Here is a 45,735-nt window from a genome sequence, read left to right as displayed (position 1 = left end):
CCGCGGCGTACGGCGGGTTGAGGCGGGTCGGGCCCGGTCATCCTCCGAGGCATGGACCCGCCCCCCCGCAGGCGGCTCCGGCCCGCGCCGGCGCCAGCATCACCTTCCCCGTCGTGCGCCGTGGGGGCTACGACACCGCGGCCGTCGACACCAAGGTCAAGCAGTTGGCCGCGGAGAAGGCCGGACTCGCCGGCAGCCTCGGCGAGTCCGAGCGGCGCGTCGTCGAGCTCGAGGCCCGCCTGGCCAGCCTGGAGCAGCAGGTCAAGGAGAACGAGACCCCCTCCTACGCCGGTCTCGGGGGGCGTGCCAGCGCCATGCTCCGCCTCGCCGAGGAGGAGGCCGACGAGATCCGCGGCACCGCGATGCGCGAGGCCGACGCGATCCGCGCCCAGGCGACCCGCGACGCCAAGCAGATCCGCACCGAGGGCCAGCGCGAGGCCGAGGACATGCGCATGGTGCAGCTCAAGGAGCTCGACGAGCACCGCGCCCGCACGCTCGCCGACGCCGAGCAGGAGCGCGAGCTGGCCCGCAGCGAGGCCGCCGACCTGATGGCCTCGGCCAAGCGGGAGTCCGACCAGCTGCGCCTGGCCGCCAAGCAGGAGACGACCGAGATGCGCACGGGCGCCCAGCGCGAGGTGGAGCAGGCGCGTGCCGCCGCCGACCGCGAGGTCACCGAGGCACGCCGCACCCTCGCGGTGGAGAAGGAGCGGCTGGCCCGCGAGGCCACCGACCACCACAGCAGCGCGATGGCCGAGACCCGCAAGCTGGTCGAGGAGGCCGAGCAGCGCGCCGCCGCGGCCGAGGCCCGGGCGCAGGAGGCCGCCACCCAGGCCGCTACCCAGCGCCAGCAGGCGAAGTCGGAGGCCGACGCCGTGGTCACCCGCGCGCGCCGCGAGGCGGAGCAGGTCGTGGCCTCGGCCCAGACCCAGGCCGACTCCATCACCTCCTCGGCCACCGCCGAGGTCGAGCGCGAGCTGGCCATGCTGCGCACCGAGGTCGCCCGGCTGGCCAAGCGCCGCGACGGCATCACCGCCCAGCTGGCGAGCCTGCGCGACGTCGTCGCCGGCTTCGGTCAGGACGACGAGGACGAGTGAGCGACCAGCCCGACCCGCCGGCGCCCGGCGCGGACCCGACGACGGCCGGGCCGGTCGTCGACCCGGCCGCCGCGGCGCCGGCACCCGAGGTGCTGCCGGTCACCGGCGTGCCGCAGAAGGGCAAGCGGCAGGGGCTCGTCGGCGGGCCCGAGCACCTCGGCACCCCCGGGGCGCCGCTGGACCGCACGGCGCCGTACCTGATCGGGTTCCTGGGCGGGTTGGGCTTCGTCACGGCCTACTGGCTCGGCACGACGCTGCTGGCCATCGGCTCCACGCTGCTGCTGGTGGTGGTCGCGCTGTTCATCGCCGCCGGCCTCAACCCGGCGGTGGAGTTCTTCGAGCACCGCGGGCTGCGCCGCTCGTGGGCGGTGCTGGTGGTGACCCTGGTCTTCCTCGGTGCCATCGCCCTCTTCGTGGTGGCGATCGTGCCGGTCATCACCGACCAGGTCGCCTCGCTGACCGCCAACGCCCCGGTGTGGTTCGACCAGCTGCTGCAGAACCCCAAGATCCAGAAGCTCGACGAGGAGTACCAGATCGTCGAGAAGGCCCAGGACTACGTCGCCGGCGGTGACTTCGTCACGGGCCTGTTCGGCGGTGTGCTCGGCTTCGGGATCGCCCTGCTGGGCGCCCTCTTCAACCTCTTCATCGTGCTGGTGCTGACGCTCTACTTCCTCTCCGCGCTGGAGACCACCAAGGGCGCGCTCTACAAGCTGGCCCCCGCCTCGCGTCGCGACCGGGTCACCCGCCTCGGGGACCGGATCGTGGCCAGCATCGGGGGCTACGTGTCGGGCGCCTTCCTCGTCGCCCTCTGCGCGGGCCTCACGTCGCTGGTCTTCCTCTTCGCCGTCGGCCTCGGCGAGTACGCCGTGGCGCTGGCCTTCGTCGTGGCCCTGCTCGACGTCATCCCGATGATCGGCGCGACGATCGGCGCCACGATCGTCACCGCCATCGCCTTCGCCACCGACGTGCGCACCGGCCTGATCTGCGTGGTCTTCTACGTCGTCTACCAGCAGCTCGAGAACTACGTGATCTACCCCCGGGTCATGGCCTCCTCCGTCGACGTCCCGGGTGCCGTCACCGTGATCGCCGCCCTGGTGGGCGCCGCGCTGCTCGGCGTGGTGGGCGCGCTCCTGGCCATCCCCACCGCGGCCGCGGTGCTGATGCTGACCCGCGAGGTCTTCGTACGACGCCAGGACGCCCGCTAGACCCACCTGTCCCCGGGCCGCACCCCGCTCAGCCGGCGCGGACCAGCGTGGTCCAGCCGTGGGGGTTGGTCCAGGCGTAGGTGCCGTCGGGATGCCGGTGGTAGCTCCAGGGTGGGCTGCCCTCGGAGCCGGTGGTCTTGAGCCGGTGGTGGTGGCGGCACAGCGGCGCCAGGTTGGAGGGGTGGGTCTGGCCGGGCTTCCCGCCATGGTCGGGGTCTCGGTAGGGCTGGATGTGGTCGAGGTCGCAGCGTCGTGACGGCACGCTGCAGCCGGGGAACACGCAGCGTGGGTCGCGCAGGGTGACGTGTTCGCGCATCCACGGTGGTGGGTCGTGCCGGTCCACGGCGCCGGCGGTGGTGGGGTTGAGGTCGATGACGGGTCTCACGTAGACCTTGGTGCCGTGGAGCCAGCGGCGCAGGGTGGTGGTGGAGACGACCCCGAGACCTTCGACGACCGCGGTGCCCGGTGGTGGGCCGGTGCGGTCGATCTGGGAGAGGTGGCTGGTCTCGTGGTGGCGGTGGACCGGGGTGGGGCGTAGGTCGGGTCCGGTGGTGCGGTAGGGGTCGCTCGCGGGCTGCTCCCCGGGGGTGGGGTGGCTTCGAGACGCTCGCTGCGCTCGCTCCTCAGCCACCGGGGTCGTGGTCTGTCCGGCGGGCGTGGTCTCGGGGTCGTTGCCCGCGGCGGGGCTTCGAGACGCTCGCTGCGCTCGCTCCTCAGCCACCGGGGTCGTGGTCTGCCTGGCGGGCGTGGTCTCGGGGGCGTTGCTGGCGGAGGCCTGGCTTCGAGACGCTCGCTGCACTCGCTCCTCAGCCATCGGGGTCGCCGCGGGGCCTGCGGGCACTGCTGCAGGGGGCTCGGAGTCGCCCTCGGAACCCGGGGCGGGCAGGTCCCACGGGTCGGGCCGGGGCTCCTCGGCCGGGGCCTCGGCGGGCGGCGGGGGCTCCTCCAGCGCGGGTCCTTCGCCGCTCATGCGGGCCGTGTCGAGGGCGGCGAGGGTCTCGGCGCGCTCGAGGTCCTCGGGGCGCAGGTGGACGTAGACCACCCGCTCCTTCGCAGTCGTGGGCTCCACCGAGTCCAGTGCCGTCAGTCCTTGGGCGCGGTCGGTGATGACCCCGATCGCACGGGCCTTGCGGACCTCCAACGACTCGACCACGGCTCCGGTCGAGGTCTGGTGGCGGCCGAGCTCGGCGGCGGTGGCGCAGATCAGGTCGTGGAACCGGGTGAGGTCCTGGGTGTCACCGAGCACCTCGAGCCACGAGGTGCCCGACGCGGAGCCGCGGTCGACGTCGTGGGTCACCCTCACGTTCCACCCACCGCGTGCCTTCTCCTCCAGCGCGGCCTGGGCGTGGGGGTCGTGCCTGGCGGCGGCCTCGGCGACGAACAGCTCGATGCGCCGCGCGCCCAGGCTCTGTGCGCGGGAGCCGAGGGCGGCGACCTTGCGGTCGACGTACGCAGCCCCGGTGTCGTTCAACACCTGGGTCTGGGAGGCGATCCGCCGCGCGCGCCAGCCGGGGAGGGTGAGGTCCTCCACCATCGCCCAGATGCGCGGGAGACGGTGGACCAGCTCCATGACCTCGGCGAGGTTGCAGCCGGCGTTGACCGGGGAGATGTCCAGGGCCAGGGCGAGGGGTTCGGCGGCGAACTCGTCGAGGCCGTGGCGGATCATCCCGGGCACCGACCAGGCGTAGGCCTGGTCGGGGTTCAGTGCTCCCCAGCGGGCCATGACGCGCAGGGTGCGACGCTCGGCGGCGCGTACGGAGCGGGCGGTGTCGTCGGCGTACTCCAGGACGTCGTCGGCGTCGAGGGACTCGATGTCGACCACGGTGCCGGTGGTGTCGAGGTCGAGGAGCATGCACCCAGTTTATTCGAACACGTATTCGATGACTAGGTCTGCCGGTGGATCTGTGGAGAGGGTTGCGCTGTCGCGTGAGGGTGGTTTCGAGACGGTCGCTGGCGCTCCCTCCTCAACCACCGTGCGAGGCGTGGTTTCGAGACGGTCGCTGGCGCTCCCTCCTCAACCACCGGGCGGGGCCGTGGTTTGAAGACGGTCGCTGGCGCTCCCTCCTCGACCACCGCGGTCCTGGCGGCCGGCCCTCGACCACCGCGGGCGAGCGGCGGGTCAGACCCTCCCGGCGGGCAGGACGGCGTCAGGCCGCTCGAACCACACGGTCGCACCTCCTCCGGGAGTGCCCCAGAGACCGGTCGCGTCGCCGTGCGCTTCCACGACGCGCCGGTCGGTGGCCAGACCCACCCCGGTGCCGGCCACCGCGGTGTGCACGCGCTCGAGCGGCTTGAAGACGCGGTCGCGGTCGGCCTCGGCGACGCCCAGGCAGTGGTCGACCACCACGAGCCGCACCGAGCCGGGGGTCACCTCAGGCCGGCGTCGGCTCGACCCGGACGACGCCCCGCTCGCCGAGCTTCACCGCCACCACGCCGGCCAGGATGAGCAGGCCGCCGGCCAGCTGCACCGGGCGCGGCAGCTCGTCGAGGAGCAGCCACGCGAAGCCGACGCCGGCGAGCACCTCGAGGAGGGCGACGAAGGAGGCCAGCCGCGAGCCCAGGCGACGCCCGGCCGCGATACCGGTGGTGTAGGCCACGGCCGCCGTCACCAGCCCGAGCAGCAGCAGCGGCAGCCACCAGTCGACGGTCGTGCCGCCGTAGGTGACCGGACGCGTCGACCCGGCCATGGGCAGCACGCCGACCAGGCCCAGCAGGCCCAGGACCGCCGCCCCGACGACCAGGCCGCCGGCGGCCAGGGTCAGCGGAGGCAGCCCGTTGCCCTCGTCGGCGGAGATCACGAAGTACGACGCGGCCCCCACCATCGCCCCCAGCGACCACAGCACGCCCACCACGCTGAGGTCGGCACCGGAGAGCAGGTCGAGCACCAGCACGAGACCGGCGGCGGCCAGCGCCGCGCCCAGCAGGGTGACGGGTCCGGGTCGCTGGCCGTGGCGCAGCCAGAGCCACACCACCACGGCCGCGGGCGCGGTGTACTCGATGAGCAGCGCCGGCCCGACCTGCATGTGCTGCACCGCGGAGAAGTAGCAGAACTGCGCACCGGCGACGGCGAGCACGCCGTAGGTCACCACGAGGGCGGCGTTGCGGCGCAGCAGCGACCACCGCCCGCGCAGCGAGGCCAGCCCGAAGGGCAGCACGACGAGGGCGGCCAGCCCCACCCTGACCAGCACGCTCGAGCCCGGCGTCCACCCGGCGTCGAGCAGCCCACGGGCCAGGGCGCCGGAGGCACCGAAGGCGGTCGCCGAGACGACGGCGAGCACGAGCCCCGACACCAGGCGGGAGCCACCGGCGGGACCGCCGGCCGACCGGGTGGCGTCATGGGTCATCGTCGTCATGATCCATGACGCTACGGGCCGTCGGGTAACCTGTCAACGTGGTTTTCGCCCATGACACCGAGATGTCGCTCCAGTCCGCCGTGGTGCTCGCCAACTCCGCCGAGCCCCCCGACACGCTGGAGAGCGTCGCCGACCTCGACCGGTTCCTCGCCGACTTCGAGTACTCCGGGCGCCACGACCGCACGCGCGCCGAGCTCGACGCCGTGCGCGCGCTGCGGCCGGTGCTGCGCGAGCTGCTGACCGCCGAGCGCGACCACGCCGTCGAGCTGGTCAACGCGATGCTGAGCGAGGCCCGAGCGCTGCCCCAGCTGGTGCGCCACGAGCCCTACGACTGGCACGTGCACGCCGTGCTGCCCGACGCGCCGCTCGTCACCCGGATCACCGTCGAGACCGCGATGGCCATGATCGACGTGATCCGCACCGACGAGATGTCACGGCTGGGCGTCTGCGCCGACGAGGACTGCGACGGTGTCGTGCTCGACCTCTCCCGCAACCGCTCGCGCCGCTTCTGCTCGACCACCTGCGGCAACCGCAACGCCGTCGCGGCCTACCGCGCCCGCCAGAGCGACGGCTGAGCCACCGGCTGGGCGACCGGCTGGGCGACCGGCTGGGCAGGGGGACTCGGCGGGAGGCCGGTCAGCACCACCGCGGGTCGTAGGCCGGCCGCAGCGGGCGGTCGCGGCGCACCACCGGCAGCGCGTCCCCGAAGCCGGCGCAGGTCGCCTCGAAGTCCCGGTCGCGGTACTCCACGACCACGACCTGGTCGCCGAAGACCTCGGTGTAGGCGTCGCACTCGTCGTAGCGTCCGCACTCCTCGGCCACCGCGAGGTCGAAGCCGATGCGGGTGCCGTCGTAGCCGGCGAGGTTCTTCTGGGCCACGGCCAGGCCGGACTCGTGGCCGCGCTCGACGAACAGCGACGCGAGCGCGAGGTTCTGTGCCCGCCTCAGCAGGCCGTCGCTGCGCAGGAAGGAGTCGAGGTTGTCGAGCTCGACGGCCTCGAAGCCGTCGCGGGCGCAGCCGTCGATCCAGCGCCCCACGATGCGGGCCACGCGCTCGCGCTTGGAGGCGGTGCGCAGGTCGAGCAGCCACTCCCCCCAGGCCGAGTCCACGACCGGTCGGCCCCGGTCGTCCTTGAGCACCAGCGACCAGCGCTCGCGCCAGAAGCGCCGCGCGTCGGGCTGGGTCTGGAAGCCGTTGACGTAGCAGACGTCGTAGACCCCTGCCGGCTCCTCGGTGCGGTCGCGCACGACGATCCCCACGTGGTCGGGCACCTCGTCGACCCCGCCGAGCTGGTAGTCGACGTCGGTCGCCGCCGGGAGCGCCGGAGGCGCCGACGGCTCCTCGACGGCGCGCTCCCCCGCCGTCGGTGCGCCGGTGCTCGCACCCGAGGCGCCGCCCGGGGCGGCAGCGAGCAGGGGCCCGACGGTGAGACCGAGGAGCAGCACGAGGAGCAGCACGAGGAGCGGGGACGTCGTGCGCGGACTCCGGGCGGTGGGTCGGTGCGACATGGGCGGCAACCTAGCAGCGGGCGGCGCTGCCTCCCGCCGCCCGTCGGCGTGCCTCAGGTCCCCGCCCCGACGGCCGATGGGGAGGACGAGGCGGGCGCGAGGCCCGCCCGTCCGAGGGGGGACGGACCCGAACGATGCGCATTCTGGTGGTGGACGACGATCCGGACCTGTCGACGCTGATGGAGATCTTCCTCGGCCGCGCCGGGCACGACGTGGAGCTGGCGCCCGACGGTCGCTGCGGCCTGCGGCGGCTGCTCGCGGGCGGCTTCGACGCGGTGGTGCTGGACTGGATGATGCCGACCCTCGACGGCCTGGGGCTGACACGGGCGGTGCGCAGCGACCCGGCGCTGCGGGGCCTGCCGCTGCTCATGGTCACCGCGCGCCGCGACCACGCCGCGGCCTACGCCGCCGGCGTCGACGAGGTGCTCGACAAGCCCTTCAGCGGGGCCGGCCTGGTGTCGGCGGTCGAGACGCTGGGGCGGCGTACGCCGGCCCGGGCGGGCTCGGCCTCGTGAGGAGCCCGGTCGTCGGCCCCGAGGTCCTGGCCCCGGCGGCGACCTCCGGCGGCGACGCCGCGGCCGACCACGACGCCCGCGCCTCCCACACCGCGCTGCGCGCCCTCGCCCGGGCCGAGCAGCGGTGGCGGATGACGATGGACAGCTCCCCGCTCGGCATGGCCCTGCTCTCGGTGGAGGGCCGCTTCCTGCGCGTCAACCGCGCCCTGTGCGCCCTGCTCGGTCGCGACGCGGAGTCGCTGCGCGCGCTGGCCTCGAGCGACGTGGTCCACCCCGACGACGCGGCCGTGGCGGCCGTCGAGTCGGCGCGCTGCCTCACCGGCGAGCAGGAGTCCTCCCGACTGCTGCAGCGCTGGCGACACGCCGCGGGTCACCACGTCTGGGTGGAGGTCACCGCCGCGGTCGTGCGCGAGGACGACGGCACCCCCATCCACGTCGTCGCCCACGTCGAGGACGTGAGCGCCCAGATGCAGGACCGGGCCCGCCTCGAGCACCTGCTCGGCGAGCTGGCCACCCGCACCACCGAGCTCGAGCGCTCCAACCAGGACCTGGAGCAGGTGGCCGCGGTGGCCTCGCACGACCTGCGCGGGCCGCTGACCGTGCTCACCGGCTGGCTGGAGATCCTCGACCACGAGTACGCCGGAGCCCTCGGCCCCCGCGGGCGCGAGCTGCTGCGACGCGCCGACCAGGCGTCGGGGCGCATGATGGACCTGCTCGACGCCCTGCTGCGCCACGCCCGCGTCGGCGGCCACGTGGTCGAGCGGCAGCTCGTGGCCCTCGACGACGTGCTCGACCAGGTCGTCGTCGACCTCGGCGACACGGCCGCGCGCGGCCTCGTGCGGCGCGACCTCGCGGCCCCGACGGTGCGGGCCGATCCCGCGCTGCTGCGCCAGCTGCTGCAGAACCTGCTCGGCAACGCCGTGAAGTTCCGCTCCCCCGACCGCGCACCGCGGGTGGTCGTGACCTCGGCGGTGACCCCGCAGGGCCACGAGCTGGCGGTGGTCGACAACGGCCGGGGCATCGCGGCCTCCCAGCGGGCGCGCGTGCTCGACATGTTCGGCCGCGACGACAGCGACCCCGACCACGGTCACGGCATCGGGCTGGCCACCTGCGCGCGGATCGCGTCGCTGCACGGCGGACGTCTCCTCGTCGAGGACACCCCGGGCGGGGGCACCACCGTGCGGATGACCCTGCCGTCCTGACCGGGCTAGAAGTCGAAGCTGTCGAACATGTCGCCGAGGCCCTCGCCGACGCCGCCGACGGCCTCGCCCAGGCCCTCGCCGATCTCACCGATGGCGTCGAAGCCTCCGAAGGCACCGAACATCAGCCCCATGAACATGAAGTCCATGGTGGTGAACGACCCGAAGTAGCCGCGGGCGTAGGGCTGGTAGGCCGGGCCGCCCTGCCAGTAGGGCACCCGCTGCGAGCCGACCATCACCTTGCGGATGTCGGGGTCGGCGCCGGCGCGCACCCGCTCGGCGTCGAGGGCGCAGGCCGGCACGTCGCGCTGGGCTCCCCCGGTCGGCGTCCAGGGCACGTCGGTCACCGAGAGGCCGTGGCGGGGGTCGAAGAAGCAGGGCGGACGGCGCGTGGGCAGCGCCTCGCCGGCCACGCGGGCCTGGACGCAGGCGATCGCGTAGCGACCGTCCTCGAGGATCTCGGTGACGTGGCGCACGTCGTCGGGCCGCTCCATCGCGTCGGCGGCGGCCTTGGCCGACTCGTAGGCGTCGAGCGCGCGCTGGTAGTCGGCGTTGGCGCCGGCGTCGAGGGGCTGGCCGGCCAGCTCAAGGTCGAGCTCCTGGAGCTCGACCCCGAGCGCGGTCACGTCCTCGGCCGCCAGCTTGCGCACCGGCGCGAGCTCGGCCTCCTTGGCCGCGAGCACCTTGCGCTGGTGGCCCCGGCCGGCCAGCGCGGCGACGGCGATGGCACCGAGGACCAGGGCGAGGACGAGGAGGTACTCCATGTCCCCACTGTACGGAGCCCCCGAGGGACCGCCAGCCCCTCGCCCGCTGCCCTGCGGCTGTGCCTGTGCCTCAGCGGGCGGAGTAGTCGCGGAACCCCCGCTTGGTCTTGCGGCCGAGGTAGCCGGCGGTGACCAGGTGCTCGAGCAGCGGGGCCGGGGCGAAGCCCGGCTCGCGGAACTCGAGGTAGAGCTCGCGCTGGATGGCCAGCGACACGTCGTTGCCCACGACGTCGAGTAGCTCGAAGGGACCCATCGGGAGGGCGCAGCCCTGCTTCATGGCCACGTCGATGTCGTCGGCGGTGGCGTAGTGGGCCTCGAGCATCTTGACCGCGTCGTTGAGGTAGGGGAAGAGCAGGGCGTTGACGATGAAGCCGGCCCGGTCACCGCACGAGACCGCGACCTTGCCCACGGCCGCGCACAGCGCCCGCGTGGTCTCGGTGACCTCGTCGGAGGTGGCCACCGTGGAGACGACCTCGACCAGCTTCATCACCGTGGCGGGGTTGAAGAAGTGCATGCCGACGACGTCCTGCGGCCGGCTGGTCACCGTGGCCATGGCGATGATGGGCAGGCTCGAGGTGGTGGTGGCCAGGATCGCCCCCGGCTTGCAGATCTCGTCGAGGTTCTCGAAGAGGGTGGTCTTGACGGCGAGGTCCTCGGCGATGGCCTCGACCACCAGGTCCACGCTGGCCAGGTCCTCCAGGCTCGTGGTGCCGCTGATGCGGGCCAGCACCTCGGCCTTGGCCTCCTCGGTGGCCCGCCCGCGCTGGATCTGCTTGTCGAAGCTGCGGGTGACGGTGGCGCTGACGCCGTCGACCTTGTCGGCCGAGCGGCCCACGACGAGCACGTCGTAGCCGGCCTTGGCGAAGACCTCCACGATGCCGCTGGCCATGGTGCCGGTGCCGACGACGCCGACCTGGCGGATGCCGTGGCGCAGCTGCGGCAGCTCGTCGGCCGACGGGGTCGCGGCGTCGGCGACCACGACCGGGCTGTCGGGGGCCTCGTAGGTGTAGAAGCCGCGCCCGGTCTTGCGGCCCAGCAGACCGGCGGTGACCATCTGCTTGAGGATCGGGGTGGGCGCGTGGAGGCGGTCGCGGCCCTGGCGGTACATCGTCTCGAGGATCTCGTAGGCGGTGTCGAGGCCGATCAGGTCGAGCAGCGCCAGCGGGCCCATCGGGTAGCCGCAGCCGAAGCGCATCGCGGCGTCGATGTCCTCGCGCGAGGCGTAGCGGCCCTCGAACATGGAGGCGGCGTGGTTGAGGTAGCCGAAGAGCAGCGTGTTGGCGATGAAGCCGGCCTTGTCGCCACAGACCACGGGGCTCTTGCCCAGGCGGCCGAGCAGCGCCTGCACGTCGTCGAGCACGGCGGGCTCGGTGACGACCGTGCGCACCACCTCGACCAGCTTCTGCACCGGTGCGGGGTTGAAGAAGTGCACGCCCACCACGCGGCCCGGGCGCGAGGTGGCGCTGGAGAGCTCGGTGACCGAGAGCGAGGAGGTGTTGGTGGCCAGCACCGTGTCGGGACCGACGATCGCGTCGAGCTCGCGGAAGATCGCCTGCTTGGTCGCCATCGACTCCACCGCGGCCTCGACGACCAGGTCGACGTCGGCCAGGTCCTTCAGCGACGTGGTCAGGGTGACCCGGCCGAGCAGCTCGGCCTGCTCCTCCTCGGTGAGCTTGCCGCGGCGCACCGCACGCCCCGTGGAGTGCTCGAGGTACTGCCGACCGCGCGCCACGCTCTCCTCGCTCAGCTCGACGCCGACGACCGCGAAGCCGTGCCGGGCGAAGACCTCGGCGATGCCGGCGCCCATCGTCCCGAGCCCCACCACGCCGATGGCGGTGAAGTCGCGGCCGGCGTCGGCAGAGGTGTCGGGAGTGGTCTCGAGGCTCGTCATGGGCGGCATCATGGCACGCGTCACCGACCCGGGCCGTGAACTAGTTCACCCACCGGTAACTTGAACGATCCAGACGCGCTCAGGCCCCGCGACGTCCCAGCCGGCGAGACATCGCGACCCGCGGACCCGCGGCGACGGCGCCCCCGCGCTCGAGACCCGCGGCCCGCTCGGCGGCCAGCGCGCGCGCCACGTACGCCGGCGGCCGCGCCTGCTCGGCGTACCCCAGGCGCGCGTAGAGGGGTCCGTTCCACGGCAGGTCGCGGTAGGTGGTCAGGGTCATCAGCCCGGCGCCCGACCAGCGCGCCTCCTCCTCGGCCGCGCGCACCAGCGCCGTGCCGATCCCGCGACGACCGTGCGAGGGCAGCACCGAGAGCTGCTCGAGGTGGACCGCCCCCGGCTCCTCGTGGCCGTGGTCCACGACGTGGGCGAAACCCACCACCTCCTGGTCCGTGCCGTGCACGGCTACGAGCACGGAGCCGGGCAGGGCCGCGCGGTCGAGCCCGGAGGGCGCCGGGGCGAGCAGCGCGGCCGGCAGGTCCTCCCCCAGGTGCGCGCGGAAGAGGGCTCCCCCGCTGTCCTCGACGGCGGCCAGCCGCCGCAGCTCGGAGGGGCGGGCGTGGCGCACGCGCCAGGCCGGGGGGAGCGGCGGGTGGTCGGACACGGGCGCCACTGTAGATTCCTGGCCCGTGAGACTCGTCGTTGCGCGCTGCCAGGTCGACTACGCCGGACGGCTGACGGCGCACCTGCCGATGGCCACGCGGGTGCTGATGATCAAGGCCGACGGGTCGGTGCTGGTGCACTCCGACGGCGGGTCCTACAAGCCGCTGAACTGGATTTCGCCGCCCTGCACGCTGCGCGAGGCCACCACCGAGGAGGGCCAGGTGGAGTGGACGGTGCGCAGCCGCGCGAGCGCCAAGGGGCCCGAGGACACCCTGCGGATCCTCATCGAGGAGGTCCTCCACGACTCCTCCCACGACCTCGGGGTCGACCCCGGCCTGCAGAAGGACGGGGTGGAGAAGCACCTGCAGGTGCTGCTGGCCGAGCAGCCGGCGACCCTCTCGCCCGGGCTCACGCTGGTGCGCCGCGAGTTCCCGACCGCGATCGGCCCGGTCGACCTGATGTGCCGCGACACCGAGGGCCGCAGCGTCGCCGTCGAGATCAAGCGGCGCGGGGAGATCGACGGCGTCGAGCAGCTCACCCGCTACCTCGAGCTGCTCAACCGCGACCCGCTGCTCGCGCCCGTGCGCGGCATCTTCGCCGCCCAGGAGATCAAGCCCCAGGCCCGGGTGCTGGCCACCGACCGCGGGATCGCCTGCGCCCTCGTCGACTACGACGCCCTGCGCGGCGTCGACGACCCCACCCACCGGCTCTTCTGACCGTGGCGACCTCCGCTGCGGGTGCGCCCCGGCTCTTCCACGTGGCGCTCGCGACCGACTGGGAGGCGGCCCGGGAGTCGGGCACCTACACGACCTCCACCCGCGGCGTGAGCCTGGAGCAGGAGGGCTTCGTCCACGCCAGCCGCGCCGACCAGTGGCGCGGGGTCCACGCGCGCTTCTACGCCGACTGCCCCGACGCCCTGGTGCTCCTCGAGATCGACCCCGCGCTGCTGGGGTGCGACGTGGTCGACGAGCCGGTGGAGCCCGGTCGGGCCGACGCCGAGACCTTCCCCCACGTCTACGGCCCCGTGCCCGCGGCCGCCGTCGTGCGGGTGCTGCCCCTCGACGAGGCGCTGCGCGAGGGTCCGGGCTGACCCCCCGGGCTGACCCTGAGCGCCCGCGCCGCTCAGGCCACCGGCTCCACGCGTGCCGGGAGCAGCACCGAGACCGTCGTGCCGACCCCGGGCTCGCTGTCGACCTCGATCCGGCCCCCGTGGGCCCGCACGATGCTGTCCACGATGGACAGACCGAGGCCCGCTCCCGGCACCTGGTCGCGCACCGCCCGCGGCGAGCGGTAGAGCCGGTCGAAGATCTGCGGCACCTCGACGGCCTCCATGCCCGTGCCGGTGTCGCTCACGCTCAGGGCCAGGTCGCCCTCGCGCGGCGCGCAGTCGACGAGCACCCGCCCGCCGGGAGCGGTGAACTTCACGGCGTTCGACAGCAGGTTGTCGAGCACCTGCCCGAGCCGCTGCTCGTCGCCGGTCACGAGCAGGGCACGCGCCCCCTCGGGGGCCACGCCCGCCGCGAGCGTCGAGGAGAGCTCCAGACCCCGGCCCCGGGCACCGACCCGCGCCCCGTCGACGGCGGCGCGCACCACCTCGACGAGGTCGACCGGCTCGGCGTCCATGTGCTCGCGGTCGTCGAGGAAGGCCAGGTCGAGCAGGTCGTTGACCAGCCGCAGCTCGCGGTTGGCGTTGCGTTCCACGATGGCCAGCATGCGACGCGCCGCCGGGCCGACCTGGCTCTCGCCGAGGTCGAGCAGGAGCTCGGTGTAGCCGATGATCGACGTCAGCGGGGTGCGCAGCTCGTGGGAGACCGTGGCCAGGAGCTCCTCGCGCACCCGGTCGGACTCCTGCTGCAGCGCGAGGCGCGCGGTCACGTCGCGCACCGTGGCGCAGGTCAGCGGCTCCCCGTCGTGGGAGACCGCCGCCAGCGAGATCTCGGCCGGGAACTCGGTGCCGTCGGCGCGCACCGCCGCGAGCTGCAGCAGTCCCATGGCCCGGGCGCCGCCACCGCCGGTGAAGGCCCCGCGTCGCGCAGGGTGGGCCTCGCGCAGCCGCGGCGGCACGAGGACCTCGACGGGCTCCCCCAGCAGGTCGTCAGGGTCGTGCCCGAAGACCGCCGAGCACTGGGCGTTGGCGCGCACGATCCGACCGTCGGCGTCGATCACCACGATGGCGTCGGGCGACGCCTCGAAGACCCCGCGCATGAGAGCGCTCTCGTCGGGTGGTCGATCCTCCACGCAGCGACAATAGGCCGCGGGGGACGCGTGACGCGTCCCGCCTGATCCGTGGGTCGTACCGATTCGGTCACACCAGGGCGGCGACCTCGTCGGCGCACCCCCAGGAGAGCGTGACGCCGGCGCCCCCGTGGCCGTAACAGTGGACCACGTCGCCCACCCGCTCCAGGCGCACGTGCGGTCGCGCCGGCCGCAGCCCCACGGCGTGCCCGAGCACCGGAGCCGCCGAGATCCCCGGCACCAGGGCCTCCGCCCGCTCCAGCAGGCCTGCCGCCGTCGCGAGCGACGGGGTGCGGTCCCACACGCCCTCCTCCGCGGTGCCGCCCACCACCACGTCGTCGGCCCGGGGCACGACGTACGTCGGTCCGGTGCCGTCGAGCCACCACCGGTCGACCCCGGTCCGGGCGACGCGCACGACCTGGCCCCGCACCGGGGTCACCGCGAGGTCGCCGGCCAGAAGCCGCGCGCCGAGCCCTGCGCAGTCGACCACCAGCGCCGCGTGCGGGCCGCTCGCCGGCAGGGAGCCCAGCGCCAGCCGCGTCAGCGAGCCGCCCGCGGCCAGCACCTCGCGCTGCAGCCACCTGAGGTAGCGCGGCATCTCGACCACCGGTGCCGCGAACCGGTAGCCGTCGACGAAGCCCGCCGGCAGGTCCGTCGCCGTGGGTCGCGACAGGTCGGGCACCGCGCCGGCCCACCACGGATCGGGCGTCGCCGCACGGAGGACCTCGGTGCCCACGACGACACGCACCCCGGTCCGCTCCCCGTCGGGGTCGGCCGCGGCGAGGGCGACCAGCTCCTCGCGGGTGGTCGCCGCCCACCCGCTCACCCGCTCCTGCGGTCCGGCGCGGTAGGGGTACCAGAGCGCCGCCGCCACCGCCGAGGTCGTCTCGAGCGGCAGGTCGCGCGCGACCACGTCGACGCGGTGCCCGGACCGGAGCAGGCGCAGGGCACAGGTGAGCCCGACGACCCCCGCCCCGACCACGACCACGCGCTGCACGCCCCCAGTGTGGACCACCGCGACGCCGTGCGGTGCCCGTCGAGGCGGGCGGACGTCGGCGACGTCACATACCGCCAGTACGCCACAACCGCCCTTGTTGAATTATGTTCAACACATGTCGCTCCCCCGCACGTCGCGCCCGCTGGGCCGCCGCCCGCTGCCGGCGCTCGCCCTCGTCCTCGCCGTCGTCGCGGCGGTGCTGCTGCCGGTCCCGGCCGGCACCGCCGCGGTCGGTGACGGCTCCGGCGTCACGCGCACCGGGGCCGACCGCGTCGTGTCCCACCCGGTGCGCTTCGACCTGCGCAACCTCAACGAGACCTCGGTGCCCTGCGTCGCCGACGGCGAGGCCTACCCCGTGCGCGCACGCCTCGTCGGACCCCGGCGCGACGTGCTCGGCCAGACCGGCAGCACGCGGGTCAACGTCCTGGTGCACGACGCCGGCACCGGGTCGTGGTTCTGGCGCATGCCCGGGCGACCCGCCCTCGACTACGCCGCGGCACTGGCCCGGCGCGGCGAGACCTCGCTGGTGCTCGACCGCCTCGGCTACGACGCCAGCCCGCTGCCCGACGGCGACGCCACCTGCCTGGGCGCCCAGGCGACCATGCTCCACCAGGTCGTGCAGCACCTGCGCAGCGGGCGTTTCGTCTTCACCTCGGGCCCGGTGGGGAGCACTCCCCTGCACGCCGCGAAGGTCGTCGTGCACGGACACGGCACCGGCGCCGCGATCGCACAGCTCGAGGCCGCGGAGTTCACCGACGTCGACGGCCTGGTGCTGATGTCGTGGTCCGACACGGGCGCGACCCGTCGCGCCCTCGACGAGGCGGTGCGCCAGTCGTCGGCCTGCCTGGCGAGCGCCGGCGGCTACACGGCGTACGGCGCGAGCGCCCGCGACTTCCGCGACCTGCTGTTCTCCTCCGCGCCCGCCGCGGTCCAGCGCGCCGCCGCCGAGCGGCGCAACGCCGTGCCGTGCGGCGACGTCGCCAGCCTGGCCTCGGCGCTGGGCGCCTCCCTGGCCACGACCGACCGGATCGCAGAGCCCGTGCTCCTCCTCCACGGCAGCGAGGACCGGCGCTTCGACGCCGACTCCGCCGCGGCTCAGGCCGACCGGTTCTCCTCCAGCCCCGCGGTGGCGGTGCGCACCGTCCGCGGCGCCGGCAGCGCCCTGCCCCTCGAGGCCCAGTCGGCGCAGGTGCAGCGCGCGGTCCTGCGCTGGCTCGCACGCCGCTGACCTCGCGGCGCGGGCCGGTCGCGCCGTTCCACCCCGCCACGCGGTCCCGGCGGCCTACGGTGAGGGCCCGCTCCCGGCCCCGAGGTGGATCCGTGCCGCTCCGCTCCCTCCGCACCGGCGCCGCCGCCGGGCTCGTCGCCCTGGCCACGGCCGCCGGCCTCACCAGCCCCGCCACGGGCCCGGCCCTCGCCGCGACCCCGACGGCCACGACGGCCACGACGGCCACGACGGCCGACGGCGTGGAGCGCCGTCCGGGCGACGGCGGGTTCGGCGACACCGCCGTGCCCCTGCCCGACCGGGGCGACGACCCGGTGCTCACCGTCGTGTCGAGCCCCGACTTCATGAACGCCGACGTGGGCGACGTGTCGGGGCTGGCCCGCTGGGACGGCGTGCACAACTCGATCAACGACCGCTACGTCACGGCCACCGGCGTCGTGCTCGACCAGCTGCGGGCCGAGGAGCCCGACGCCGTCCTGGTCGCCGGCGACCTGGTCGAGGGGCACTGGGGCGTCGACGTCGACCGCACGGGCATCTTCGGACCCGTGGACACCCCGGCGCGGGCGCGGGCGGCCGTCGGACGCGCCGGCGCGTTCTACTTCGGCGCCTGGGCCCGCCTCTTCGCCCGGCACGGCCTGCCGCTGCCCCACGTGGCCGTGGGCGACCACGAGATCGGCGACGACCCCTGGCCCGGCGGCTCCTTCGACCTCGCCGCGGTGCCGACCTACAAGCGGACCTTCGCCGAGGCCCTCGTCGCCGCCCGCTACGCGCGCTCGCACCGCCCCGTGGGCACGCCGTACGCCGCGACGTCGTACTGGACCGCGCTGTCACCCGAGGTCATGCTCGTCTCGGTCGACGTCTTCGACCCACGACCCGCGGCACGCGCCGGACGCGACGGCATGCGCCTCGACCTGACCGGCGCGCACCTGCGCTGGTTCCGGCGGACCCTGGCGGAGGGACGCGAGCGCTTCCGGTGGGTAGTCGTGCAGGGTCACGTGCCGGCGCTCGGCCCGGTGCGCACGTCCGGCTCCTCCGGGCTCCGGCTCGACGACGGCCCGCGGTCGAGGATGTGGCGGGCCATGACGAGCGCCGACGTCGACCTCTACCTGGCCGGCGAGGTGCACGACGTCACGGCCATCGCCCGCCGGGGTCAGCCGGTGCAGGTCACCCACGGCGGCCTGTTCGCCTTCGGCGGCACCACCTACCTGCGCCTCGACGTCTTCGAGGACCGTCTGGAGCTGAGCACCTACGGCTTCGACACCCGGGTCGACCGCGACAGCGGGACGTTGTGGCAGACCAGCGAGAAGCGCGCCGTGCCCCGCGACCTGCGCTACGAGCCCGGGCGCCGCCTGCGCGGCTCGGCCGTGCTCACGCCCACGGGCCGACTCGTGACGCGCAGCGGCGACCTGGCGCCGGCCACGGAGCTCGACGGCCGCTGACAGGGCGGGTCGGCTCAGGCGCCGGCGGCCCGGGGGGCCGTGGGGTCGGCGCCCTCGGCGCTCTGCTCACGCGCGACGTAGTCCTCGATGTCGTCGATGTCGTCGGCGTTGCGACGCACCACGGCGAGCAGGTCCGACATCGTCGCGACCTCCTCGACCTGCTCCTTGATGAACCACTGCATGAACTGCTCGGAGGCGAAGTCGAACTCCTCGCGCGCGGTGCGCAGCAGCGCGTTGATCTGCTCGGTCACGCGACGCTCCTGCTCCAGGGCGAGCGCGACCGGCGCCACGACGTCGTCGAAGGTCGGCACGGGCGCGTCCACGCCGGGGATCGTCACCGGCGAGTCGGTGTCGAGGAGGTACTGCACCATCATCATGGCGTGCTCGCGCTCCTCGAGCGCCTGGCCGTAGAAGAACGCCGCCATCTGCGGCATCGTCTCGGCGTCGTAGTAGACCGCGCAGGTGAGGTACTGGTTGTGCGCGGCGAGCTCATTGCCGATCTGGGCGTTGAGCTGCTCGACGAAACGGGCGGCGGGCACGGTGCCTCCTGGCGGGCGCGGGACGGACGGACGACGTGGCCGCGGGGCGTGAGGAGGGTCAGGCCGCCTTCGCGAGCTTCTTCTTGCTGACCTTCTTGCCGTCGACCCTGACCAGCTCGCGACGCTTGACCGTATACCCCTCGGGCAGGGTGCCCTCCTTGAGCATCCGCAGCGGGCAGCGCCCGCACTTGGACTTGGAGACGCAGCACTTGGTCTTGGGCAGCTTGGCGACCTTCGCGCCCTTGCCCTTCGCCTTCTTGCTCACGACCACCACGCTAGCACGAGGTGAGGGTAGCCTCACCTCATCTCGCCGGACGGTCAGCCGAGCCCGTGGGCCTCGCGGATCACGTCGACGATGCCGCCCATGATCTCGGTGAGACCGAAGTCCTTCGGCGTGTAGACCGCGGCCACGCCCAGCTCGCGCAGGCGGCGGCCGTCGGAGTCGGGGATGATCCCGCCGACGATGACGGGCACGTCGTCGACACCGGCCTCGCGCAGCCCGTCGAGCACGGCCGGCACCAGCTCCATGTGCGAGCCGGAGAGGATCGAGAGGCCCACGCAGTGGACGTCCTCGGCCACGGCCGCCGACACGATCTGCTCGGGGGTCAGCCGGATGCCCTGGTAGACGACCTCGAAGCCCGCGTCCCGGGCGCGCACGGCGACCTGCTCCGCGCCGTTGGAGTGACCGTCGAGCCCCGGCTTGCCGACGAGCAGACGCAGCCGCCCGCCCAGCTCCTCGCCCGTGGCACGCACCCGGTCACGCACGGTCGAGAGCTCCGTGCCGGCCTCGGCGGCGCCGACCGCGCCGCTCACGCCGGTGGGGGCCCGGAACTCGCCGAAGACCTCGCGCAGCGTGCCGGCCCACTCCCCCGTGGTCGCCCCGGCGCGGGCGGCGGCCAGGGTGGCGGGCATGAGGTTCTCGTCGGTCTTGGCGGTGGCGGCCAGGGCGGCCAGCGCCTCGGCCACCGCCGTCTCGTCGCGCTCGGCCTTCCAGGCCTCGACCGAGGCCCGCGCCGACTGCTCGGCCTGGGGGTCGGCGGCCATGATGGCGCCGTCGAGGTCGGCGGTGAGGGGCGAGGGCTCGGTGGTCTCGTAGACGTTGACGCCGACGATCTTCTCCTCGCCGTTCTCGATGCGCCCGCGGCGGGCCGCGTGGGCCGAGACCAGCTCCTGCTTCATGTAGCCCGACTCGACCGCGGCGATCGCCCCGCCCATGGCCTGCACGCGGTCGATCTCGGCACGGGCGCTGGCGACGAGCTCGGCCACCTTGGCCTCGATGACGTGGGAGCCGTCGAAGATGTCGTCGTACTCCAGCAGGTCGGACTCGAAGGCCAGCACCTGCTGCAGCCGCAGCGACCACTGCTGGTCCCACGGGCGCGGGAGGCCGAGGGCCTCGTTCCAGGCCGGGAGCTGCAGGGCGCGGGCGCGGGCGTTCTTCGACAGCGTCACCCCGAGCATCTCCAGCACGATGCGCTGCACGTTGTTCTCGGGCTGGGCCTCGGTCAGCCCGAGGGAGTTGACCTGCACGCCGTAGCGGAAGCGGCGCATCTTGGGGTCCTCGACGCCGTAGCGCTCCCGGGTGATCTCGTCCCAGAGCTCGACGAAGGCCCGCATCTTGCAGGTCTCCTCGATGAAGCGCACCCCGGCGTTGACGAAGAAGGAGATCCGGCCGACGACCTTGCCGAAGTCGGCCTCCGAGACCTGGCCCGACTCCTTGACCTGGTCGAGCACCGCGATCGCGGTGCACAGCGCGTAGGCCAGCTCCTGGGTCGGCGTCGCCCCGGCCTCCTGGAGGTGGTAGCTGCAGATGTTGATCGGGTTCCACTTGGGGATCTGGTGGACCGTGTAGGCGATCATGTCGCTGATCAGGCGCAGCGAGTGCTCGGGCGGGAACACGTAGGTGCCCCGCGAGAGGTACTCCTTGATGATGTCGTTCTGCGTCGTGCCGGCCAGCTGCGCCGCGACGTCCTCGGGGGTGACCTCGCCACCGTGCGCCGCGCCGGCCTGCTCCTCGGCCACGACCTGGTACATCGCCAGCAGCCACATCGCGGTGGCGTTGATGGTCATCGAGGTGTTCATCGAGGTCAGCGGGATGTCCTGGAAGAGCTTGCGCATCTCGCCGAGGTGCGGCACCGGCACGCCGACCTTGCCGACCTCGCCGCGGGCCATGACCGAGTCGGGGTCGTAGCCGGTCTGGGTCGGCAAGTCGAAGGCGACCGAGAGCCCGGTCTGCCCCTTGGCCAGGTTGGTGCGGTAGAGCGCGTTGGAGGCCGTGGCGGTCGAGTGCCCGGCGTAGGTGCGCATCACCCAGGGCTTGTCCTTCTCGGTCATGGACTGAGAGTAGGGCGAGATCTACCGCTTGGTAACCGGCGTCCGGTGTGGCACATGTGACACCCGCCACCGGCCGGCTCAGGCCGTGACGCGGTCGAGGTCGACGACGCGGATGAGGTGGGAGAGGTGCAGCAGCCGTCGTACGGCGGGGCCCGCGCCGCGCAGCACGAGGTGGTGGCCCTCGATCGAGGCCTGCCGGGTGGCGAAGGCGAGCACCTTGAGCGCCGTCACGTCGACGGTGTCGACGTCGGTGAGGTCGACGACCACCTGGCCGTGGGCGTCGAGGTGGTCGTAGAGCGCCGTGCGCACCCGGAAGGTGCTCCGCACGTCGAAGTCGCCGTGCAGCGCCAGCGTGGGTCCGTCGGTGGTGATGTCCATCGTCGCCCTGCCTCCCGAGCCGCGGCGCCGCCGTCGGCGCCGCTGTCACCTACCTTGACGCCTCCGGCAGGCGTCCGGTTGCACCGATCGGGTGACTTTCTGCGACGTGTCGGTAGGTGAAGCCTCAACCGGAGGCGGCCGCGGACCCCGACACACGGTCCTGGACCACCGCGAGGGCCCCCGTGGCGAGGCCGATGAGGGCCATGCCCGCGACGCCCTCCGGGGCGAAGATGTGCCCGATGTGCACGAGGTAGGCCCCCGGCAGGAGCACCAGGCCCACCAGCGCGGGCACCCGCAGCCGCGCCAGCTGGTCGGCCGCGAGCACCGCCACGCACGCGAGCAGGGCCCACGACCCGATCTCGCCCAGCGGCGTGCCGATGCGGAACATCAGGCTCACCGCGGGCGGGCGGGGCACGCCGGGCCCGAGCTCGTGGGTCACCCAGCCGGCGCCGATGCCGCTGATCACGTCGAGCGCGGAGTAGAAGGTGGCGTAGACGTAGGCCGTCAGCCGCACCACCCACGACACCGGGTCGCGCCGGCCCCGCACGAGGGCGGCGAGCGCGGCGCCGACCAGGGGGAAGACCAGCAGGCCGGGCACGTGCAGCGCGAACCAGCGCCACGAGGTGTCGTAGCTGAGGCCGTGGGGGTGGAAGAGCCCGGCCACCGCCAGCACGAGCCCGGGCAGGGCGAGCAGCAGGGGCCAGGTCACGCGACGACTCATGCCTGCGAACCTAGCCGGGCCCAGGTCGGACCGGCGCGGCCGAGGAGACGCCGGGCGGGCCGAGGGGGCCGGCGGGGCCGATAGGCTCGGGCCATGGTCAACCTCACCCGGATCTACACCCGCACCGGCGACGCCGGCGAGACCCGCCTGGGGGACATGAGCCTCACCTCCAAGAACGACCCCCGGCTCCACGCCTACGCCGACGTCGACGAGGCCAACGCCACCATCGGCGTCGCCGTGGCCCGCGGCGGTCTCGAGGACGACGTGGTCGCCCTGCTGACCCGGATCCAGAACGACCTCTTCGACGTCGGGGCCGACTTCTGCACCCCGGTCGTCTCCGACCCCGAGTTCCCGCCGCTGCGCATCGAGCAGGACTACGTCGACCGTCTCGAGCAGTGGTGCGACGCCTACAACGCCGACCTGCCCGCCCTGCGGTCCTTCATCCTCAACGGGGGCACCGAGGGAGCAGCCCAGCTCCACGTCGCCCGCACCGTCGTCCGTCGCGCCGAGCGCGCCGCCTGGGCCGCCTGGTCCGAGCACGCCGAGACCATGAACAAGGTCGCCATCACCTACCTCAACCGGCTCTCCGACCTGCTGTTCATCCTGGCCCGCCACGCCAACCGCCACCAGGGCGACGTGCTCTGGGTGCCCGGGGGCGAGCGTGGCTGAGCTGTCGCCCGACCGCTTCTGGTCCCTGGTCGACCTGCTCGGCGGTCGCGTCGACGCCGCGGGCGTGGCCCGCCTCGAGGAGGCGCTGCTCGCCGCCGACGTCGAGGAGACGCTGGGCTTCGCCGACGAGCTCGACGCGCTGGTCAGCGAGCTGGTGGTGAGGTGCACCGTCGTGCTCGATCCCGACGAGCAGCGCGTCGAGGTGCCCGACGAGGTCGCCGAGCCGGCCGAGCTCGTCGCCACCGCGGTGGTCGCGGCGGGCCGCGACACCCACGACCGGGTGCTCGGCGCGGGGCAGCCCCTGTCCTCGCGCGAGTGGGCGTGGCGCGAGGCCGCCCTCCTGCTCGAGGCGGGCATGGGCGATGAGCGCCTCGACGACCTCGCCGGCCCCGACGTGCTGCTGCAGTGGCGCACGACGCAGGTGCCCGACCGCGTCGACACCGACTGGGACGCCGACGCGCTCGGCGGGCTCGACCTCGGCATCGACCCGACGCTCGGCGTGGTGCTCGCGCGCGACCCCGACCTCGAGGAGGCCCTGCTCCGGCTGCAGGCAGACCCGGAGTACCAGCGCCGCCGGACCCTGATCGAGGACATCGACCTCCACCTGGTGGTCTCCGAGGTGGCCGAGCCCGAGCTCACCGCCTGGCCCACGCCCGAGGCGGTCGAGCACGCCGTGCTGGAGGTGCCCGTCGGCACCTTCGCCCTCGACGGCTCACCGCGCACCGACACCTACCTCGACCTCGTGGTCACCCTCGTCGTCTCGGTGCAGGAGCAGCTGGGCGACCCGGCCTAGCCGCGCGTCACGCCGGCGCCGGGCTCACCCGTGCACCGGCACTCCTCGCGCTGGAGCCACCAGCCGTTGCGCACCACCGCGGAGTGGGTGCAGGTCATGCCGTGCCAGTCGTGGCGGCAGCTGTCACAGACGAGGCTCATGGTGACTCCCGGGGTTCGGTCGAGGTGGGGAGGCCTGGCCGAGATCCTGCCCTCCACCCTGCCCAACCGGACAGGTCGCCCCTGGTCACGCGGCGGTGGCAGCGACCTCGCTCACACCGACCGGTCGCGGGTCGCGAGGACGGCCGCCGCCGCGGGCCCCATCAGCACCGCGACGACGAGCAGGGAGTGCAGCGTCCCGACCACGTCGGCCAGCTGGCCGAGCAGCGGCGGTCCGGCGAGGAACGCGCCGTAGCCGATCGTCGAGACGACGCTCACCCGCGCCGCCGCCCGGGCGGGGTCGTCGGCGGCCGCGCTCATCCCGACGGGGAACCCGAGGGAGGCGCCCAGCCCCCAGACCACGATGCCGAGGGCGACCAGCGGCAGCGGCTCGGCCAGCACCGTCAGCACGGTGCCCGCACCCGCGGCCGCCGCGCTCGCCCACAGCACCGGGCTGCGTCCGAAGCGGTCGAGCAGCGACGTGCCCAGCAGCCGCCCCGCGGTCATGGCGGTGACGAACGCCGCGAAGCCGGCGACACCCACCCACCGCGGCACGTCGTGGCCGTCGATGAGGGCCAGGGCGAGCCAGTCGTTGGCGGTGCCCTCGACCATGGCGAAGGCCAGGACCATGACCCCCAGCGCCAGGGTCCGGGGCTCCGACCACGCCGTGCGCGGCCGCTGCTCGCTGCGCGCCGACGGGGCCGCGGGGGGCAGGAACGAGGACGCGCCGCGCACCGCCAGCACGACGGCCACGACCACGACCGCCCCGAGGTGCACGGGCATCGCGACGCCGAGGCCGCTCATCGGGATGCCGAGCACGGCGCCGCCGATGGTGCCGAGGCTGAAGCCGGCGTGGAAGCGCGGCATGACCGTGCGCGCCAGACGACGCTCGACCTCGGCGGCCTCGACGTTCATCGAGACGTCCCAGACGCCGATGCCGACACCGTGCACGAAGAGGCCCACCGCGGCGACGGGCACCGACTCGAGCCAGAACGCACCGCACGCGGCGAGCAGCAGCCCCGTGCCGTCGACCAGGGCCCCGCCGCGCAGCACGGCGCCGGGGCTCCAGCGCTCGATGAGCCTCCCCGTGCTGGGCAGGGCGAGCACGGACCCCGCCGCGATCGCCAGCAGGAGCAGGCCGAGGTCGCCGTTGCCGAGGTCGAGGCGCGAGCGCAGGTCGGGGATGCGGGAGACGAGCGAGGCGAAGAGGAAGCCGTTGAGGGCGAAGCTGAGACCGACGGCGTTGCGGGCACGACGCACGGTGGGGTCGGCCGGGATCGTCGTGGTCGTCACGGCATCTGCGCGCCCGGGGGCTTCGCCTCGAGCCAGGACTGGAAGCCGGTCAGCGAGGCCGGGGCGAGGGCGAGCTCGACCTGCCCCGCCGGGGAGTCGCAGCACACGACGACGTGGTCGGGGTAGAGCGAGACCTGCTCGGTGCCGTCGGGCTCGCGTCGACCGACGAGCTCGAGGTCCTCGCGCTGCCACACGCGCTTGGGACGCGGCGAGAGGGAGAAGATGCGGAACCACTCGAGGGTCTCCCCCGAGTAGCGACCGATGCCGAGCAGCCAGCCGCGGCCCGGGCGCTCCGTGCGCACCCGGTGGCTCAGCTCGAAGGTGCCTCCGTCGCGGGAGATGAGCCGGCGGCGCACCACCAGGGCGACGGCGTAGAGCAGCGCGAGGAGGAGCAGCAGCCCGAGAGCGTCGAGCAGCCACTGCCACAGCGGCATCCGCCCACCCCCACCCTGCGCTTGAAAGAGCAACGACCCGAGGCCCTCACCCTACTGGGGTGGGTGCCTCGGGTCGTGGCGGGGTGGTGCTGTGACGTGCAGGGAGGTGCTGGACCTCAGCGGGCCTTCTCGACCGCACGGATGCGGGCCTCGGCCCGGCGGATCCGCTGCTCGGCCTCGTCGCTGGTCGGCAGGCCACGGGCCTCGTCCAGCTCGGTCCGGGCGTTGTCGACGTCGATCTCCTCCGAGAGCACGGCGTGCTCGGAGAGGACGGAGACCCGGTCACCGGCCACCGACAGGAAGCCCCCGTCGACCGCGGCGACCACGACGCCCTCGGGCGCCGAGATCTCCACGACGGCGTCGGTGAGCAGCGAGAGCAGCGGCGCGTGACCGCGCAGCACACCCACGTCGCCCTCGACCGTGCGGGCGATCACCATCGAGGCCTCGCCGGACCACACGGTCCGGTCGGCCGCGACGAGCTCGACCTGCAGGCCGGTGTCGGACGACGCCATCAGAGGCTCTTCTGGATCTCGGCCCACTTCGCCTCGACGTCGTCCAGACCGCCGCACATGAAGAAGGCCTGCTCGGCCACGTGGTCGTACTCGCCGTCGGCGATCTTGTTGAACGCCTCGATGGTGTCCTTCACGGGCACCGTCGAGCCCTCGATGCCGGTGAACTGCTTGGCGACGTAGGTGTTCTGCGACAGGAAGCGCTGGATGCGACGGGCGCGGGACACGATGATCTTGTCCTCCTCCGACAGCTCGTCGACACCGAGGATCGCGATGATGTCCTGGAGCTCCTTGTTGCGCTGCAGGATCGCCTTGATCCGGATGGCGCAGTCGTAGTGCTCCTGCCCGATGTACTGGGCGTCGAGGATCCGCGAGGTCGAGGTCAGCGGGTCCACCGCGGGGTAGATGCCCAGCGACGCGATCTCGCGCGAGAGCTCCGTGGTGGCGTCGAGGTGCGCGAACGTCGTGGCCGGCGCCGGGTCGGTGTAGTCGTCGGCGGGCACGTAGATCGCCTGCAGCGAGGTGATCGAGTGACCGCGCGTCGAGGTGATCCGCTCCTGGAGCTGACCCATCTCGTCGGCCAGGTTGGGCTGGTAGCCCACGGCCGAGGGCATGCGGCCCAGCAGGGTCGACACCTCCGAGCCGGCCTGGGTGAAGCGGAAGATGTTGTCGATGAAGAGCAGCACGTCCTGGTTCTGCACGTCGCGGAAGTACTCCGCCATCGTCAGGGCCGAGAGGGCCACGCGCAGGCGGGTGCCCGGCGGCTCGTCCATCTGGCCGAAGACCAGGGCGGTCTGCCCCAGCACGCCGGCCTCCTCCATCTCCGCGATGAGGTCGTTGCCCTCGCGGGTGCGCTCGCCGACACCGGCGAACACCGACACACCGCCGTGGTCCTTGGCGACGCGGGCGATCATCTCCTGGATGAGCACGGTCTTGCCCACGCCGGCGCCGCCGAACAGGCCGATCTTGCCGCCGTTGACGTAGGGCGTCAGCAGGTCGATGACCTTGATGCCGGTCTCGAACATCGTGGTCTTCGACTCGAGCTGGTCGAAGGCGGGGGCCTTGCGGTGGATGCCCCAGCGCTCAGTGACCTCGTACTCCTCGCCCTCGGTGAGGTTGAGGACGTCACCGGTCGCGTTGAACACGTGACCCTTGGTGATGTCGCCGACGGGCACGGTGATGGGCTCGCCGCTGTCGGTGACGGTGGCGCCGCGCACCAGGCCGTCGGTCGACTGCATCGAGATGGCGCGGACCATGCCGTCGCCGATGTGCAGTGCGACCTCGAGGATCAGCGTCTTGGTCTCGCCACCCAGGGTCAGGTCGACCGTGAGCTTGTTGTAGATGTCGGGCATCGCGTCGACGGGGAACTCCACGTCGACGACGGGGCCGGTCACCCGAGCGATGCGACCGGTGCTCCCCGACGCCGTGGTCTGGGTCTCTTCAACGATTGCAGTCATGTCTCTCACTCAGCTCTGTTCACTCGTGGGAAGCGTTGGCGTCGGCCAGGGCGTTGACGCCACCGACGATCTCGCTGATTTCCTGTGTGATGCCAGCCTGGCGGGCCTGGTTGGCGATCCGGGTGTACTTCTTGATCAGCTCGTCGGCGTTGTCCGTGGCGGACTTCATCGCCTTCTGGCGGGCGGCGAGCTCGGAGGCCGCCGCCTGCAGCAGGCAGAAGAAGATCCGGCTCTGGACGTACTGCGGGAGCAGCCCGTCCAGCACGGCCTCGGGCGAGGGCTCGAACTCGTAGAGCGGCAGCAGGTCGGCGTCGGACGGGGTGTCGTCGTCAGCGGCCTCCACCACCTCGAGCGGGAGCAGCCGCGTCGCGGTCGGCTCCTGGGTCAGCATCGACACGAAGCGCGTGTAGACCACGTGCACCTCGTCGACGTCACCCTCCTCGCCCTGCTCCTTGAGGAAGGACTCGATGAGCGCCTCCCCCACCTCGGCCGCGACGTCGTAGGACGGCTGGTCCGAGAAGCCCGTCCACGACCGCACCACCGGGCGCTGGCGGAACTTGTAGAACGCCTCGCCCTTGCGACCGCAGAGGTAGAAGTCGATCTCCTTGCCCTCCTCGCGCAGCCGCTCGGAGAGGCGCTCGGCCTCCTTGAGCACGCTGGCGGAGTAGGCCCCGGCCAGGCCCCGGTCGCTGGTGACGATCAGGACCGCGGCGCGCTGGGGGTTCTCCTCCTCGCGGGTCAGCGGGTGGTCGACGTTGGAGAACGTCGCCACCGCCGAGACCGCGCGGGTGAGCTCGCGGGCGTACGGCGCGGCCGCCTGCGCCCGCTGCTGCGCCTTGATGATGCGGGACGCAGCGATGAGCTCCATGGCACGCGTGATCTTCTTCATCGACTCCGTCGACTTGATCCGCGCGCGGTACTCACGCAGCGACAGGGCCATCGGTCAGCCCCGCTTCTGCTTGACGATCTGCTCCTGGCCGAGCTCGTCGTCCTCGAGGGCCTCGGCGGGGGCCTCGTGGCCCACCTTGATCGAGGAGCCGTCGGAGGTCTCGAACTGGTCGAGGAACGACTCGTAGGCACCGATCAGCGACTGCTCGGTGTCGTCCTCGAACTTCAGCGTCTCGCGGATGGTGGCGAGGATGCCGTCGTGCGAGCGACGCAGGTAGTCGAGGAACTCGTTCTCGAAGCGCAGGACGTCGTCGGTGGGGACCTTGTCCAGACGCCCGCTGGTGCCGAGCCACAGCGAGGCGGTCATCTCCTCGACGGGGTACGGCGAGTAGGCCGGCTGCTTGAGCAGCGCCATGAGGCGCTGGCCGCGGTCGAGCTGCTGGCGCGAGGCCGCGTCGAGGTCGGAGGCGAACATCGCGAAGGCCTCCATCGCGCGGAACTGCGCCAGGTCGACCTTGAGCGAGCCGGTGACGCCCTTCATGGCCTTGGTCATCGCCGAGCCACCCACGCGCGAGACCGAGACACCGACGTCGATGGCCGGGCGCTGGTTGGCCGCGAACAGGTCCGACTGCAGGAAGATCTGGCCGTCGGTGATCGAGATGACGTTGGTCGGGATGAACGCCGACACGTCGTTGGCCTTGGTCTCGATGATCGGCAGGCCGGTCATCGAGCCCTTGCCCATCTCGTCGGAGAGCTTCGCGCAGCGCTCCAGCAGGCGGGAGTGCAGGTAGAAGACGTCACCGGGGTAGGCCTCGCGGCCCGGCGGGCGACGCAGCAGCAGCGACACGGCGCGGTAGGCCTCGGCCTGCTTGGTCAGGTCGTCGAAGACGATGAGGACGTGCTTGCCCTCGTACATCCAGTGCTGGCCGATGGCCGAGCCGGTGTAGGGGGCGAGGTACTTGAAGCCCGCCGAGTCCGACGCGGGGGCCGCGACGATGGTGGTGTACTCCAGCGCGCCGGCCTCCTCGAGGGCGCCGCGCACCGAGGCGATGGTGGAGCCCTTCTGGCCGATGGCGACGTAGATGCAGCGCACCTGCTTGTCGGGGTCGCCGGTCTCCCAGTACTGCTTCTGGTTGATGATCGTGTCGATCGCGACCGTGGTCTTGCCGGTCGCGCGGTCGCCGATGATTAGCTGGCGCTGGCCACGGCCGATCGGCGTCATGGCGTCGATCGCCTTGATGCCGGTCGCCAGGGGCTCGTGCACCGACTTGCGCTGCACCACCGAGGGCGCCTGCAGCTCGAGCGCGCGACGACCGCTGGTCTCCAGCTCGCCCAGACCGTCGATCGGGGTGCCGAGCGGGTCGACGACACGGCCGAGGTAGCCGTCGCCGACGGGCACCGAGAGCACCTCGCCGGTGCGGCGGACCGTCTGGCCCTCCTCGATCTTGTCGAAGTCACCGAGGACGACGACACCGATCTCGCGGGTGTCGAGGTTCAGGGCCAGGCCGAGCGTGCCGTCCTCGAACTCGAGGAGCTCGTTGGCCATCGCGGAGGGCAGGCCGCTGACGCGGGCGATGCCGTCACCCGCCTGGGCCACGGTGCCGACCTCTTCCTTGCTGGCGGCGTCGGGCTGGTAGTCGGCGACGTACTTCTGCAGCGCGTCGCGGATCTCCTCCGGACGGATGGAGAGCTCCGTCATCTTGGTGCCTTCTCTCTTGTCTCTTGCTTCAGGCGGTCTGGGGCGACTGGTCGCGGGTGGAGCGGTGGTGCGGGGTGCCGGTCTCCCCCAAGGGTGACCGGCGGGTGGTCATCCGGCGATGCGGCGGCGGGCGTCGTCGAGGCGAGCGGAGACGGTGCCGTCGATGACGTCGTCGCCGATCTCGACCTTCACCCCGCCGATGACCGAGGGGTCCACCACCAGGTTGAGGTGGACCGGACGGCCGTACTGGCGCGAGAGGACCTCGGTCAGGCGCTCGCGGTCGGCAGCGGAGAGCTCGCGGGCCACGCGCACCGTCGCCACGCCCTGGCCGTGGACCTCGGCGGCGACCTTCTGGTACTCGGCGAGGGCGACCCCGACGGTCCGGTAGGTGCCGGCGAGCGACTGCTTGGCCAGCGCGGCGGTGGCGCCGAGCGCCTTGCCGCGCAGCAGGTCGTCGACCAGCGCACGCTTGTCGTCGACCGAGCGGGCGGGGTCGGACAGCGCGTCGCGCAGCGACGGGTTGTCCTTGACGGCCTGCGCCAGGGCGAAGAGCTCGTCGGCCAGGCGACCCGCGTCGTTGCCGGCGGAGGTCACCACGGCGACGACGCCGAGGTGCTCGAGCGCGTCGGGCAGGTCGCCCGAGGCGGTCCAGCGGCGCGAGGCCGCCGAGCGGAGCAGACCCAGGGTCTCCTCCCCGGCGCGGGATCCGAAGACCTCGCCGACGATGCCCGTGCGGGCCTCGGCCGGGATCGAGCCGTCGGTGACGAAGCGCCGCAGGGCGCCCTCGCCGCGCAGGGTCGCCGCGACCGAGAAGAGCTCGTCACCGACGGTGGCGGCACGCTCGGACGAGCCGGACACGGAGGTGCCCAGCTCGTCGGTGAGCGTGGCGACCGCGTCGACCGAGGCTCCACGGAAGTGCGACATCAGTTGACCCCGCTCCCGCCGGCCGGGGCGGAGCCCGACTCGAGGTCGGCCAGGAAGCGCTCGACGACACGGCTCTGGCGAGCGTCGTCCTCGAGGCTCTCGCCGACGATGCGACCGGCCAGGCCGGTCGCCAGGGCGCCGACCTCGGCCCGCAGCGAGGTGACCGCCTGCTGGCGCTCCGCCTCGATCTGGGCCTTGCCGTTGTCGACGATGCGGGTCGCCTCGGTCTGGGCCTGCTCGCGCATCTCCGAGATGATCGAGGCCCCCTGCTCGCGGGCCTCCTCGCGGATGCGCGCGGCTTCGTGCCGGGCCTCGCTGAGCTGCTGCTCGAGCTCGGCCAGCTTGGCGTCGGCCTCGGCCTGCTTGGTCTCGGCAGCGGCCAGCCCACCCTCGATCGCCTGGGTGCGGTCGGCGTAGGTCTTCTCGAACGACGGCACCACGAACTTCTTGACGAGCAAGAAGAGGATGCCGAAGACGATCAGCGACAGGACGATCTCGACGGCGTGCGGAACGAGCGGGTTGAGCTCGCCGTCCTCCGACGCCCTCACCACGAGGGGTGCGAACGGTGCTTGCATGGGCTAGTCCTTCCGGTCCTGCGTGAGCCCGACTCGGTCAGAGAACGAACGCGAGGGCGATGCCGATGATCGCGAGCGCCTCGGCGAGCGCGAAGCCCAGGATGGCGATCGACTGCAGGCGGCCCTGGGCCTCCGGCTGACGGGCCACACCGGAGATGTAGGCGGCGAAGATGAGACCGATGCCGACGCCGGGGCCGATGGCGGCCAGGCCGTAGCCGATCATGTTCATGGAGCCAGTGAGTTCCACGACTTTCCTTTCGGTTTGTACTACTTCGGGGTTCTGGGCGGGTCGTGCGGGTGGAGCAGTGGGGCCGACGGTCAGTGCTCGTCGGCGAGAGCGCCCTGGATGTACATCGCGTTCAGCAGGACGAAGACGTAGGCCTGGAGGAACTGAACCAGCAGCTCCAGGAAGGCGACGGCGATGAAGAGCACCCAGGCGAGGACGCCGACCGGCGCGTAGGCCAGCGACATCTCCGCGATGATGTACTCGCCGCCGAGGGCGAAGAGGATGAGCAGCAGGTGGCCCGCGAACATGTTCGCGAAGAGACGCAGCGCCAGCGTGACCGGGCGGACCAGGATGTTGGAGAGGAACTCCAGCGGCACCAGCAGCAGCAGGATCGGCCCGGAGATGCCGGCCGGCACCGACTGGAGCTTGAAGTAGCCCACGAAGCCGTGCTTCTTGATGCCCACCGCGTTGTAGATGATCCAGCTCAGCGCGGCCAGCCCGTAGACCATGCCCGCGCGGGAGAAGGTCGGGAACTGGATGAAGGGGATCGTCGCGAAGAGGTTGTTGAGCAGGATGAAGAAGAACAGCGCGAACAGGTACGGCACGAACCGCATGAAGTCGTGGCTGCCGATGATGTCGCGCGCCATCGAGTTGCGGACGAACCCGTAGGCCTCCTCGCCCACGAACTGCAGCTTGCCCGGCACCATGGCCCGCTTGCGCGAGGCCAGGTAGAAGAAGCCGAACACGAGCACCGCTGCCAGCACGAGCTGGAGCATGGGCTTGGTGACGGCCAGCAGCTGGGTCTGGCCGAGGAACTCGTAGGACCCGAAGTCGCCGCCGATTCCGGGCAGGTCGAAGTCCGCGGGACCCGGCGGGGTGAAACCCTCGCTGGCGGGGATGAGGCTGCTCAACGTGTCTCCTGTGTCTGCGTCAACGGGTGCGTCACTGCTGCGCCTGCTGGTCGTGCGGCTGCTGCTCGTGGTGCGGGGCGTGGTCCCGGGTGTCGGGCTGGGCGCCGGGCTTGACGTAGGGCTGCGGTCGGAACCGCGCCCAGGTCTGGTAGAGGCCCAGGGTGATGCCGGTCAGGATGCCGACGACGACGAGGAACTGGGTCCCCCACCACCGGTCGAGCCCCCATCCGATCCCGCCGTAGACGAGCACCCCCGAGACCAGGTAGCCGAAGGCCAGCCACGGGTCGCCCTGCACGTCTCCCGTGGGGGACGTGGTGGGGTCGGGGTCGCTCTGCCCGGAAGGAGAGTCTTCAGGAGCCATCGCGCGTCGGACAATAGCAGCCGCCATGGGTCAGCGATCACCCGCCCGGGCCGCACCGGACGCGGGCGTCCGGTGGTCGTCGGTGCCGGGCGGCGCCTCTGCGGTGAGGGCGTAGGCGGGGATCCGTAGCCGGGTGGTGAGGGCGATCTGGAGGACCACCCACGACAGGGTCCCGACGACGGCACCCGCTGCGACCCAGCCGGCGGCCAGGGTCTCCCCCAACGCGCCGCTGCGGTCGAGGGCGAGGAAGCCGACACCGGTCAGGACGACCTGCAGCAGGTACGTCGTGAGCGCCACCACGAGGGCGAGACCGGGCGCGACGGTGGCCACCGCGTCGACGGCCAACGAGCCGAGCGCGAAGACCACGACGACGAGCCCGGCACCCACGGCGGCGCCGTAGGCCGCCGGGGCCCCGGAGACGACGGCACCCAGGCCGGCCAGGACCAGCCCGGCTCCCACCGAGACCGCCGCGCCTCCGAGGAGCACGGGGGCCACGCTGGTGCGCGGGTCCTGCTGCGACTCGGTCGTCATCGTCGGCGGCCGTTCTCTGGGGGCGGGAGCGGGGGTCGAGAGGCGTTCTGCACGATCGTGACCGCGCTCGTGAAAACTATCACAAGGCCTCCCCGCGGACCCAAACCGCAGGTCAGACGGGGTCCGTGACGCCGGCCGGACGGTGCACACGGGGCAGGAGGAAGGTCAGACCCGCGGTGGCGGCGGTGGCGACGAGGAGCACGACCAGCACCCAGGCGCCGGTGTAGAGGCTGGCCAGCACGGTGCCGAAGGCGACCAGCGCGGCCCAGAGCCACATGATGAAGACCGCGCGCCGCTGCGAGTGCCCGATCTCCAGCAGCCGGTGGTGCAGGTGCTGCTTGTCGGGGGCGAAGGGAGAGCGGCCGGCCCGGGTGCGGCGCACCACCGCCAGCACTAGGTCGAGCAACGGGATGACGAGGATGGAGATCGGCAGCAGCAGCGGCAGCAGGGTCGGCAACAGGCTGGCCTGACCGCCCGAGGCGCCCTGGGAGATGTCGGCGCCGGCGAACTGGCCGGTGAGGGTGACCGCGGAGGCCGACAGGACCAGCCCGATGAGCATCGAGCCGCTGTCGCCCATGAAGAGGCGGGCAGGGTTGAAGTTGTGGGGCAGGAAGCCGGCGCACGCGCCCGCCAGGGCCACGGCCAGCAGGGCCGCCGTCGTGGCGCGAGGCGCGTTGTTGGCCACCGTGAGCTGGTAGCAGAAGGCGAAGAAGGCCAGCGCCCCGATGCCCACGACGCCGGCGGCCAGCCCGTCGAGACCGTCAACGAAGTTGACCGCGTTGACGGTCGCCACCACCACGAAGCCGGTGAGCAGCGCCCCCTGGGCGGGGTCGAGGGAGAACACGGTGCCGTCGGTGGTCGGGAAGAAGTAGAACTGGACCCCGAAGGCGATGAGGAAGCCGGCGGCGAGCACCTGGCCGCCGAGCTTGGTGAGCGCGTCGAGCTCGAAGAGGTCGTCGAGGACGCCGACGGCGCAGATCAGCGCGCCGGCGATGAGCACGATGCCGGCGTCGCGGAAGACGAAGGCGCCGCTCGCGGAGAGGAACGGCAGCTCGCGCGCCACCAGGTAGGCCGCGACGAGGCCCCCGAGCATGGCCAGCCCCCCGAGGTAGGGGATCGGCTCGTCGTGGACGTCGCGGTCCCGCACCCGGGCGACGGCGCCCGTGCGCAGGGCGATCTCGCGGGCGATGACGGTGAGCAGGTAGGTGACCGCAGCGGCGACCAGGAAGACCAGGACGTACTCGCGCACGGCTCTCGTCAGTCCCCGTGGGTCAGGGTCGCGCCGAGCGGCTCGAGCACCTCGTTGAGCTGCTCCAGCGAGAGGGCGCCCAGCCGGAGCACCCGACCCTGGGCGCCGGTGACGTCGACGATCGTGGAGCTCTCCCCCACCGGGGACTCCCCTGCGTCGACGATGACGGCGACGTCCTCACCGAGCATCTCCTCGGCCTGGTCGGCGTCGGTGGCCGCGGGCATCCCCGTCTTGTTGGCCGAGCTCACGGCCAGCGGGCCGGTGCGCTCGAGCACCTCCCGGGTCAGCTCGTGGTCGGGCATGCGCAGCGCGACGGTGGCCCGGGTGTCACCGAGGTCCCACTGCAGGGAGCCCTGCTGGTGGCACACCAGGGTGAGCGGGCCGGGCCAGAAGGCCTCGACCAGGGCGCGGGCGTAGCCGGGGATCTTGGTGGCCAGCGCGTCGATCGTCGTCGCCGAGCTGACCAGCACCGGCGGGGGCATCTCGCGACCCCGCCCCTTGGCGGCCAGCAGCTCGCGGACCGCGGCCGGGTCGAAGGCGTCGGCGGCGATGCCGTAGACGGTGTCGGTGGGCAGCACGACCAGCAGGCCGCGCTGGACGGCGAGGGTCGCGGCCTCGACGGCCTCCTCGCGCTCCTCGTCGGTGGTGGTGGCGTAGCGCAGCTTGTCAGTCATCGCCGCTCATCGTGCCAGTCTCGCGGTCGTGAAGCGCGCACGCCCTGCCAGGTCGGTGTGGTCGCGCACGTCGGCCCACCGCCCGGCGGCCACGAAGACGGCCGGCGCGGACTCCCCCTGCACGTCGGCGTGCTCGGCGCCCACGACGCCACCGGGGCGCAGCAGCTGGGCCGCCCGCACCGCGAGCACGCGCATCGCGTCGAGCCCGTCGTCGCCGGAGAAGAGCGCCAGGTGGGGGTCGTGGTCGCGGGCCTCGGGGGCCACCGACTCCCACGCCTCCAGCGGCACGTAGGGCGGGTTGCAGCTGATCACGTCGACGGTGCCCCGCAGGTCCTCGAAGGCCGTGGCCATGTCGCCGCGGCGCAGCTCCACCCCGGTGCCCGACAGGTTGCGCTCCGCCCAGGCGTGGGCTCCCTCGTCGAGCTCGACGGCGTGCACCCGCGCGCCGGGCACCTCGTCGGCCAGCGCGCGGGCGATGGCGCCGGAGCCCGTGCAGAGGTCGACCACCACGGGCTCACGGCCCTGCGCCAGCACCGCGCGGGCGGCGTCGACCGCCCACCCGGCCAGCAGCTCGGTCTCCGGGCGGGGCACGAAGACCCCGGGGCCGACGGCCAGCTCGACGTGGCGGAACGCCGCCGTGCCGGTGAGGTGCTGCAGCGGCTCGCGCGAGGCGCGGCGCGCCACCAGGGCGTCGTACGCCGCGAGGGCCGGGCCACCGACCCGGTCGACCAGCACCAACCGGCCGCGCGTGGTGCCCAGCGCGTGCGCCAGCAGGGCGTCGGCGTCGTGCTCGGGCGAGGCGACCCCCGCCTCGCGCAGGCGCGTGCTGGCCGCGGCGAGCACCTCGCGGCGCGCCCGGTCGGGCCCGGGGCCGGCGCTGGTCACCTCAGTCCTCGAGCGCGGCGAGCCGCGCGGCCAGGTCGGCCTCGACGCTGGAGGCGATGACGGGCTCGAGGGCGCCGTCGAGCACCTGGTCGAGGTTGTAGGACTTGTAGCCGGTGCGGTGGTCGGAGATGCGGTTCTCGGGGTAGTTGTAGGTGCGGATCCGCTCGGAGCGGTCGACGGTGCGGACCTGGCTGCGACGGGCGTCGCTGGCCTCGGCGTCGGCCGCCTCCTGGGCCACGGCCAGCAGCCGGGCCCGCAGGATGCGCAGTGCCTGCTCCTTGTTCTGCAGCTGCGACTTCTCGTTCTGGCAGCTGGCCACGATGCCGCTCGGCACGTGGGTGATGCGCACCGCGGAGTCGGTGGTGTTGACGCTCTGGCCGCCCGGGCCGCTGCTGCGGAAGACGTCGATGCGCAGGTCGTTGTCGTCGAGCTGCACGTCGACCTGCTCGGCCTCGGGGAGCACGAGCACCCCGGCGGCGCTGGTGTGGACCCGCCCCTGCGACTCGGTCACCGGCACCCGCTGGACGCGGTGCACCCCGCCCTCGAACTTCAGCAGGGCGTAGGGCGCCTCCCCCGGCTCCGGGGTGCCCTTGGCCTTCACCGCGACGGTGACCGACTTGTAGCCGCCCAGGTCGGACTCGGTGGCGTCGAGGACCTCCAGGGCCCAGCCACGGGTCTCGGCGTAGCGGGTGTACATCCGCAGCAGGTCGCCGGCGAACAGCGCCGACTCCTCGCCGCCCTCGCCGGACTTCACCTCCAGCAGGGCGTCCTTGTCGTCGGCGGCGTCGCGGGGCACCAGCAGCCGGCGCAGCCGCTCCTCGGCCACGACGCGGCGGGCCAGGAGCTCCTCGGCCTCCGCCGCGAAGGCGGGGTCCTCGGCGCCGAGCTCGCGGGCCGCCTCGGCGTCCTCGCCCAGACCGGTCCACTCGCGCCAGGCGGCGATGACCGAGGACAGGGCGGCGTAGCGCTGGTTGAGGCGCTTGGCCAGCCGGGCGTCGGCGTGGGTCTCGGGCGCGGCGAGCCGGCGCTCGAGCTCGGCGTGCTCGCCGAGCATGCCCTCGACTGCCTCGAACACGGAGCCTCCCGGGTGCTGTGAGCGGTGCTGGTGCGGCGTGGGTCGGAGAACCTGGTGGTACGACACGAGCGCCGGCCCCCGTCACGGTGGACGGGGACCGGCGCTCGAGGAGGACTACTTCTTGGCAGCCTTGGCGTAGCGGGCCTCGAAGCGGGCGACGCGGCCGCCGGTGTCGAGGATCTTCTGCTTGCCGGTGTAGAAGGGGTGGCACTGCGAGCACACGTCGGCGCGGATCTCGCCGGACTCCTTGGTGCTGCGGGTCGTGAACTGGGCGCCGCAGGTGCAGGTGACCTGGGTGTCCACGTAGGTCGGGTGGATGTCGCTCTTCATGCTGTCCTCATCTCCTGTTCCCGTCTCCGGGAGGGCGCCGGGTCGTCGGCGCGGGATGCGCGGACGTGAACCGGTGCCAGGTGGTCATTGTGCCAACGTCGGGCCCGGCGTCCCAATTCCCTGCCGCGCCGAGCGCTCGGGCAGGCGCACCACCACCGTGGTGCCGCGCCCCTCCTCCGAGGTGATCCGCACGTCGCCGCCGTGCTTGTCGACGATGGTCTGCACGATGCGCAGCCCGAGGCCGGTGCCGGCGATCTCGTTGTCGACGGCGTTGGAGGCGCGGAAGAAGCGGCCTCCCAGCTGGTCGACCTCGTCGGCGGGGATGCCGATGCCGCTGTCGCTCACCGTCACCCGCACCATGGCCTCGTGCGCGCCGGCCGCCACCGTCACCACCGAGCCCGGCCGGCTGAACTTCACGGCGTTGCCGATCACGTTGAGGAAGGCCCGCGCCAGCATCGCGCGGTCCATCAGCACCCACAGCGGGTCCTCGGGCTCCTCGACCTCCACCCTCAGGTCGCGACCGGCCGCCGTGATGGCCACGTCGGTGAGCACGTCGCGCAGCAGCAGGCGCACGTCGCCCTGCTCGAGGCTCGTGCTGCGGGCCTCGGCCCGCGACAGCGTGAGCAGGTCGTCGATCAGCAGCCGCAGGCGGGCGACGTTGCGCGTGGTCGCCTCCAGCATGCGCTGGTGACGGGGGCCCATCGCGTCCTCGAACTCCTCGGCCACCATCTCCAGGTAGCCGCTGATCGTCGTCAGCGGCGTGCGCAGCTCGTGGGAGACGTTGGAGACGAAGTCCTCGCGCGCCGTGTCGAGCTCGCGCAGCTCGTCGTGGATGTGGGCCTCCACGGCCCGCGCCCGGGCCTGGGCGTCGGCGAGCTCGTTGAGCGCCGCCGCGACGGCGCGGACCTCGCGGGTGCCGCCGTCGCCGGCCCGCACCTCGAGGCGACCCGCGGCCATGTCCTGCACGACCGTCTCGAGGTCCTGCAGCGGCCGGGAGAGGTCGCGGCGCAGGTCACGGCGCGCGCGCGTCACCACCAGTCCGGCCAGGGCGGTGAGGAGCAGGGTCGCCGCGATGGTCGCGCCCACCAGCCACCAGGCCCGGGTGCGGGCCTGCGCGGTGAGGTCGTCGAAGGCCCGCGCGGTGACGGCGTGCTCCGCGCGGTAGCGGGAGAAGAGGTCCTGGCCCAGGGCGAAGCGCGCGGGGTCGAAGGTCTCGGGTCCGCCGGGGGCGGCGGCGCGCGGGTCGGCGTACTGGTCCAGCCAGCGCTGCCCGGCCTCGAGCTCCGAGGCCAGGAGCGGCTGGAGGTCGGGCTCGGAGGCCGCGAAGTCGGCGACGTCCCGCTCGTGGCCGGGCAGGCGTGCGGCGGCCTCGCGGTAGTCCTCCAGCGCCGCCGCGTCGCCGCTGCGCGCCCACGCACCGACCGCGGACTCCAGGTCGGTGAGGTCCTGGAGCACCTCCTGGTGGGACTCCGCCGCGGGAGTCACCTCCGAGGTCACGCGCGAGACCGCCTGGGCGGCCAGCAGCATCCCGCCCACCGCGACGACGGCCAGGGCCACCACGACGACCAGCAGCCGGCGCACCACCAGGCCGACGAGGTCCTCGACGCTCGCGGCGTGCGCCCCGCTCCGCCTCATCGGGTGCGGGTGAGCAGGGCCTCCACACGCGACGCCAGCTCGCGCGGGCTGAACGGCTTGGTGATGTAGTCGTCGGCACCGGAGTCGAAGCCCGACTCGACGTCGGACTCCTGCGCCCGGGCGGTCAGCAGGATGACGGGCAGGTCGGCCAGCGACGGGTCGGCCCGGATGGACTTGATCGCGTCGAGGCCCGAGACCCCCGGCATCATGACGTCGAGCACGGCCAGGTCGGGGCGCGAGGCCTGGCAGGCGGCCACCGCGGCCGCGCCGTCACCGACGGCGGTGATCTCGTGACCGAGCATGCTCAGCTTGAACTCGACGAGCTCTCGGATGTCGACGTCGTCGTCGGCCACCAGGATGCGGGCCACGTGGTCAGCCTTTCGGGAGTTGCACGGCAGGACGGGTCGAGGGGAGCCGCCAGCGTAGCCGTCCTCGGCCCGGCGCGCGCCGGAACGTCCCTCCCCCGGGCGCACGGGGGCCGCCGGTCCGGACCGGTGACGGCCCGGACCAGCGGCCGCGGGCGCTCAGGCCCGGCCGCGACCGGTGGGAGCCGCAGCGGCGGTGCGCTGGACCTGCATGAGCAGCTCGATGTTGGTCGAGGTGCCCCGCAGGCGCTCCAGCAGCAGCTCCTGGGCGGCCTGCGGCTCGAGGGCGGCCAGCTCGTGACGCAGGGCCCACACGATGTCGACCTCCTCGGCGCCCATGAGCAGCTCCTCGCGCCGCGTGCCCGACCGCGCCGCGTCGACCGCCGGGAGCAGCCGCTTGTCGGCCAGGTCGGTGCGCAGCCGGATCTCGGCGTTGGCCGTGCCGGCCAGCTCCTCGAAGATCAGCTCGTCGATCGGGGAGCCGCTCTCCACGACCGCCGTGGCGAGGATCGTGAGGGACCCGCCGTCCTCGACGTTGCGGGCGGCGCCGAAGAACCGCGTCGTGGGGTGCAGCGCGGCGGCGTCGACGCCACCGGGCAGCACCCGCCCGCTCGAGGGCAGCGAGAGGTTGTAGGCGCGGCCCAGCCTGGTCAGTCCGTCGAGCAGGACCACGACGTCGTGGCCGAGCTCGACGAGCCGCTTGGCCCGCTCGATCGCGAGCTCGGCGACCATCGTGTGGTCGCTCGGCGGGCGGTCGAAGGTCGAGGCGATGACCTCCCCCTTCACCGACCGCTCGAAGTCGGTGACCTCCTCGGGACGCTCGTCGACGAGCACGACCATCAGGTGGCACTCGGGGTTGTTGGTGCTCACCGAGCGCGCCACCGACTGCAGCACCGTCGTGCGGCCGGCGCGGCCCGGGGCCGCGAGCAGCGCCCGCTGCCCCTTGCCCAGCGGGGCGGTGAGGTCGAGGGCACGGCCCACGACGTCGGCACGGCCGGTCTCGAGCCGGAGCCGCTCCTCGGGGTGCACCGGCGTCAGCGCCGCGAACTCCACGCGGTGGCGGGCCGTGTCGGGCTCGGCGCCGTTGACGGAGTCGATGCGCACCATCGGGTTGAACTTCTCCTTGCGCTCGCCCTCGCGGGGCTGGCGCACCTGCCCGACGAGCGCGTCACCGCGTCGCAGCCCGAACTTGCGGACCATCGACAGCGACACGTAGACGTCGTCGGTGCCCGGCAGGTAACCGCTCGTGCGGACGAAGGCGTAGTTGTCGAGCACGTCGAGGATGCCGGCCGCCGGCACGAGCACGTCGTCGTCGAGCACCTGGGTGTCGGGCTCGTTGCGCGCGCCGCCCGCCGCGCGCGGACCCCGCTCGCGGTCACGTCCCCGGCGGCGGCGGTTGCGCCCCGTGCCGCCCTCGTCGTCCTGCTGCTCGGCGCCCTGGCCGCCCTGGTCCTTGCCGCCCTGGTCCTTGCCGCCCTGGTCGTTGCCGCTCTGGCCGCGCTGCTCCCTGCCTTGCTGGCGGTCCTGCTGGCGGTCCTGCTGGCGGTCCTTGCCGCCCTGGTCGTTGCCGGCCTGGCCCTGCTGGTCCTTGCTGTGCTGGTCCTTGCCTCGCTGGTCCTGCTGACCCTTGCCGGACTGCTTGCCCTGCTGGTCCCTGCCCTGCTGGTCCTGGTCCTGCTGACCGCGGCCCGCCTGCTTGTCCTGACCGCGCTGCTGACGGTCCTGCTGGCGGTCCTCCTGACGGTCCTGCTCCCGCGCGGCCGGGGCGTCCGGGGCCGGCTGGTCGGCCGCCCCGGTCGCGACGCGCTCGGCACGCCGCTCGCGCACCCGGGCCGAGCGGCTCTCCTGGCGCACCTGGGTCGTGCCGCCCGGGCCGGCCTCGGCCGCCGCGACCGGCGCCGGGTCGGGCAGGGCCGCACCTGCGCAGCGTCCGCAGCGTCCGCCGCGTCCGCCGCGCACCTACCTCGTCACCCGGGTCGTCGACGGCGACACCCTGGAGCTGGGCGACGGCACCACGGTGCGCCTGGTGGGCGTCGACACCCCCGAGGTCGGCGAGTGCGGCTCGGAGAAGGCCACCGCGCTGCTCAGCCGGCTGGTGCTGGGCGCGCGGGTGGACCTGCGCCGCAGCGACGAGGACCGGGACCGCTACGGGCGTCTGCTGCGCTACGTCGACCTCACCTCGGGCCCGCGCCCCGACGCCGGGCTGCGCCTCATCGACGCGGGTCTCGCCGTCGCGCGCTACGACTCGCGCGACGGCTACGGCGCGCACCCACGCGAGCGGTCCTACGTCGCCGCCGACCGCGCCGCCGGCGACCTCACCTGCCGTACGCCGGCGCCGGTGCGCGCCCCGGCCGCGGCGTCGTGCGCCGCGGGCTACTCGCCGTGCCTTCCGCTCTTCCCGCCCGACGTCGACTGCGCCGACGTCGACGGGCCGGTGCGGGTGACCGGACCTGACCCGCACGGCCTGGACGCCGACGGCGACGGCACCGCCTGCGAGTAGGGCAGGCGGGACCGCCACGGAGTCGGACGGGCACACCGACCCGACCTGCGCCGGGCCAGGCCGGGTCGTCGCGTCCCTGCGGGCGGCGCGCGGCCGGCGCGCGCCCACCCGCGAGCCAGTGCCCGTCCGGCTCCGCGGGCCCTGTGTCGGGCCCGGCCGGGCCGGGCCTCGCGGGTCCGGTCAGAGCCCCCGGCGGGTCGAGCGGATGCTGTCGCGGCCGTTGCGGGCGAGGTACTGCGCCACGTTGAGCGCGGGGTGCCGGTCGGGGGCGGGGTCGCGGCCGTCGGCCATGCGCCACATCTGCACGGAGTAGTGGACCAGCTCGGTGAGGTTGTCGAGGGTCTTGATGCCGCTGCGGCGCGGGCGGACCCGGCTGCTGGTGACGCTGCCGTCGAGCAGACCAGCCGGGGCGTGCGGCTCGACCGTGAGCGGGCGCCCCAGCCCGACGACGTCGACCGCGCCGCTGGCGACGGCCTCGCTCATCGCGCCCAGGGTGCGGAAGCCGCCCGTGAGCATGAGTGGCAGGTCGGGCACCTCGCGGCGCACGCGCTCGGCGAAGTCGACGAAGTAGGCCTCGCGGCGCCGCGTGCTCTCCTTCAGGCTCGGGTCGACCCCGAGCATGGCCGCGCTGGAGTAGGTGCCGCCGGAGACCTCGAGCAGGTCGACGCCCTCGGCGGCGAGCACGCGCGCGACCTCCAGGGAGTCGTCCTCGCCGAAGCCGCCGCGCTGGAAGTCGGCGGAGTTCAGCTTCACCGACAGCGACCGGTGCTCCCCGATCTCGGCGCGCACCGCCCGCACCACCTCGACCAGGAACCGGCGACGACCCTCGGCGTCGCCGCCCCAGCGGTCCTCGCGCCGGTTGGTCACCGGGGAGAGGAACTGGCTGATGAGGTAGCCGTGGGCGGCGTGCACCTGCACCCCGTCGAAGCCGGCGCGGCACACGATCCCGGCGGTGCGCGCGAAGCGGGCCACCAGGTCGACCACCTCGTCGTCGGTGAGGGCGCGCGGGGTCGCGAAGAGGCCGGCGGTGCCGGGCACGGCGATCGCCGAGGGAGCGACGGGCCGGGGGGTGAGCGTGCGCGGCGCCTGGCGCCCGGGGTGGTTGAGCTGCACCCACACCCGCGCCCCTCCGGCCTTGGCCGCGCTCGCCCAGGCGCGCAGGTCCGCGAGGTCGCGCTCGTCCTCGACCGCGACGTTGCCGGCCTCGCCGAGCGCGGTGCGGTCGACCATGACGTTGCCGGTGACGATGAGCCCGGTGCCGTTGTCGGCCCAGCGCTCGTAGAGCCGTCGGATGCGGCTGCCCGGCGAGAGGTCGCGACGACCGAGGCCCTCGCTGAGGGCGGCCTTGGCCAGCCGGTTCGGCAGCGGGTCCCCGTGGGCAAGCGCGAAGGGCCGGGCGAGCAGGGCGCGCTGCTCCTCCGGGGAGGGTCCGGGTGCGGGCGTCGGCGGGGTCGGCGAGGCGGCGGTCACCGCAGCATCCTCGCCCGACGCCCCTCCCCCGCGCAGCCGACGTGACGCGCGACACGTCCGCCCATCGCCACCGGGTGATCCTGCCGATTCCGTCGTACGGCGGCGCCCTCGGCTACGATTACCGCAGTCCGCACCCCGATCGGACACCCCGATCCGCAGCATCGCCCCACGTGGGTGACCTCGCACCGATCACCTCGCGCCGACCACCTCGCCCCAGCCTCCTGGAGAGACCGCATGACGACCACGCCCGACCCGCAGTCCGCGACGAGCGCGCCCGACCGCGACGTGGTGGTCGTCGGCGCCGGACCGGCGGGGCTGATGACCGCCCGCACGCTGCAGGCGGCCGGGCTGAGCGTGGCCGTGCTCGAGGCCCGCGAGCGGGTCGGCGGGCGCACGTGGAGCGACGTCGTCGACGGCGCCTTCCTCGAGCTGGGCGGGCAGTGGGTCTCCCCCGACCAGACCGCGCTGCTGGGGCTCCTCGACGAGCTCGGTCTGTCGACCTTCCCGCGCTACCGCGAGGGCCGCTCGCTCTACCGCACCGCCGAGGGCGAGACGGTGGCCTACGAGGGCGAGACCATGCCGGTCGGCGACGCGACCGCGGCGGAGATGGAGCGGCTCACCGCGCTGCTCGACGACCTGGCCGCCGAGATCGGCTGCCGCGAGCCGTGGGCCTCGCCGCGCGCCCGCGAGCTCGACCGGATCTCCTTCCACCACTGGCTGCGCGAGCAGTCCGGCGACGAGGTGGCCTGCGACAACATCGGGCTCTTCATCGCCGGCGGCATGCTCACCAAGCCCGCGCACGCCTTCTCCGCGCTCCAGGCCGTGCTGATGGCGGCCTCGGCAGGGTCGTTCTCCCACCTGCTCGACGACGGCTTCATCCTCGACCGGCGCGTGGTGGGCGGCATGCAGTCGGTGAGCGAGGCCATGGCCGCCGACCTCGAGGTGCACCTCGAGACCCCCGTGCGCACCATCCGCACCCACGCGGCCGGCGTGACCGTGGAGTCCGACCGGACCACCCTCACCGCCCGTCGCGTCGTCGTCGCGGTGCCGCCGAACCTCTACACCCGCATCAGCTTCGACCCGCCCCTCCCGCGTCGCCAGCACCAGATGCACCAGCACCTGTCGCTGGGCCTCGTCATCAAGGTGCACGCGGTCTACGACCGCCCGTTCTGGCGTGAGCGGGGACTGTCGGGCACCTGCTTCGGCCCGGGCTCGCTGGTGCAGGAGGTCTACGACAACACCAACCACGACGACCCCCGCGGCACGCTGGTCGGCTTCGTCTCCGACGAGAAGGCCGACGCCCTGCTCGAGCTCGACGACGACGCGCGGCGCACGGCCGTGCTCGGGTCGATCGCGGAGTACCTCGGGCCCGACGCCCTGGCCCCCGAGGTCTACGCCGAGTCCGACTGGGCCAGCGAGGAGTGGACCAGGGGCGCGTACGCCGCGTCCTTCGACCTCGGCGGGCTCTCGCGCTGGGGCCGCCACCAGACAGCGCCCGTGGGCCGCATCCACTGGGCCTGCTCCGACACCGCCGCCGAGGGCTACCAGCACGTCGACGGGGCGCTGCGCCGCGGGGCGGCCGCCGCCCAGGAGGTCCTCGACGCCGGCTGACCGTCCCGACCGGCGGCGGGCTCGTCGACCGCCCAGCGGCCGCGGACGGCCTGGCGCGGTGCGCCGTACGGCTCGCCCTCGGCGCCGCCCGGCGCGTCAGCACCCGGCCGGCCCGGCCGATCGGATCTGCGAGCCGAGGGTCCCCCCCCCCCCCCCCCCCCCCCCCCCCCCACGCCCCCCCCCCCCCCTCTCGGAGACCGTCATGACCCTCGACACCCTCGCGACCACGCCCACGAGCCCCTCGTGCGTCGCCGGCGCGCCGACCAGCCCGGGTCGCGGGCACGCGGCCCGGTCGACGCCGCACGGTCGGCGCCGCCCCGAGGGCCCCGGCGCGGCCGGCGCGGGCTGGCTCCTCGCCGCGGCCGGCGCGTCCTCGGCCGTGGTCACCCTGCTGACCACCGCGGCCGCGCAGCCGGGGCTCGCGGGTGCCGCCGCCCCGGCCACCGCAGCCGCGACGACGGGCGCCGTCGCCCTGCTGG

50 protein-coding genes are annotated in these 45,735 nt (G+C 73.6%); 14 read left to right on the top strand and 36 right to left on the bottom strand.

Features of this window, described 5'->3' with window-relative positions:
- Positions 1 to 113 precede the first annotated feature (113 nt).
- Together LPA27_RS14855 and LPA27_RS14850 are read left to right on the top strand one after the other, a co-directional pair.
- A complete protein-coding gene (locus LPA27_RS14855; RefSeq protein WP_228942928.1) occupies positions 114 to 1,094 on the top strand; it encodes a hypothetical protein in 981 nt (326 codons plus the stop codon).
- The gene (locus LPA27_RS14850; protein ID WP_228942927.1) at positions 1,091 to 2,299 is read left to right on the top strand and encodes an AI-2E family transporter; all 1,209 of its coding nucleotides are present in this window, start codon (positions 1,091 to 1,093) and stop codon (positions 2,297 to 2,299) included. The genes LPA27_RS14855 and LPA27_RS14850 overlap by 4 nt, the downstream gene beginning before the upstream one ends.
- Before the next feature lie 28 nt (positions 2,300 to 2,327).
- Here LPA27_RS14850 and LPA27_RS14845 read toward each other — a convergent pair whose 3' ends face one another.
- The 3 genes from LPA27_RS14845 to LPA27_RS14835 all read right to left on the bottom strand — a co-directional run bounded on the left by LPA27_RS14845 (position 2,328) and on the right by LPA27_RS14835 (position 5,652).
- Positions 2,328 to 4,151 (bottom strand): HNH endonuclease signature motif containing protein, encoded by a 1,824-nt coding sequence (locus LPA27_RS14845; RefSeq protein WP_228942926.1) that lies wholly within the window; start codon positions 4,149 to 4,151, stop codon positions 2,328 to 2,330.
- Positions 4,152 to 4,418: 267 nt separating this feature from the next.
- Entirely contained in the window at positions 4,419 to 4,670 is a 252-nt protein-coding gene (locus LPA27_RS14840) for an ATP-binding protein (protein WP_056903852.1), read from the bottom strand.
- Between the two features lies 1 nt (position 4,671).
- Positions 4,672 to 5,652, bottom strand: coding sequence for an EamA family transporter (locus tag LPA27_RS14835; RefSeq protein WP_228942925.1), 981 nt, complete (start codon positions 5,650 to 5,652; stop codon positions 4,672 to 4,674).
- Positions 5,653 to 5,690: 38 nt separating this feature from the next.
- On the opposite strand from LPA27_RS14835, the gene LPA27_RS14830 reads away from it, so the two are divergent.
- Positions 5,691 to 6,227, top strand: coding sequence for a CGNR zinc finger domain-containing protein (locus LPA27_RS14830; RefSeq protein WP_056864147.1), 537 nt, complete (start codon positions 5,691 to 5,693; stop codon positions 6,225 to 6,227).
- A gap of 61 nt (positions 6,228 to 6,288) precedes the next feature.
- On the opposite strand, the gene LPA27_RS14825 is transcribed toward LPA27_RS14830, so the two are convergent.
- Complete coding sequence (locus LPA27_RS14825; protein WP_082500233.1) at positions 6,289 to 7,161, bottom strand: endo alpha-1,4 polygalactosaminidase; 873 nt, start codon at positions 7,159 to 7,161, stop codon at positions 6,289 to 6,291.
- A gap of 149 nt (positions 7,162 to 7,310) precedes the next feature.
- Between LPA27_RS14825 and LPA27_RS14820 the strand changes: the two genes are divergently transcribed.
- Both LPA27_RS14820 and LPA27_RS14815 read left to right on the top strand, forming a co-directional pair.
- A complete protein-coding gene (locus LPA27_RS14820) occupies positions 7,311 to 7,676 on the top strand; it encodes a response regulator transcription factor (RefSeq protein WP_162242273.1) in 366 nt (121 codons plus the stop codon).
- Positions 7,673 to 8,878: a sensor histidine kinase gene (locus tag LPA27_RS14815; RefSeq protein WP_228942924.1), complete on the top strand. Its 1,206-nt coding sequence runs from the start codon at positions 7,673 to 7,675 to the stop codon at positions 8,876 to 8,878. Before LPA27_RS14820 ends, LPA27_RS14815 begins: the two co-directional genes overlap by 4 nt.
- Positions 8,879 to 8,883: 5 nt before the next feature.
- Here the strand turns inward: LPA27_RS14815 and LPA27_RS14810 are convergent, their stop codons facing one another.
- The 3 genes from LPA27_RS14810 to LPA27_RS14800 form a co-directional block, all read right to left on the bottom strand.
- Positions 8,884 to 9,639 (bottom strand): hypothetical protein, encoded by a 756-nt coding sequence (locus tag LPA27_RS14810; protein ID WP_228942923.1) that lies wholly within the window; start codon positions 9,637 to 9,639, stop codon positions 8,884 to 8,886.
- A 70-nt stretch (positions 9,640 to 9,709) separates the two neighbouring features.
- Entirely contained in the window at positions 9,710 to 11,530 is a 1,821-nt protein-coding gene (locus tag LPA27_RS14805; protein WP_228942922.1) for a 3-hydroxyacyl-CoA dehydrogenase family protein, read from the bottom strand.
- Positions 11,531 to 11,609: 79 nt separating this feature from the next.
- Positions 11,610 to 12,191 (bottom strand): GNAT family N-acetyltransferase, encoded by a 582-nt coding sequence (locus LPA27_RS14800; protein ID WP_228942921.1) that lies wholly within the window; start codon positions 12,189 to 12,191, stop codon positions 11,610 to 11,612.
- Positions 12,192 to 12,216: 25 nt separating this feature from the next.
- On the opposite strand from LPA27_RS14800, the gene nucS reads away from it, so the two are divergent.
- Entirely contained in the window at positions 12,217 to 12,906 is a 690-nt protein-coding gene (gene nucS / locus LPA27_RS14795) for an endonuclease NucS (RefSeq protein ID WP_228942920.1), read from the top strand.
- Positions 12,907 to 12,908: 2 nt separating this feature from the next.
- On the top strand, positions 12,909 to 13,280 hold the full coding sequence (locus tag LPA27_RS14790) for a DUF952 domain-containing protein (protein ID WP_056864141.1): 372 nt from the start codon (positions 12,909 to 12,911) through the stop codon (positions 13,278 to 13,280).
- A gap of 32 nt (positions 13,281 to 13,312) precedes the next feature.
- On the opposite strand, the gene LPA27_RS14785 is transcribed toward LPA27_RS14790, so the two are convergent.
- On the bottom strand, positions 13,313 to 14,428 hold the full coding sequence (locus tag LPA27_RS14785) for a PAS domain-containing sensor histidine kinase (RefSeq protein ID WP_156697864.1): 1,116 nt from the start codon (positions 14,426 to 14,428) through the stop codon (positions 13,313 to 13,315).
- Positions 14,429 to 14,495: 67 nt separating this feature from the next.
- Positions 14,496 to 15,422 (bottom strand): FAD-dependent oxidoreductase, encoded by a 927-nt coding sequence (locus LPA27_RS14780; RefSeq protein ID WP_228942919.1) that lies wholly within the window; start codon positions 15,420 to 15,422, stop codon positions 14,496 to 14,498.
- Positions 15,423 to 15,537: 115 nt separating this feature from the next.
- Between LPA27_RS14780 and LPA27_RS14775 the strand changes: the two genes are divergently transcribed.
- Both LPA27_RS14775 and LPA27_RS14770 read left to right on the top strand, forming a co-directional pair.
- Positions 15,538 to 16,650, top strand: coding sequence for an alpha/beta hydrolase (locus LPA27_RS14775; RefSeq protein ID WP_228942918.1), 1,113 nt, complete (start codon positions 15,538 to 15,540; stop codon positions 16,648 to 16,650).
- Between the two features lie 92 nt (positions 16,651 to 16,742).
- Positions 16,743 to 18,086 carry a metallophosphoesterase family protein gene (locus tag LPA27_RS14770; RefSeq protein ID WP_228942917.1) on the top strand — a complete coding sequence of 448 codons (1,344 nt, stop codon included), beginning with the start codon at positions 16,743 to 16,745 and terminating at the stop codon, positions 18,084 to 18,086.
- A gap of 14 nt (positions 18,087 to 18,100) precedes the next feature.
- Here the strand turns inward: LPA27_RS14770 and LPA27_RS14765 are convergent, their stop codons facing one another.
- The 5 genes from LPA27_RS14765 to LPA27_RS14745 all read right to left on the bottom strand — a co-directional run bounded on the left by LPA27_RS14765 (position 18,101) and on the right by LPA27_RS14745 (position 22,055).
- The gene (locus LPA27_RS14765; RefSeq protein ID WP_228942916.1) at positions 18,101 to 18,625 is read right to left on the bottom strand and encodes a ferritin; all 525 of its coding nucleotides are present in this window, start codon (positions 18,623 to 18,625) and stop codon (positions 18,101 to 18,103) included.
- Between the two features lie 58 nt (positions 18,626 to 18,683).
- Complete coding sequence (locus LPA27_RS14760) at positions 18,684 to 18,890, bottom strand: hypothetical protein (RefSeq protein WP_082500337.1); 207 nt, start codon at positions 18,888 to 18,890, stop codon at positions 18,684 to 18,686.
- 53 nt (positions 18,891 to 18,943) lie between these two features.
- Positions 18,944 to 20,956 (bottom strand): protein meaA, encoded by a 2,013-nt coding sequence (locus tag LPA27_RS14755; RefSeq protein WP_228942915.1) that lies wholly within the window; start codon positions 20,954 to 20,956, stop codon positions 18,944 to 18,946.
- A 78-nt stretch (positions 20,957 to 21,034) separates the two neighbouring features.
- Positions 21,035 to 21,334 carry an STAS domain-containing protein gene (locus LPA27_RS14750; RefSeq protein ID WP_056864133.1) on the bottom strand — a complete coding sequence of 100 codons (300 nt, stop codon included), beginning with the start codon at positions 21,332 to 21,334 and terminating at the stop codon, positions 21,035 to 21,037.
- Between the two features lie 124 nt (positions 21,335 to 21,458).
- On the bottom strand, positions 21,459 to 22,055 hold the full coding sequence (locus LPA27_RS14745) for a hypothetical protein (RefSeq protein ID WP_228942914.1): 597 nt from the start codon (positions 22,053 to 22,055) through the stop codon (positions 21,459 to 21,461).
- A 93-nt stretch (positions 22,056 to 22,148) separates the two neighbouring features.
- Here LPA27_RS14745 and LPA27_RS14740 point away from each other — a divergent pair, with 93 nt between their 5' ends.
- Both LPA27_RS14740 and LPA27_RS14735 read left to right on the top strand, forming a co-directional pair.
- Positions 22,149 to 22,724, top strand: a complete 576-nt coding sequence (locus LPA27_RS14740; protein ID WP_228942913.1) for a cob(I)yrinic acid a,c-diamide adenosyltransferase — start codon at positions 22,149 to 22,151, stop codon at positions 22,722 to 22,724.
- Positions 22,717 to 23,517 carry a hypothetical protein gene (locus tag LPA27_RS14735; protein WP_228942912.1) on the top strand — a complete coding sequence of 267 codons (801 nt, stop codon included), beginning with the start codon at positions 22,717 to 22,719 and terminating at the stop codon, positions 23,515 to 23,517. The genes LPA27_RS14740 and LPA27_RS14735 overlap by 8 nt, the downstream gene beginning before the upstream one ends.
- Here LPA27_RS14735 and LPA27_RS14730 read toward each other — a convergent pair.
- The 21 genes from LPA27_RS14730 to rho form a co-directional block, all read right to left on the bottom strand.
- Positions 23,514 to 23,657 carry a hypothetical protein gene (locus LPA27_RS14730; protein ID WP_228942911.1) on the bottom strand — a complete coding sequence of 48 codons (144 nt, stop codon included), beginning with the start codon at positions 23,655 to 23,657 and terminating at the stop codon, positions 23,514 to 23,516. The two genes, LPA27_RS14735 and LPA27_RS14730, sit on opposite strands and share 4 nt — an antisense overlap.
- 111 nt (positions 23,658 to 23,768) lie before the next feature.
- Positions 23,769 to 24,947 (bottom strand): MFS transporter, encoded by a 1,179-nt coding sequence (locus LPA27_RS14725; RefSeq protein WP_228942910.1) that lies wholly within the window; start codon positions 24,945 to 24,947, stop codon positions 23,769 to 23,771.
- Positions 24,944 to 25,381, bottom strand: coding sequence for a DUF2550 domain-containing protein (locus tag LPA27_RS14720; RefSeq protein WP_056903841.1), 438 nt, complete (start codon positions 25,379 to 25,381; stop codon positions 24,944 to 24,946). The genes LPA27_RS14725 and LPA27_RS14720 overlap by 4 nt, the downstream gene beginning before the upstream one ends.
- A gap of 116 nt (positions 25,382 to 25,497) precedes the next feature.
- The gene (locus LPA27_RS14715) at positions 25,498 to 25,893 is read right to left on the bottom strand and encodes a F0F1 ATP synthase subunit epsilon (RefSeq protein ID WP_056864127.1); all 396 of its coding nucleotides are present in this window, start codon (positions 25,891 to 25,893) and stop codon (positions 25,498 to 25,500) included.
- Entirely contained in the window at positions 25,893 to 27,347 is a 1,455-nt protein-coding gene (gene atpD, locus LPA27_RS14710) for a F0F1 ATP synthase subunit beta (protein WP_056864126.1), read from the bottom strand. Before atpD ends, LPA27_RS14715 begins: the two co-directional genes overlap by 1 nt.
- A 19-nt stretch (positions 27,348 to 27,366) precedes the next feature.
- A complete protein-coding gene (locus tag LPA27_RS14705; protein WP_056864125.1) occupies positions 27,367 to 28,287 on the bottom strand; it encodes a F0F1 ATP synthase subunit gamma in 921 nt (306 codons plus the stop codon).
- Positions 28,288 to 28,290: 3 nt separating this feature from the next.
- On the bottom strand, positions 28,291 to 29,934 hold the full coding sequence (gene atpA, locus LPA27_RS14700; protein ID WP_056864124.1) for a F0F1 ATP synthase subunit alpha: 1,644 nt from the start codon (positions 29,932 to 29,934) through the stop codon (positions 28,291 to 28,293).
- 108 nt (positions 29,935 to 30,042) lie between these two features.
- Positions 30,043 to 30,858, bottom strand: a complete 816-nt coding sequence (locus tag LPA27_RS14695; RefSeq protein ID WP_056864123.1) for a F0F1 ATP synthase subunit delta — start codon at positions 30,856 to 30,858, stop codon at positions 30,043 to 30,045.
- Positions 30,858 to 31,433, bottom strand: coding sequence for a F0F1 ATP synthase subunit B (locus LPA27_RS14690; protein WP_056864122.1), 576 nt, complete (start codon positions 31,431 to 31,433; stop codon positions 30,858 to 30,860). Before LPA27_RS14690 ends, LPA27_RS14695 begins: the two co-directional genes overlap by 1 nt.
- 37 nt (positions 31,434 to 31,470) lie before the next feature.
- Positions 31,471 to 31,662, bottom strand: coding sequence for an ATP synthase F0 subunit C (gene atpE, locus LPA27_RS14685; protein WP_251534340.1), 192 nt, complete (start codon positions 31,660 to 31,662; stop codon positions 31,471 to 31,473).
- Between the two features lie 89 nt (positions 31,663 to 31,751).
- Positions 31,752 to 32,570, bottom strand: a complete 819-nt coding sequence (atpB, locus tag LPA27_RS14680) for a F0F1 ATP synthase subunit A (RefSeq protein ID WP_082500231.1) — start codon at positions 32,568 to 32,570, stop codon at positions 31,752 to 31,754.
- Between the two features lie 31 nt (positions 32,571 to 32,601).
- Positions 32,602 to 32,931 carry an AtpZ/AtpI family protein gene (locus LPA27_RS14675; protein ID WP_156697861.1) on the bottom strand — a complete coding sequence of 110 codons (330 nt, stop codon included), beginning with the start codon at positions 32,929 to 32,931 and terminating at the stop codon, positions 32,602 to 32,604.
- Between the two features lie 30 nt (positions 32,932 to 32,961).
- Positions 32,962 to 33,462: a hypothetical protein gene (locus LPA27_RS14670; RefSeq protein ID WP_056864119.1), complete on the bottom strand. Its 501-nt coding sequence runs from the start codon at positions 33,460 to 33,462 to the stop codon at positions 32,962 to 32,964.
- Between the two features lie 112 nt (positions 33,463 to 33,574).
- Positions 33,575 to 34,711 carry a glycosyltransferase family 4 protein gene (locus tag LPA27_RS14665; RefSeq protein ID WP_056864118.1) on the bottom strand — a complete coding sequence of 379 codons (1,137 nt, stop codon included), beginning with the start codon at positions 34,709 to 34,711 and terminating at the stop codon, positions 33,575 to 33,577.
- Positions 34,712 to 34,719: 8 nt separating this feature from the next.
- Positions 34,720 to 35,385 (bottom strand): L-threonylcarbamoyladenylate synthase, encoded by a 666-nt coding sequence (locus tag LPA27_RS14660; RefSeq protein ID WP_056864117.1) that lies wholly within the window; start codon positions 35,383 to 35,385, stop codon positions 34,720 to 34,722.
- Between the two features lie 6 nt (positions 35,386 to 35,391).
- Entirely contained in the window at positions 35,392 to 36,270 is an 879-nt protein-coding gene (gene prmC / locus LPA27_RS14655; RefSeq protein WP_228942909.1) for a peptide chain release factor N(5)-glutamine methyltransferase, read from the bottom strand.
- A gap of 1 nt (position 36,271) precedes the next feature.
- Positions 36,272 to 37,345: a peptide chain release factor 1 gene (gene prfA / locus LPA27_RS14650; RefSeq protein ID WP_056864115.1), complete on the bottom strand. Its 1,074-nt coding sequence runs from the start codon at positions 37,343 to 37,345 to the stop codon at positions 36,272 to 36,274.
- A 114-nt stretch (positions 37,346 to 37,459) separates the two neighbouring features.
- Complete coding sequence (gene rpmE, locus LPA27_RS14645) at positions 37,460 to 37,675, bottom strand: 50S ribosomal protein L31 (protein ID WP_056864114.1); 216 nt, start codon at positions 37,673 to 37,675, stop codon at positions 37,460 to 37,462.
- An 84-nt stretch (positions 37,676 to 37,759) separates the two neighbouring features.
- Positions 37,760 to 39,310: a sensor histidine kinase gene (locus LPA27_RS14640; protein WP_056864113.1), complete on the bottom strand. Its 1,551-nt coding sequence runs from the start codon at positions 39,308 to 39,310 to the stop codon at positions 37,760 to 37,762.
- Positions 39,307 to 39,678, bottom strand: a complete 372-nt coding sequence (locus LPA27_RS14635) for a response regulator transcription factor (RefSeq protein WP_082500230.1) — start codon at positions 39,676 to 39,678, stop codon at positions 39,307 to 39,309. Before LPA27_RS14635 ends, LPA27_RS14640 begins: the two co-directional genes overlap by 4 nt.
- A gap of 156 nt (positions 39,679 to 39,834) precedes the next feature.
- Positions 39,835 to 41,529 carry a transcription termination factor Rho gene (rho, locus tag LPA27_RS14630; protein WP_324251263.1) on the bottom strand — a complete coding sequence of 565 codons (1,695 nt, stop codon included), beginning with the start codon at positions 41,527 to 41,529 and terminating at the stop codon, positions 39,835 to 39,837.
- A 7-nt stretch (positions 41,530 to 41,536) separates the two neighbouring features.
- Between rho and LPA27_RS14625 the strand changes: the two genes are divergently transcribed.
- Positions 41,537 to 42,175: a thermonuclease family protein gene (locus LPA27_RS14625; RefSeq protein ID WP_228942908.1), complete on the top strand. Its 639-nt coding sequence runs from the start codon at positions 41,537 to 41,539 to the stop codon at positions 42,173 to 42,175.
- Positions 42,176 to 42,355: 180 nt separating this feature from the next.
- On the opposite strand, the gene LPA27_RS14620 is transcribed toward LPA27_RS14625, so the two are convergent.
- On the bottom strand, positions 42,356 to 43,645 hold the full coding sequence (locus tag LPA27_RS14620; RefSeq protein ID WP_228942907.1) for an NADH:flavin oxidoreductase/NADH oxidase family protein: 1,290 nt from the start codon (positions 43,643 to 43,645) through the stop codon (positions 42,356 to 42,358).
- A gap of 234 nt (positions 43,646 to 43,879) precedes the next feature.
- Between LPA27_RS14620 and LPA27_RS14615 the strand changes: the two genes are divergently transcribed.
- Both LPA27_RS14615 and LPA27_RS14610 read left to right on the top strand, forming a co-directional pair.
- Entirely contained in the window at positions 43,880 to 45,256 is a 1,377-nt protein-coding gene (locus tag LPA27_RS14615; RefSeq protein WP_228942906.1) for a flavin monoamine oxidase family protein, read from the top strand.
- 202 nt (positions 45,257 to 45,458) lie between these two features.
- Positions 45,459 to 45,735, top strand: a 277-nt coding sequence (locus tag LPA27_RS14610; RefSeq protein ID WP_228942905.1) for a hypothetical protein, incomplete at its 3' end; no start/stop codon positions are given.

The organism is Nocardioides sp. Leaf374, assembly GCF_916862475.1.
Lineage (GTDB): Bacteria > Actinomycetota > Actinomycetes > Propionibacteriales > Nocardioidaceae > Nocardioides > Nocardioides kribbensis.
Note: the sequence above shows the minus strand (reverse complement) of the source record. Positions and strands in the feature narration are given on the sequence as shown.

Bases quoted from the DNA above. Each gene is read 5' to 3' on its own strand.
- LPA27_RS14845 (WP_228942926.1), bottom strand. From the start codon at position 4,151: ATGCTCCTCGACCTCGACACCACCGGCACCGTGGTCGACATCGAGTCC.
- LPA27_RS14835 (WP_228942925.1), bottom strand. From the start codon at position 5,652: ATGACGACGATGACCCATGACGCCACCCGGTCGGCCGGCGGTCCCGCC.
- LPA27_RS14825 (WP_082500233.1), bottom strand. From the start codon at position 7,161: ATGTCGCACCGACCCACCGCCCGGAGTCCGCGCACGACGTCCCCGCTC.
- LPA27_RS14810 (WP_228942923.1), bottom strand. From the start codon at position 9,639: ATGGAGTACCTCCTCGTCCTCGCCCTGGTCCTCGGTGCCATCGCCGTC.
- LPA27_RS14805 (WP_228942922.1), bottom strand. From the start codon at position 11,530: ATGACGAGCCTCGAGACCACTCCCGACACCTCTGCCGACGCCGGCCGC.
- LPA27_RS14775 (WP_228942918.1), top strand. From the start codon at position 15,538: ATGTCGCTCCCCCGCACGTCGCGCCCGCTGGGCCGCCGCCCGCTGCCG.
- LPA27_RS14755 (WP_228942915.1), bottom strand. From the start codon at position 20,956: ATGACCGAGAAGGACAAGCCCTGGGTGATGCGCACCTACGCCGGGCAC.
- LPA27_RS14750 (WP_056864133.1), bottom strand. From the start codon at position 21,334: ATGGACATCACCACCGACGGACCCACGCTGGCGCTGCACGGCGACTTC.
- LPA27_RS14745 (WP_228942914.1), bottom strand. From the start codon at position 22,055: ATGAGTCGTCGCGTGACCTGGCCCCTGCTGCTCGCCCTGCCCGGGCTC.
- LPA27_RS14740 (WP_228942913.1), top strand. From the start codon at position 22,149: ATGGTCAACCTCACCCGGATCTACACCCGCACCGGCGACGCCGGCGAG.
- LPA27_RS14730 (WP_228942911.1), bottom strand. From the start codon at position 23,657: ATGAGCCTCGTCTGTGACAGCTGCCGCCACGACTGGCACGGCATGACC.
- LPA27_RS14720 (WP_056903841.1), bottom strand. From the start codon at position 25,381: ATGCCGCTGTGGCAGTGGCTGCTCGACGCTCTCGGGCTGCTGCTCCTC.
- LPA27_RS14715 (WP_056864127.1), bottom strand. From the start codon at position 25,893: ATGGCGTCGTCCGACACCGGCCTGCAGGTCGAGCTCGTCGCGGCCGAC.
- atpD (WP_056864126.1), bottom strand. From the start codon at position 27,347: ATGACTGCAATCGTTGAAGAGACCCAGACCACGGCGTCGGGGAGCACC.
- LPA27_RS14705 (WP_056864125.1), bottom strand. From the start codon at position 28,287: ATGGCCCTGTCGCTGCGTGAGTACCGCGCGCGGATCAAGTCGACGGAG.
- atpA (WP_056864124.1), bottom strand. From the start codon at position 29,934: ATGACGGAGCTCTCCATCCGTCCGGAGGAGATCCGCGACGCGCTGCAG.
- LPA27_RS14695 (WP_056864123.1), bottom strand. From the start codon at position 30,858: ATGTCGCACTTCCGTGGAGCCTCGGTCGACGCGGTCGCCACGCTCACC.
- LPA27_RS14690 (WP_056864122.1), bottom strand. From the start codon at position 31,433: ATGCAAGCACCGTTCGCACCCCTCGTGGTGAGGGCGTCGGAGGACGGC.
- atpE (WP_251534340.1), bottom strand. From the start codon at position 31,662: ATGAACATGATCGGCTACGGCCTGGCCGCCATCGGCCCCGGCGTCGGC.
- LPA27_RS14675 (WP_156697861.1), bottom strand. From the start codon at position 32,931: ATGGCTCCTGAAGACTCTCCTTCCGGGCAGAGCGACCCCGACCCCACC.
- LPA27_RS14670 (WP_056864119.1), bottom strand. From the start codon at position 33,462: ATGACGACCGAGTCGCAGCAGGACCCGCGCACCAGCGTGGCCCCCGTG.
- LPA27_RS14660 (WP_056864117.1), bottom strand. From the start codon at position 35,385: ATGACTGACAAGCTGCGCTACGCCACCACCACCGACGAGGAGCGCGAG.
- rpmE (WP_056864114.1), bottom strand. From the start codon at position 37,675: ATGAAGAGCGACATCCACCCGACCTACGTGGACACCCAGGTCACCTGC.
- LPA27_RS14640 (WP_056864113.1), bottom strand. From the start codon at position 39,310: ATGAGGCGGAGCGGGGCGCACGCCGCGAGCGTCGAGGACCTCGTCGGC.
- LPA27_RS14615 (WP_228942906.1), top strand. From the start codon at position 43,880: ATGACGACCACGCCCGACCCGCAGTCCGCGACGAGCGCGCCCGACCGC.